At 43.9% G+C, this 52,439-nt stretch carries 50 protein-coding genes and 3 pseudogenes; 24 read left to right on the top strand and 29 right to left on the bottom strand.

All coding sequences use genetic code 11. The features are described from left to right. Positions 1–284: 284 nt before the first annotated feature. Positions 285–1,004, top strand: a complete 720-nt coding sequence (gene arsH, locus CS022_RS20505; protein ID WP_129123813.1) for an arsenical resistance protein ArsH — start codon at positions 285–287, stop codon at positions 1,002–1,004. Between the two features lie 47 nt (positions 1,005–1,051). On the opposite strand, the gene CS022_RS20510 is transcribed toward arsH, so the two are convergent. Beyond that, positions 1,052–1,684 (bottom strand): flavin reductase family protein, encoded by a 633-nt coding sequence (locus CS022_RS20510; protein WP_129123814.1) that lies wholly within the window; start codon positions 1,682–1,684, stop codon positions 1,052–1,054. Between the two features lie 377 nt (positions 1,685–2,061). Between CS022_RS20510 and CS022_RS20515 the strand changes: the two genes are divergently transcribed. Both CS022_RS20515 and CS022_RS20520 read left to right on the top strand, forming a co-directional pair. Then, a complete protein-coding gene (locus tag CS022_RS20515; protein WP_129123815.1) occupies positions 2,062–2,787 on the top strand; it encodes an AzlC family ABC transporter permease in 726 nt (241 codons plus the stop codon). Beyond that, positions 2,784–3,086 carry an AzlD domain-containing protein gene (locus CS022_RS20520; RefSeq protein ID WP_129123816.1) on the top strand — a complete coding sequence of 101 codons (303 nt, stop codon included), beginning with the start codon at positions 2,784–2,786 and terminating at the stop codon, positions 3,084–3,086. Before CS022_RS20515 ends, CS022_RS20520 begins: the two co-directional genes overlap by 4 nt. 42 nt (positions 3,087–3,128) lie before the next feature. On the opposite strand, the gene CS022_RS20525 is transcribed toward CS022_RS20520, so the two are convergent. Next, complete coding sequence (locus CS022_RS20525; protein WP_129123817.1) at positions 3,129–4,649, bottom strand: FG-GAP repeat domain-containing protein; 1,521 nt, start codon at positions 4,647–4,649, stop codon at positions 3,129–3,131. A 372-nt stretch (positions 4,650–5,021) separates the two neighbouring features. On the opposite strand from CS022_RS20525, the gene CS022_RS20530 reads away from it, so the two are divergent. Beyond that, complete coding sequence (locus tag CS022_RS20530; RefSeq protein WP_129123818.1) at positions 5,022–6,848, top strand: S9 family peptidase; 1,827 nt, start codon at positions 5,022–5,024, stop codon at positions 6,846–6,848. Positions 6,849–6,898: 50 nt separating this feature from the next. Here CS022_RS20530 and CS022_RS20535 read toward each other — a convergent pair whose 3' ends face one another. From CS022_RS20535 to CS022_RS28270, 3 genes are all read right to left on the bottom strand, one after another. Continuing rightward, positions 6,899–8,995, bottom strand: a complete 2,097-nt coding sequence (locus CS022_RS20535) for a YjbH domain-containing protein (RefSeq protein WP_129123819.1) — start codon at positions 8,993–8,995, stop codon at positions 6,899–6,901. Between the two features lie 78 nt (positions 8,996–9,073). Continuing rightward, positions 9,074–10,915, bottom strand: coding sequence for a hypothetical protein (locus CS022_RS20540; RefSeq protein ID WP_145964531.1), 1,842 nt, complete (start codon positions 10,913–10,915; stop codon positions 9,074–9,076). Positions 10,916–11,158: 243 nt separating this feature from the next. Beyond that, entirely contained in the window at positions 11,159–11,698 is a 540-nt protein-coding gene (locus CS022_RS28270; protein WP_408057278.1) for a YybH family protein, read from the bottom strand. Positions 11,699–12,058: 360 nt separating this feature from the next. On the opposite strand from CS022_RS28270, the gene CS022_RS20550 reads away from it, so the two are divergent. From CS022_RS20550 to CS022_RS20560, 3 genes are all read left to right on the top strand, one after another. After that, entirely contained in the window at positions 12,059–13,822 is a 1,764-nt protein-coding gene (locus CS022_RS20550; RefSeq protein ID WP_129123821.1) for a GGDEF domain-containing protein, read from the top strand. A gap of 648 nt (positions 13,823–14,470) precedes the next feature. Beyond that, positions 14,471–15,124: a porin family protein gene (locus CS022_RS20555; RefSeq protein WP_129123822.1), complete on the top strand. Its 654-nt coding sequence runs from the start codon at positions 14,471–14,473 to the stop codon at positions 15,122–15,124. Between the two features lie 274 nt (positions 15,125–15,398). Further along, positions 15,399–16,031, top strand: a complete 633-nt coding sequence (locus CS022_RS20560; protein ID WP_129123823.1) for an outer membrane beta-barrel protein — start codon at positions 15,399–15,401, stop codon at positions 16,029–16,031. Positions 16,032–16,222: 191 nt separating this feature from the next. On the opposite strand, the gene CS022_RS20565 is transcribed toward CS022_RS20560, so the two are convergent. The 4 genes from CS022_RS20565 to CS022_RS26810 form a co-directional block, all read right to left on the bottom strand. Continuing rightward, positions 16,223–16,696 carry a hypothetical protein gene (locus CS022_RS20565; protein WP_129123824.1) on the bottom strand — a complete coding sequence of 158 codons (474 nt, stop codon included), beginning with the start codon at positions 16,694–16,696 and terminating at the stop codon, positions 16,223–16,225. A 232-nt stretch (positions 16,697–16,928) separates the two neighbouring features. After that, positions 16,929–17,306 carry a MazG nucleotide pyrophosphohydrolase domain-containing protein gene (locus CS022_RS20570; RefSeq protein ID WP_129123825.1) on the bottom strand — a complete coding sequence of 126 codons (378 nt, stop codon included), beginning with the start codon at positions 17,304–17,306 and terminating at the stop codon, positions 16,929–16,931. A 46-nt stretch (positions 17,307–17,352) separates the two neighbouring features. Further along, positions 17,353–17,478: a GNAT family N-acetyltransferase gene (locus CS022_RS26805; RefSeq protein WP_235869831.1), complete on the bottom strand. Its 126-nt coding sequence runs from the start codon at positions 17,476–17,478 to the stop codon at positions 17,353–17,355. 61 nt (positions 17,479–17,539) lie between these two features. Beyond that, complete coding sequence (locus CS022_RS26810) at positions 17,540–17,848, bottom strand: hypothetical protein (protein ID WP_235869832.1); 309 nt, start codon at positions 17,846–17,848, stop codon at positions 17,540–17,542. Between the two features lie 216 nt (positions 17,849–18,064). On the opposite strand from CS022_RS26810, the gene CS022_RS20580 reads away from it, so the two are divergent. Next, positions 18,065–19,198 (top strand): hypothetical protein, encoded by a 1,134-nt coding sequence (locus tag CS022_RS20580; protein WP_129123826.1) that lies wholly within the window; start codon positions 18,065–18,067, stop codon positions 19,196–19,198. Between the two features lie 206 nt (positions 19,199–19,404). Here CS022_RS20580 and CS022_RS20585 read toward each other — a convergent pair whose 3' ends face one another. The 10 genes from CS022_RS20585 to CS022_RS20620 form a co-directional block, all read right to left on the bottom strand. After that, on the bottom strand, positions 19,405–19,623 hold the full coding sequence (locus tag CS022_RS20585; RefSeq protein WP_129123827.1) for a hypothetical protein: 219 nt from the start codon (positions 19,621–19,623) through the stop codon (positions 19,405–19,407). Positions 19,624–19,710: 87 nt separating this feature from the next. Then, entirely contained in the window at positions 19,711–19,872 is a 162-nt protein-coding gene (locus CS022_RS24975) for a hypothetical protein (RefSeq protein WP_161569697.1), read from the bottom strand. Between the two features lie 227 nt (positions 19,873–20,099). After that, entirely contained in the window at positions 20,100–20,378 is a 279-nt protein-coding gene (locus CS022_RS20590) for a hypothetical protein (protein ID WP_129123828.1), read from the bottom strand. 86 nt (positions 20,379–20,464) lie between these two features. Then, entirely contained in the window at positions 20,465–20,674 is a 210-nt protein-coding gene (locus CS022_RS20595; protein ID WP_129123829.1) for a hypothetical protein, read from the bottom strand. A gap of 115 nt (positions 20,675–20,789) precedes the next feature. After that, positions 20,790–21,473, bottom strand: coding sequence for an SDR family oxidoreductase (locus CS022_RS20600; protein ID WP_129123830.1), 684 nt, complete (start codon positions 21,471–21,473; stop codon positions 20,790–20,792). 36 nt (positions 21,474–21,509) lie between these two features. Next, complete coding sequence (locus CS022_RS27485; RefSeq protein WP_201746331.1) at positions 21,510–21,848, bottom strand: phytanoyl-CoA dioxygenase family protein; 339 nt, start codon at positions 21,846–21,848, stop codon at positions 21,510–21,512. A 5-nt stretch (positions 21,849–21,853) separates the two neighbouring features. Continuing rightward, entirely contained in the window at positions 21,854–22,285 is a 432-nt protein-coding gene (locus CS022_RS27490) for a phytanoyl-CoA dioxygenase family protein (RefSeq protein WP_201746332.1), read from the bottom strand. A gap of 63 nt (positions 22,286–22,348) precedes the next feature. Next, on the bottom strand, positions 22,349–22,801 hold the full coding sequence (locus CS022_RS20610) for a hypothetical protein (RefSeq protein WP_129123831.1): 453 nt from the start codon (positions 22,799–22,801) through the stop codon (positions 22,349–22,351). Between the two features lie 21 nt (positions 22,802–22,822). Next, positions 22,823–23,296, bottom strand: a complete 474-nt coding sequence (locus CS022_RS20615) for a GrpB family protein (RefSeq protein ID WP_129123832.1) — start codon at positions 23,294–23,296, stop codon at positions 22,823–22,825. Positions 23,297–23,467: 171 nt separating this feature from the next. Further along, positions 23,468–24,538, bottom strand: coding sequence for a peptidyl-alpha-hydroxyglycine alpha-amidating lyase family protein (locus CS022_RS20620; RefSeq protein WP_161569698.1), 1,071 nt, complete (start codon positions 24,536–24,538; stop codon positions 23,468–23,470). Positions 24,539–24,849: 311 nt separating this feature from the next. On the opposite strand from CS022_RS20620, the pseudogene CS022_RS20625 reads away from it, so the two are divergent. The 10 genes and pseudogenes from CS022_RS20625 (at position 24,850) to CS022_RS20670 (ending at position 34,511) form a co-directional block, all read left to right on the top strand. Continuing rightward, positions 24,850–25,661: pseudogene (locus CS022_RS20625) on the top strand (ABC transporter ATP-binding protein). Further along, positions 25,658–26,619, top strand: a pseudogene (locus tag CS022_RS20630) (ABC transporter substrate-binding protein). Before CS022_RS20625 ends, CS022_RS20630 begins: the two co-directional pseudogenes overlap by 4 nt. A 71-nt stretch (positions 26,620–26,690) precedes the next feature. Further along, positions 26,691–27,644, top strand: coding sequence for a FecCD family ABC transporter permease (locus tag CS022_RS20635; RefSeq protein WP_129123857.1), 954 nt, complete (start codon positions 26,691–26,693; stop codon positions 27,642–27,644). A gap of 31 nt (positions 27,645–27,675) precedes the next feature. Next, positions 27,676–28,113: a hypothetical protein gene (locus CS022_RS20640; protein ID WP_129123834.1), complete on the top strand. Its 438-nt coding sequence runs from the start codon at positions 27,676–27,678 to the stop codon at positions 28,111–28,113. Between the two features lie 43 nt (positions 28,114–28,156). Then, positions 28,157–28,342, top strand: a complete 186-nt coding sequence (locus CS022_RS20645; RefSeq protein ID WP_129123835.1) for a DUF1289 domain-containing protein — start codon at positions 28,157–28,159, stop codon at positions 28,340–28,342. 429 nt (positions 28,343–28,771) lie between these two features. Next, on the top strand, positions 28,772–29,719 hold the full coding sequence (locus CS022_RS20650) for a hypothetical protein (RefSeq protein ID WP_129123836.1): 948 nt from the start codon (positions 28,772–28,774) through the stop codon (positions 29,717–29,719). A gap of 225 nt (positions 29,720–29,944) precedes the next feature. Continuing rightward, positions 29,945–31,435, top strand: coding sequence for a DUF2306 domain-containing protein (locus CS022_RS20655; protein ID WP_129123837.1), 1,491 nt, complete (start codon positions 29,945–29,947; stop codon positions 31,433–31,435). A 399-nt stretch (positions 31,436–31,834) separates the two neighbouring features. After that, positions 31,835–32,971, top strand: a complete 1,137-nt coding sequence (locus tag CS022_RS20660) for a hypothetical protein (protein WP_129123838.1) — start codon at positions 31,835–31,837, stop codon at positions 32,969–32,971. Positions 32,972–33,021: 50 nt separating this feature from the next. Continuing rightward, on the top strand, positions 33,022–34,146 hold the full coding sequence (locus CS022_RS20665) for a DUF2306 domain-containing protein (protein ID WP_145964532.1): 1,125 nt from the start codon (positions 33,022–33,024) through the stop codon (positions 34,144–34,146). After that, positions 34,143–34,511 (top strand): hypothetical protein, encoded by a 369-nt coding sequence (locus tag CS022_RS20670; RefSeq protein ID WP_129123840.1) that lies wholly within the window; start codon positions 34,143–34,145, stop codon positions 34,509–34,511. The genes CS022_RS20665 and CS022_RS20670 overlap by 4 nt, the downstream gene beginning before the upstream one ends. Positions 34,512–34,594: 83 nt before the next feature. Here CS022_RS20670 and CS022_RS20675 read toward each other — a convergent pair whose 3' ends face one another. Beyond that, positions 34,595–35,422, bottom strand: a complete 828-nt coding sequence (locus tag CS022_RS20675; protein ID WP_129123858.1) for a DMT family transporter — start codon at positions 35,420–35,422, stop codon at positions 34,595–34,597. Between the two features lie 384 nt (positions 35,423–35,806). On the opposite strand from CS022_RS20675, the gene metG reads away from it, so the two are divergent. From metG to CS022_RS20690, 3 genes and pseudogenes are all read left to right on the top strand, one after another. Then, complete coding sequence (gene metG, locus CS022_RS20680) at positions 35,807–37,306, top strand: methionine--tRNA ligase (RefSeq protein ID WP_129123841.1); 1,500 nt, start codon at positions 35,807–35,809, stop codon at positions 37,304–37,306. Positions 37,307–37,617: 311 nt separating this feature from the next. Beyond that, positions 37,618–39,506: pseudogene (locus CS022_RS20685) on the top strand (methyl-accepting chemotaxis protein). A gap of 220 nt (positions 39,507–39,726) precedes the next feature. Then, positions 39,727–41,142: a cytochrome P450 gene (locus tag CS022_RS20690; RefSeq protein WP_129123842.1), complete on the top strand. Its 1,416-nt coding sequence runs from the start codon at positions 39,727–39,729 to the stop codon at positions 41,140–41,142. A 172-nt stretch (positions 41,143–41,314) separates the two neighbouring features. Here CS022_RS20690 and CS022_RS20695 read toward each other — a convergent pair whose 3' ends face one another. Further along, complete coding sequence (locus CS022_RS20695; protein ID WP_129123843.1) at positions 41,315–41,560, bottom strand: hypothetical protein; 246 nt, start codon at positions 41,558–41,560, stop codon at positions 41,315–41,317. Between the two features lie 297 nt (positions 41,561–41,857). On the opposite strand from CS022_RS20695, the gene CS022_RS20700 reads away from it, so the two are divergent. Continuing rightward, positions 41,858–42,301, top strand: coding sequence for a hypothetical protein (locus CS022_RS20700; RefSeq protein ID WP_129123844.1), 444 nt, complete (start codon positions 41,858–41,860; stop codon positions 42,299–42,301). A gap of 65 nt (positions 42,302–42,366) precedes the next feature. Here the strand turns inward: CS022_RS20700 and CS022_RS20705 are convergent, their stop codons facing one another. The 3 genes from CS022_RS20705 to lldD form a co-directional block, all read right to left on the bottom strand. Then, positions 42,367–42,921, bottom strand: a complete 555-nt coding sequence (locus CS022_RS20705) for a zf-TFIIB domain-containing protein (RefSeq protein ID WP_129123845.1) — start codon at positions 42,919–42,921, stop codon at positions 42,367–42,369. A 170-nt stretch (positions 42,922–43,091) separates the two neighbouring features. Further along, positions 43,092–44,159, bottom strand: coding sequence for an SMP-30/gluconolactonase/LRE family protein (locus CS022_RS20710; RefSeq protein WP_129123846.1), 1,068 nt, complete (start codon positions 44,157–44,159; stop codon positions 43,092–43,094). Positions 44,160–44,306: 147 nt separating this feature from the next. After that, positions 44,307–45,455: an FMN-dependent L-lactate dehydrogenase LldD gene (gene lldD, locus CS022_RS20715; protein ID WP_129123847.1), complete on the bottom strand. Its 1,149-nt coding sequence runs from the start codon at positions 45,453–45,455 to the stop codon at positions 44,307–44,309. A gap of 298 nt (positions 45,456–45,753) precedes the next feature. On the opposite strand from lldD, the gene CS022_RS20720 reads away from it, so the two are divergent. Continuing rightward, a complete protein-coding gene (locus CS022_RS20720) occupies positions 45,754–46,452 on the top strand; it encodes a hypothetical protein (protein ID WP_129123848.1) in 699 nt (232 codons plus the stop codon). A 202-nt stretch (positions 46,453–46,654) separates the two neighbouring features. Here CS022_RS20720 and ykgO read toward each other — a convergent pair whose 3' ends face one another. Further along, positions 46,655–46,798, bottom strand: coding sequence for a type B 50S ribosomal protein L36 (gene ykgO, locus CS022_RS20725; RefSeq protein WP_129123849.1), 144 nt, complete (start codon positions 46,796–46,798; stop codon positions 46,655–46,657). Continuing rightward, positions 46,798–47,052 carry a type B 50S ribosomal protein L31 gene (locus CS022_RS20730; RefSeq protein ID WP_129123850.1) on the bottom strand — a complete coding sequence of 85 codons (255 nt, stop codon included), beginning with the start codon at positions 47,050–47,052 and terminating at the stop codon, positions 46,798–46,800. The genes ykgO and CS022_RS20730 overlap by 1 nt, the downstream gene beginning before the upstream one ends. A gap of 297 nt (positions 47,053–47,349) precedes the next feature. Here CS022_RS20730 and CS022_RS20735 point away from each other — a divergent pair, with 297 nt between their 5' ends. Continuing rightward, the gene (locus CS022_RS20735) at positions 47,350–47,805 is read left to right on the top strand and encodes a DUF2127 domain-containing protein (protein WP_129123851.1); all 456 of its coding nucleotides are present in this window, start codon (positions 47,350–47,352) and stop codon (positions 47,803–47,805) included. Positions 47,806–48,013: 208 nt separating this feature from the next. On the opposite strand, the gene CS022_RS20745 is transcribed toward CS022_RS20735, so the two are convergent. The 3 genes from CS022_RS20745 to CS022_RS20755 all read right to left on the bottom strand — a co-directional run bounded on the left by CS022_RS20745 (position 48,014) and on the right by CS022_RS20755 (position 51,910). Next, a complete protein-coding gene (locus tag CS022_RS20745; protein WP_129123853.1) occupies positions 48,014–48,685 on the bottom strand; it encodes a hypothetical protein in 672 nt (223 codons plus the stop codon). Positions 48,686–48,986: 301 nt separating this feature from the next. After that, the gene (locus CS022_RS20750; protein WP_129123854.1) at positions 48,987–51,299 is read right to left on the bottom strand and encodes a hypothetical protein; all 2,313 of its coding nucleotides are present in this window, start codon (positions 51,297–51,299) and stop codon (positions 48,987–48,989) included. Then, on the bottom strand, positions 51,242–51,910 hold the full coding sequence (locus CS022_RS20755) for a hypothetical protein (RefSeq protein WP_129123855.1): 669 nt from the start codon (positions 51,908–51,910) through the stop codon (positions 51,242–51,244). Before CS022_RS20755 ends, CS022_RS20750 begins: the two co-directional genes overlap by 58 nt. Positions 51,911–52,439 lie beyond the last annotated feature (529 nt).

The raw sequence follows: 52,439 nt of genomic DNA on the forward strand, positions 1-52,439 counted from the left end.
CATTGTTTTAATAGTATTAAAAATATATTTGGTGATTATTTATGTAGCTAATATTTTTAATAAAAGTTAACTCATTGTTTTAATAGTATTAAAAATATATTTGGTGATTATTTATGTAGCTAATATTATTTTGATATTAAAAATAGAGATAAGTACGTATTTCACATTACTCATTTGTCTAAATTTGACGACATATAGAGGATGTGATTAATATATGGAAAACCATATATAATGCTCTGTGCGTTTGCTGCAGTGCAAAAATTGATATTGAGAGAATTGAAACGATGACCCAGTTTGATGATGAAATGCCAGCGCTGGAAACCAGTGAATTTATGGAGCCTTCCACTGAGCTTCTGAGTAAACCTAAATCTGCGCACCCTGCCAAAATTCTTCTGATGTACGGCTCCCTGAGAGAGCGCTCGTACAGCCGTTTAGTGGTTGAAGAGTGTCAGCGTTTATTGACAGCGATGGGAGCAGAGACGCGAGTGTTCGACCCATCGGGTCTGCCGCAACCTGATAGCTGTGATGAAACACACCCAAAAGTGGCTGAGCTACGTGAGTTGGTATTGTGGTCTGAAGGTCAGGTGTGGTGTTCGCCAGAGCGTCATGGTTCGATGACTGGCATCATGAAAAGTCAGATTGACTGGATTCCATTAAGTATGGGGGCAGTGCGCCCAACACAGGGTAAAACCTTGGCTGTGATGCAGGTGTGTGGCGGGTCTCAGTCATTTAATGCCGTAAACCAGCTGCGGGTTTTGGGCCGCTGGATGCGTATGCTGACTATCCCAAACCAGTCATCAGTCGCGAAAGCGTTTCTGGAGTTCGATGAGGCAGGAAGAATGAAGCCGTCGTCCTACTACAACCGGATCGTTGATGTGATGGAAGAGCTGTTGAAATTCACCTTGCTAACCCGCGACCACAGTGACTATTTGGTAGACAGATACTCCGAGCGCGTTGAGAGTGCAGCAGAGTTATCCAAGCGAGTGAATCAAAAGACCATTTGAAGGCGCTTCGGTCTCTAGCGCCTTCGCATAGCTATGTCGAGACCTGACTAACCGATAACATCGGGGTCTTTATCGGGCTTGGCATAGCTGAGCCTGCCAAGGCGTTTGGTGGTGTGGTAGCCATCAAGGCCAGAAACCGCCACCGTCTCCAATAGCTCGATATCGATAAAGCCATCATCTTGTACCGCGAGCGGCTCAACAATTACATCGGTGATTTCTCCGATGATCATCACCGTTTGGTTGACTTCGAGTGTTTGGGTTTCGACCAGTTTTAACGCGAACTTCAAACGACTTTGAGATACAAAAGGTGCGTGTACGTCTTCGATATATTGTTCGTCTAATTTTACTGCTTCGAACTCAGACTGATCTTTTGGGTAGCGCGCTGAAGTTTGATGGGCTTTCTGCCAGATGTCAGCAGAGACATGGTTAATGGTGTAGCTGCCCGTCATCTGTATATTTTCGAGTGTATCGCGGGTAACGGTATGTGGCCGCACAATCATGCCGATCAAAGGTGGGTTTGCCCCTAAATGGAAAACAGAACTGACAATGGCAAGGTTAGTGTTGCCGTTGGCGTCAGCCGTTCCGATAAGGTTGGCGCTTTTGAAGCCTGATAGGCTATTTATAAATTTTGCCCGAAATCTATCATCACTTTCATCAATGGCGGATCGGCTCCAATGCATTTTGTTTCCTTTTTTCGTGTTATTAGCAGACAGGATTACTGAGTGTAAGCATTTTTCGATCACTCGTACTATCGACAGTTTCTGCTTTTACTGATTTGATCAAAAGAAATTTGCGTGTGGATTAATTCCTCATAATGACTGGTTATTGAGCGGGTGAGCATTAATGTGATGATCAAATGTTGTGTTAATTAGTTATTCGTGAATGTGTTGGCAGAGGGTACGTCTAATCTGAGGCAAAAAGTGTGTTTTCTGTCGATCAACCCAAGTAACGATGAATGATTCAACTGCGCGTTTAGTAGTATGAAGTGTTCTTTTTAAAAGCATTACAATCCAACATAGATTGTATTCATTCAACGTGATAAAAGTTGGACAAAAATATGAGTTCACAGATTGAAATTGAGTCGTCTAGGAATGACAAGGCACACTCTTGGCACCATTTTCGGCGCGGTGCGCTGGATGCCTCTCCACTGTGCCTTGCTGTTATGCCATGGGGGTTACTCGCAGGCTCTTTTGCGATTGAAGCTGGTTTGGATCCTTTTCAGGCGCAAGCAATGTCAGCGATTGTGTTTGCTGGTGCCGCCCAGCTTGCAGCGACAGGTATGATGAAAGCTGATGCCTCGCTGTGGATCCTCATGATGACGACCGCGATCATTACCTCACGGCACCTTTTGTACAGTCTTTCAATGCGTGACCGTATTAGCCCATTACCCGCCAAGTGGCGGTTTGGTTTGGGTTTTTTACTCACTGATGAGTTATTTGCTGTGACGGCGGGAAAGCCCCCAGAGGACTTTAACCGCTGGTATGCGTTGGGCGTCGGACTTTGGTTTTATATCTGCTGGAACGTCGCAAGTTTTGTTGGCATTGTGGCAGGCGAGCTTATCCCGAACTTAGAGAATGTCGGCCTAGAGTTCGCCATTGCGGCGACGTTTATCGCTATTGTGGTGCCTATGGTAAAAAATATTCCGACACTTGCAACGGTGATAACGGCTTTGGTTTTGTCAGTCGCGTTTGAAAGCCTGCATGTAGACGGTGGGATGATGATCGCTAGCGTGTTGGCAATGGTTGTGGGTTTCTTCTGTCACGAGTGGAGGGATGCATTATGATTTGGTTTTCTATCTTCGCAATGACAGCCATTATTTTTCTCAGTCGCTATCTTTTTTTATCGCCGGGTTTGCCATTAAAAATATCGGACAAGCTACGAGATTTTTTATCGTTCTCCGCACCTGCGGTACTAACCGCGCTCTGCGCACCGATCGTCTTCTTAAGAAATGGGCAATTGGATATATCTGCTGATAATCCCTACTTGGTCGCTGCATTGGCCGCCGTATTGTTGGCCTATTTCACCCGAAAAATGTTGTTGACTGTTATTGTCAGTTTTCTGGTCTTTTTCTTTTTCAAATAAAAAACCGGAGCAAGGCTCCGGCTTATTTTCCTTTATCATCGCCTAGCCATTTTTTGGCTTTATCAACAAAACCTTTGATTGAAGCTCAGGCTCATCAAGTCGCGAATATTTCAGAAGCAACTCATCGATGCCATCATTATCAATGTCGGCAGTAGTCACATCATCGCCCTGGCCAGGAATGTCGACTGACAGGCTTTTGCTAATTCGCTCAAAGCGCTTTGAGGAAGTGTTTGCAAAGAAAACTTTTAATTTGGTGTCACCGCTTGAGAGCACCAGATCTTTCAGGCCGTCTCCGTTGAAGTCTGCAAGTTGGGCAAGCGCATTTCCTGCTGTTCCTGAGTTGATACTGAAGCTGAGCTCGGTTTCTTTGTTGAGAATCGGCTTGGAGGAAAAGCTATTGTCTTTATTCATACCGAACAGATAAATGTCCTGATCGACACTACCTGATACCAGTGCGCTGATGATCTGGGATACGCCAATATCAATACCGCTAAGCATCATTTCTTTGCGGTTATCATTGTCGATATCTACCATTTTTAGGCCACCCAGTGTCCCATCAGCAGTTAATACTGCATCGGGCTTATCTTTGAACGAGAGTGTGTTGGCCTTCTTGTGACCGAGATGAATTTCGTAGTCGTTGTTGCGATCGAGTGCACCCGTACTGGTTGTCTTAACCACAATCAGATCAGGAATATCATCATTATTAAGGTCTTCAAAGTGTTCAATACGACGTAACGACAGGTTGCTTTGGTCCAACGTTCGCCCGTCTGCGTCTTTTTTGTTCCACCACTCATCGATTAAAAAGTCTGCCTTAAGCGGAACGATATTGGGCTGTTGACTGAAAAGTGCATCTTTTGTCTGTGCGTAATAGCTGATTTGCCCGTTCTGTAGCTCAATCAGATCGTCGAGGCCATCGAAGTTGAGGTCTTCCATCAGGATTTCAGGTGGCCGATAAGTCACCACCTCGCCATTGATTGTCGCTTTCGCGGCAATGGGGTAGTCGCGTTTCAACAAGCCTTTATCGCTGAATTTGAGCACACTGACTTGATTGAAACTTTGAATCAGTACTTCTGCCACCCCGTCACTGTTGTCATCAAACAAAAAATCATCTTTTGCCAAATAGTCGCTGTTTTTATTTGGCATCGTGGTAGAAACGTTCGCCACATTTTCAAATGGGTTGACCGCTGATGGGTTGAACAAAAAGAGTGTGTCAGAAGACAGGAAATAGATTTGCTGATTTATCCCTTCCTGATATTGACTGACATCAAACCGTTGGAGGCTATCCGGCACCAGTATCTCTCTGGCTTTGACGTACTCGCGAGCGGAATTGTTTGTGTATATCTGGAGCACGCGTTGGTTGTTTTGAGCCCCCAATACTATCAGCTCTTTCCCAACTGCAGGCAGCAGTTCAACAGCCATGACTGGGTGGGTAACCACCATACCCGTCTCTAAAGCGACGATATCTGATTTGAGTTTACGGGAGTCAGCATAACTTACTGTCGATGAAAGAAGCAGCGCAGAAACGCATGCTGAGAGAAGTGCTTTACGTACGAACGTTTTCATTAATATTCCATCTATCAAATTACACGCTGTATTCAACTGCTCAATTCAGCATTAGTTATCTCATTTACAAGTGTTTAATATTGATTAGCAACTTGAATCTTCTGTCTTTGAGAGTCAGCACGCCATAATTGCCTCCGGCCCAGCACGTTGCACAAGACCTCGATTTTACAACCCAGAGTGAGGCCTAAATACACAGGATGTACTATGTAGCTGATTCGTTGTCGTTCCAAAATTGTAATGCGACTCATTTCATAATTAAGACAGAGTAGAGTTCAACAGCTTGATGCTTATTCCACAAGCGAGAATTCGGCGCTCAGCGGCAAATTGAGGTTTTGTTACTATTCAGCGTGACAAAGACGGATAAGGATAACGATGATGAATGATTTTAAAACATATAGCGCTGAAGCCTTTTTCGATAATACCTCTTATCGTGGTACAGAGTTTTCGAAAGACGGAAGCAAGATTTTACTGAGTTGCGATGAAACGGGAGTGTATCAACTTTATCGCTTAGACATTGCGTCAGGCACTAAAGTGAAGCTGACTGATAGCAAAGACACTGTGCATCCTGTCCGTTATTTCCCTGAAGATGATCGCTGTTTGTATATGAGCGACAGCGGTGGTGATGAGCGTTTTCACGTCTACGTACTCTCGGCAGATGGCGCAGTCACAGACCTAACCCCTGGCGAAAAAGTACGCGCAATATTCAGCCGCTTCTCAGCGGATGGCCGTTCTTTCTATGTTCAAAGCAACGAGCGTGATGAGCGAGCAATGGATCTGTATCGTTATGATGTAGAAAGCTATGAGCGCGAGCTGGTATTCCAAAATGACACTGGCTTTTCAACAGGTAACGTCAGCCCTGATGGTCGTTATGTCGCACTAACTCAGAATAATTCGAATACCGATTCTGACGTTTACCTTGTCGACCTAGAGTCCACGGATAAAGTACCTGCAAAAGTAACTTCGTTTGATTTTGCTGCACAAAATCATCCGTTATCCTTCTCTACAGACTCCAAAACGCTCTACGTCGGCACCAACGCGACCGGCGAATTTACCAGTGCTCTGGCCATTGATCTCGAAACTTTAGAAGCGACTCCGTATCTTGAAGAAAAATGGGATATTGTTTTCCTGAACTTCTCTTCATCGGGTAAGTACCGTGCACATTGCATTAATGAAGATGCCAGCATGCGCCTTGTGGTTACTGATATGGAGAGTGGTGAGTCTATTTCACCTCCTTCAATTCCTGAAGGGCAAATTTGGTCGTATTCGTTTTCAGCAGACGAAACCAAGCTTTCTTTTTACCTCGATACCGACACATCACCTACTGACCTGTATGTATGGGATATCGTCAGTGGGGATGTGAAGCGACTGACACACTCGTTAAGTTCACAGATGACGCAAGAGCATTTGGTCGGTGCGACGGTGGAGCGTTTTGAGAGCTTCGACGGTCTCACAGTGCCGGGTATCTTGTATAAACCGAAACAAGCGAGCGCTGATAAGCCTGTGCCAGCAGTGATTGAAATTCATGGTGGTCCGGGTGGCCAGAGTGTGACGGGTTATAATCCTGTTCGCCAGTTTCTTGTTAACAACGGTTATGCGGTATTTGCAGTCAATAACCGAGGTAGCTCTGGTTACGGTAAGACATTCTTCCACCTTTCCGATCGTAAACATGGTGAGGTGGATCTTGATGATATCGTTTGGGGTAAAAAATACCTTCAATCGCTGGACTGGGTTCAATCTGAGAACGTAGCTGTCATGGGTGGAAGCTATGGTGGCTATTTAACCGCGGCAGCACTGACCTTCAGACCAGAAGAGTTCAAACTGGGGATTAATATCTTTGGTGTGACTAATTGGGTACGTACGTTGGATCCGGCGTCTATTCCACCATGGTGGGAAAGCTTCAAAAAAGCACTCTACGATATGATGGGTGACCCAGCGACAGACACAGAGCGTCACCGTCGCATATCGCCGCTGTTTCACGCCCACAATATCACCAAGCCATTAATGGTTGTTCAAGGTGTTAACGACCCTCGCGTACTCAAGATTGAGAGCGACGAGTTGGTAGAAGCAGCCCGTAAGAACAATATTCCAGTTGAATATGTAGTTTTCGACGATGAAGGACACGGTTTCACGAAAAAAGCGAACCGCATAACTGCGGCAAATGCTTTCCTCAGCTTCCTTCAGGAACACATGCCAGCATAATTGCTAAAGAAAAAGCCACCTCAGATGAGGTGGCTTTTTTTATGAACGGACTATTTCGCGACAAACTCCATAAAGGCTTCCCGCATCCGTCCCTCGTGAGACTTGAGGTAGAGAGGGGATAGCCGGTCTCTGTTGAAGTAACGCCTGTCTATATCGTGCTGCAATGTCGGCTCCCAAATTGCGTTTTGCGTAATTCGGTTGTCAGTACCAGATATCTTAGTATGGTAACCCCATTGCCATTGATCAATACCCGTGATTTGTACGATTTTAGGCTTCATTTCTTTACGCGGTGTCAACGGGAAGCTCAAATTCATACCAGCATAGTCTTCGCCTGATCGATGTGCTTCAAGCGTTACACGCAGATCGCCAAACCAGTGATGGGATTTTATCGAGTAGCCAGCATCACCTACCCAGTACTCACCATTTTGTACTTCTATCGCCCAGTCCAGCTCTGGTGCGTAAAAGCGATAGCTTCTCAAAAGCGGCGTTGCTTCCTTACCTGTTTTCTCTTGGCTGAAACTGCCTGTAGTCAGCGTAAACTTATGCCGGCCAGAGGGAGATTGCCACTGTGTCTCATTGAGAACGCCATGGTAGTCTTTGTATGTTTTACCTACGCTGAATTGGGAAAATATGCCATAGGGCAAGTCGAAAGCCTGATGAAATAGGGCTCTATCGATGCCTCTTTCGTGGGGGGTGATAGGGTGCCACCAATAATCACGGACATCTTGGCTCGTGGCTACGGGGGTCATATGTCTGATATCAAGACTGCCGCCCGGCCAGATATCAACGACTAAATTTGTTGCAAGTGCCAGAGAATAATCGAAAACGCCAAACTCTGTACCAGCAGTCGAAAGCAGGCTTGGCGATAGGTTTATTTTTGGTGTTATTGCAGAAAAACTGAGCTCTTTTTCATTTTTTGCCCAATTTACGGCTCTGTATTTCCGAAGGGTATTAAATGTGTCATAGTTAAGTTCACTGCTTGCCCGCTCTCCCGCCAGGAACTCTCGGACTGTTTTTCCATCCCCAGTAACTTCCAGCATGGGTAGTTTATTGTTGAGCAAAAAGACTTGAAACTTACCGCTTTCATATTTACTGATCAGGCCAAGTGCGACACCAATAGCATCTAATTCATTGTGATTGAATGTACTGTTTTCGAAAGCGACAGAGTACACGGTATCACCATGGTGTTCGCGAACAAACTGGAAGCCGTATTGAGAAAGGGTTGTTTTAATGATGTTTGTTTTTAACTCACCCACATCGGTGTTGATAATTCGCTCCATGCCTTTCGGTGCAGCAATGTTTTCTGATGAAATCGTTGGGTAACTTTCAAGTTCTGTGCGTGGTGTTTGTATTTGGTGGTGACGTGAGTATTTTTGCTGAGAGTCAGACAAGCGAAAAGGAACACGAAGCTCAATTCCTACATAACGATTATCGCGGTTAGTTGTTGCGCTGTTTGAATAAGCTTGAAGCTTTGCAGATGCCTCAGCCTGAAAAGGTAACAGGCCTTTTGGGGTGAAGAGCTTTAAGCCAGCGTTATAGCCGGTGCCGTCATAATCGCCCGCGAGTTGCAACCAATCGGTCGCTTGCCACTCAATGCCACCAAATGGACCACTAAGGAAATTAATACCCATCTGATTTCGTTTATTGCTCTTGCCATATCCTGCACTGATTTTGATGTTTGAATATGTCAGGCTCGCCACACCGTAGGTGTTGTCGTGATAGTTTGCAATGCCGCCAGCATCCTGCATACCGACTGCTACGCTTAGCGGTGAAGAGGGAAACCAATTTTCAGTTGATGCTTTAATTGAGAATGAAAGGTCGCTACTCGCATCACCGTATCCGGTATCTCCATCAAACCGCTTATAGGTATTCTGCACAGTAAATTCGACACCGGGGAGTATGCCTAAACCGAATAAAATAGTGTTGTGTGCACCGATACCGTAACGTGTTTTGAAGTTAATATTATCTTCATGGTGCCAGGCCGTGCTTACTTCACCGAAGTCGAGTGTACTCGCATTAGGTACGCGTAAAACCCCGGTATATCCCGTTTGGGCGAAGCTCGTGTTGAGGCTATTTTCTGCTTCAGCGGAGAATGACGTGGGCAGGAGTAAACCTGCAAAAAAAGCGAAACGAATAGAAGTTGCCATGTAAAACTCAAAGCTACAAAAAACAAAAAAGCAGGCGAAAATTTCGCCTGCTAATACTTACCGAATGGTATTCATGCGTTAACCGCCAGTGCCGCCAGTTACACCTGTAGTACCAGTTGTACCGGTTACGGTGCCACAGATACCAGCGTTGAAGTTGATTGTTGTTTCTTCGTTGGCATCGGAAACATTGACAGTTGTCCTCTTATAATCTGTTCCCTTACTTGTGGTCAACCAAGTGTCAACTTTGAACTCTTTGTTCGCTGGGACTTTAAATTCCACTGTTCCTTGGTCAGTTATTTGCTGTTTGCCATAATACTTGTAAGGGGAAGATGTAGTGACCTGAACCAGAGCATTTTGCTTCTTTGGCCCCAGATTATTATCTTGACACGTGCTCGTTACATCAACACTCAATGTTTTTAGAGCCTCTGGTGCCAACGATTTCAATGTCACTTTCGCATTGTTTAAGTCGTCACAAAAGTTGCCTGACAGCTTTGTATTGCCTTCGGTACCGTTTTCAAGTACGTAGCTTTCAATCACTGATGTATTGTCCGGACCGAGGACGTCTAGGGTACCTTGGAAGCTTGGAACATTCCAAAAAGTATGGGACGTTATTTCATCAAAGTTGACAGTCTCGGACCAACTACCGCCGTCACGTCTGAGAACCGTTGTGATTGGGTATTGATCACCACCACCTGAAACTTCAAACTCAATATCAACCTTACGACAGTTTTCGCTAGCAAAATAGTCGAGGTTGTAATACGACAAGTGGGTGATTTCTGCTTCCACGATGAATACATTACCTTCTTGTCTTACAATTCTGCCCTGTCCGTCATACTTCCACCGACCATTGACTTCATCGTATGACCAAAGTGGAATTTGTCCATTTAGTTCTAGAGCTTTACCTTCAGCGTCAGTTGTATCTGCGGGGACTTTAAACTCTAGTTTGACAGGGTCTGCGGCCGCATCTTTAGCTTCAAGATTTGCAACAACCTGCCCTTTTTCATTTGACAGTTCAATTGCAGTAAAACCAGCAGAAATGAAGTTTATGCGTCCGTTTTCAGGAAGGTCAATATCGTTGTTTGTGTCATCAGAAAGATCAACGCTGATAGGCGCTAAACCACCCGGGAAAGCATCAAGAGGAGACGTTTCTTGATCTGTGTCAGACTCACCAGCATCATTTGAGAAATAAACGACATTGGCTGTAACTTCGCCAGTTACTTCATTTCCATACTTATCTTTCAAAACAGTATCTTTTGGTATTTCAAGTGCAACTGTTCCGCCGGCTAAGTTCGCTTTTGATGAATCAGTTTGAATTTCAATAGCTTCAGTAGTTCCACCTTCAACTGAGCCGAATTTTGCTTGTTGGCCTGCAATTGCAATTTCTTTGTTTTCAGTACCTACAACAGGCGTCAGTTGGATTGTTTCAGACTGGCCCAGCTTTGACGTACCTGTTTGGCCAGCGTCGCTATTTCCTCTAATGTAAAGCGACCTACTGGTCGAGAAATAGTCGTCATCTTTAACAAGAACCTCTAACTCAAACGATTGTTGTTGAGCTTCCTTGAGGTGAATAACAAATTGACCACTTTTTGTTTCATAAGCCTGCCCTAAGATTTTTGTGTCTTCTGCTGCTGCAGCTTGCACATTATCTGGGATGTCTTTGCTTGTCACCCGTGTAGCGCCTGAAACTGTTACCAATTCACGTTCGTCTAGATCTGTGCTTAGGTCATCTTTGAGATAAAACGTAATGGATTTACCTTCTGGCAGCGCTTGATTGAGTTCGACAAGTGATACGGTTAAAGGGTTTTCAATCGTTTTCGCTGCTTCTGGCGGAGCTGGTACTTGTTCATCAGCTTTTCTTGGCTCTACACAGCCAGTAAGCGCAAATGCCGCACATGCGGATGCGAGCACGGTTTTTTTCATGTTCGGGATATTCATGCCTAGCCTTAATTCATATTAGAAATAAACTGGAATTTTGAGCTAGGGTATAGAAAATCTGTACAAAATCAGTGATTTTTATATTTCATGAACCATAAATGAGATCACTGGCTCATTTATGGTTCAATTTTTGAGTTTAACGTTGCCAATTGATTGTTTTGTGACTAGCAATTCGGCCTGTGGGATGGGCTAAACTTGGCGAAAAATACATCAAATTCTTAGCCCCTACTACTTAGCCCCAACAATCTCAAAATCATCAACGCGCAGTTTGGCCGAACCGTCTTTTTGAAGAACCCATAATTCCTTGGTAATGATGCCGTAAGCATTGTTCATTTCCCAAGATGCTGACACTATTGCTGCATCACCGCTGACGACTTCCAGTTTGGTCCCCATATATTTTACGTCATCAAAACCCTGCCCTATGATGTTGGTCCAAAATGCTTGGATTGACACTTTTCCGATAAAAATACCGAATGGCATGGCGGTCATCACAGCGCCTTCCTCATATTGATTTGCAGCACCTGCGGCATCGCCGCGGTTAAAGGCACTTTTCCATCCCTCACTGGCTTTTAACACCGCTTCTGTGACGCGTTTTTTGTCAGCGTCGCTGATTTGTAGACCTTGTGGTGCTTTGTAGTAGTCAACAACATTCATTGGTAGCTTGGGTTGTGGCTTCTTGTGCTCGTGAGCGACAGCAGATGGAGCTGAAACAAGAAAAGCCGTTGCCATTACTGCACTGATGATCGATGTCTTTGTGGTTTTCTTCATAATATCCTCTTGTATTCTTATTGAGCATCAAAGTATCCATAGTGACTGTTAGTCGATGCTCTCCATAATGTTCGTGATTACTAGAATAAGGTTTTTTCCAATCAGATAAATATGTGTTCGTTGAAATGACTGTTTAGATAAAACGATTAATCGATTCTGATATACCGTTCGTAAATTAAAGACGGATTCAAATTCAGTTGAAATATGCTTCTTGTTGATATGCTAAATAAATAATCCATACATTATGCCCTAAAAACTTACTCAGTGTCGTACGGTTAAATAAAGGCATCTACTCTGTGCTGTTAAAAAACTACCGCCTATAATTTAGAGGGATTACGTCTTGCGGATTTAGCAGAATTTATGTTTGATAATATGAAAATTAAAAACAAACTTCCTTTTGTCATTATTACATTCGCGCTTATTTCAGCAATTATTACAGGTGGAATCAGTTTTAAATATTCTGCTGACCAGTTAACGTCATCAGCCGAGGGCAAGTTAACTGCGCTATTGGAATCGAGAAAAGAGTCATTAACACACTATTTTGAAATTATCAGCAAAGATATCGTGTTTCAGAGTCGTTCACCAACCGTCAGAGAGGCAATGGCTTCTTTCGGTGAAGGCTGGAAACTTATCGACAGCGACCCCAAAAGGGCACTACAAGCGCTGTATATTTCTGATAATCCGTTCGATGTTGGGCAGAAAGAATCACTGACCCACAGTGATGACGGCTCCATATACAGCAAGTATCACAGCGACTTCCATGGTTATTTTCGCAACTTGGCTGCTACACATGGTTACTATGACATTTTTCTCGTTAATCAAAAGGGAGATATCGTTTATTCCGTAAAGAAGGAAAACGACTATGCCACCAATTTGTTGAGAGGTGAATGGAAAGACAGTCACATTGCCGAGGCTTTCATTCAGATAAATAAAAACCCTTCTGTCGGCTCCTTGTATCTGACTGACTATTTTAATTACGGCCCGAGTAATAATGAACCAGAGGCATTTCTAGCCACACCTATTCATATAAAAGGCGAGGAATATATAGGTGTTTTGATCTTCCAAATGCCTATTGCGGCGCTTAATTCTGTTATGCATGTCACCGCGGGGATGGGGGAAACTGGTGAAACATTCCTTGTTGGTTCAGATCGCCTCATGCGCAGTGACTCTCGATTTTTAGGCTCTAAGAGTATTTTGAAAACACGTGTTGATACAGACTCAGTTGATAAAGCGCTGAAAGGAATATCAGGGATACACACTGAGATGGATTACAGAGATGAGGAAGTGTTATCTGCTTTTGCGCCTTTTAAATATATGAGTTTGAATTGGGCCATCATCGCAGAAGTTGAAAGAGCAGAAATTTTACTCGGCTTGTACGAGCTCACCGCTATTCTACTTACCGCCATGTTGATAGGCAGCGTCGGTATTTTGCTTGTTGGTTATTATATTGCTTCAGATATTGCCACGCCGATTTCCAATATGACGACTATTATGAACCGGCTTGCCGACAACGACCTTGATATCAATATCTCGGTATCACAAAGAAAAGATGAAGTAGGTTGCATGGCGAAGGCGCTGGAGGTCTTTAAGAGCAATGCGATCGAGCGCGATAAGTTACAGAAGAAGCTCACGCATATGGCTCACCATGACATGCTGACAGGGCTCCCGACACGCAAGCTGATCATGGATAGGTTGCAGGACATTACTGCTGAGTCAGGTAAGGAGAGCAGGACGTTTGCTGTCATGTTTGCGGATCTCGATAATTTTAAAACCGTCAATGACACCCTTGGCCACCATATTGGTGATGAGGTAATCAAAACTGCCGCCAGAATATTTAAAGAGTCGCTAAAGGAAGAAGACTTTGTCGCTCGAATCGGCGGTGATGAGTTTATTATTTTGGTGACTGATGTTGCAGATGCGGATGCAGCGTTGATTGTCGCTAACAAGTTAGTTGTCGCGATAAAAACAGGGCTTAGCGTTGTTTGTGCGACTATCCCTGTTACCCTGAGCCTTGGTGTTGCTATTTACCCTGAAGATGCTGGAGATGTCACGTCGCTTATTCGCCATGCTGATGAGGCAATGTATCGAGCGAAAGAAGCCAGTAAAAACCGTTGCAGTCGTTAGGAAAGTTTCAATTAGTAATGATGGAACCAATCTGGCTGCAAAGGTACTCAGTAATATCTCACGTTAGCAAGTAACCTTTTAAAGAGCTTGCAATACGAAATGCCGATGCATTGGTAACCTTATTCCAGAGGAGAGCCTGCGCAAAACCGTAACTGTAGTGATGCCGACAGACGCTCACACAGGAAGCGGAGGAGAACGGCACTGAGAGCCTTGCGCGCTTAACAACAATAATACTTCTTTCTATTCACTATTCTCTCGACACTCTTATCCGTTCATACCTCATATCCAGGCGAGCTTTTTTCGACTCCACGTGCCAGTGTCTCTCACAACAGCCTTCTTGTGAGCCCGTTTCTCTTTAATTCGAAAAAAAACTTCGCAGCTAGATGTCTGATATTTCCTTTTAAAAGCCAATAACTTACCGAACACCTACCTATAAAAATAAAAAACAACGTTTCAAATGAAACAAAAAAACACTGTACATATAATTTTGAACGATGTTTAATTGAGCCCGTCTTCAGAGGAGAGCTTCTGAAAATCAGAAGTCAGAATTTATAAGTAAGGTACGGAAGAGACAGAGTATTCCTGCGTATCTTGTGGTGTTAGACAAGAGTCTGACGAAAAAATAGATAAACAATACTAGGTGTAATCATGAAAAAGTTTGTACTTTCAGCTGCTGTAATCGCTACTTCAATCATGGCTCAATCGGCGTTTGCTGCGACTAACGCGAGCAACGATTACAATTTCGTTTCTGGTGGTGTTCAATTCAGCAAGTTCAATAATGAAATGCCTACGAAAGCGAAGAAAGGCGGAGAGTTTGAATCGTCTAAAAAAGTCATGGGTGGTTATGTTCGTGGTAGCTATAACTTTGCAGACAACTTCTTTACAGAAGCCCGCGTTGACCTGTCTAAGAAAGGTGATGCAAAAGTGACTGATGGTCTGGTTGGTATCGGTTACTACCAGCCAATCAACAATGATCTGTCTCTATATGGTCTGGCTGGCTACTCTGCAAAGCAATTCAAGCTTCCTAACAAAACTGGTGGCAAAGACAAGCTAAAAGAGAAAGGCCTGACTGGTGAAATTGGTGCGAAATACCATGCGACTGACAGCTGGACCATTGAGCCAGCGATTCGTTACTCAAAATATGACCACAGTGCTTATGAAGTAAAACTGGGTAACACCATTAACGTATACAAAAACGTTAGCCTTGAAGCAAACGTGAGCCAAGACCAGTTCAAACCTAAGGGCGCGGATGAGAAAACCAAGCAAACTAAGTTCATGCTGGGTGCGCGTTACAACTTCTAAAGTTGAATGCTAATAAAGTAAAAAAAGCCGCCTTGTGCGGCTTTTTTCGTTCTGACAGGAGAAACTGAGCTAAAACCTGCCATACGTTTTTTGGAATAATCACTTATCCCTTTGAGATATTTTTATCTGAGCCTATTTTCTGAAGAATGCTTCTTAAAATCAGAAATAAGAATTTCGTTCGTAATCTATATGGATAGGCAAGCCATGCTTGTTTACCTGTTTGAGTCAACTATATTGGGTCAGCCACATCCAGTTGAATTAAATAGGGTGAATAATGAAAAAGTCCGCATTTGTAACTGTTCTAATTTTCTCCTCTGTCTCTATACAATCTGCGCTCGCTGCCAGCGAAGACTATAGTTTCATTTCGGGTGGCCTCCAGCTAACTCAATTTAATCAAGAAATCCCAACAAAACTGAATGACGATGCCACCTCAAAACGTCTTATGGGTGGTTACCTTCGCGGTAGTTTGAGTTTCATAGATAACGTCTTCGCTGAAGTTCGTCTTGATATGGAAAAGAAAGATGACGCGAAAATCACGTACGGCCTTATTGGACTTGGCTACTATCAGCCGATCAACAGCGATTTATCTGCTTATGGTTTACTCGGCTACGCGACGGAGCGCTTCGAACTGCCTTTTGAAGGCGTCAAAGCAAAGGAAAAGGAGAAGGGCATAACTGCTGAGGTAGGTGCTAAATACCATGTCTCTGACATTTGGCTTTTTGAGCCGGCGTTGCGCTACGGAAAGTACGATAAAAGTGCCTTTGAATTAAGATTAGGTAACAACATTGGTGTTTATGACAGCATTAGCGTCGAGGCTAATATTGGTTTCGAACAGTTCCAACGTAAAGGTGATGATAAAAGGCTGAAACAAACTAAATTTACGCTGGGTGCACGTTATAGTTTTTAACAGTGAATGTCTAAAAAGAGTGAATTTAGAAGCCGCCTTGTGCGGCTTTTTCACACTTTGAAATCAAAGTGACGCATAAAAAGCCCTGCTGTATTGCAGGGCAAACTGGGTAAACGCTTGCGTGCCAGTATAGTAAGGGCAGGTAAAAATTTATCTGTTCTACCGAGGTGGAAAACAGACAAAAAGCACGGCTAGTAAGCCGAGCAAAGCTGAGTATTTGCAGCAACCACGGTTGAAGAGTAAACGAATCCAGCAACATCAATGATCATGGTGTTGTAGCTAATAAGGTTACTTTCATCATATTCGGGTGTCGGCCATGTGTGGCGTGTTTCGTTCAATTCAGCAGGCAAATTGACGTTCATACAGTAATAAATTTGGCCAGTGACTATTTGATAATTATTTCCCAGTAAGCGAGATGTTCGCCAGTTAATATTGGGTAAGTAGCGCTTCTTAGATATGTAGTTTACAACATTTACCGTAGCTGACTGAGGTATGTAACCAGAAAAATGTGCAACATCAACAACGCCGAGATCACCATTTGGTGCTTTATAAAAAAATGATTCTGAATAGTTGTCGGGTACATCAACAAAAGTATATCCGTCAGCTGATGCACCGAAAGAAAGAAGTACTGTAGTACTCAGTGTTAGTAGTGATTTTAATTTCATGAAAACCCTAAAAGCTATCCTTGATTTAGTGTTTTCAATACTCAGATAATTCAGTTTTTAACACAAATGATGATTATTTATATAGGGCTATAAATTAAAGGTATACTGCTAATAGTTCGAACAAAAAAGATTATGACTAAATATAACTATGACATTTTGGTGTGAAACCATAGGTTTGTATATTACATCGAAAAGTGGCAAGAATAAAACGTGCTACTCTGCCACGATTATTTTACTTTTCCTTTTTGTATTCTTCTTCTAAAGCTCTCTTTTGTGATTTTTTAACTTCATCCCAAGGCTCGTTATTTTCAATCGCTGAAATACGTTGATTATATTTATTGAAGGCGCGTGATATCACAGAGTCAAGATTAACATCATGCGTTTTTTCAAGAGCAGCGACAGTGTTTAGGAACCCCCAGAGCACATCACCTAGCTCGTCTTCAATATAGCAATGACGAGATTTAGAAAGTTCTTCTGAAACCTCATCAATCTCATTTTTCACTGCATCAAGATATGTTTGCGGGCCTTCAAACCATGTATTGTTATCGTCATAGTTACACTTGCGCTGAACAACAGTAAGTAACTGTTTGAATGTCTGAAAATCGTCCATTTAGCTGTGTTTCCAAATAGCGTTGCTAAGATGCTCCAGTCTTTAGTCAGAGTAGTTTCGCCATCATGTACTCATCGACAGCTTGGCCGTCTACGACCATCGAGTGGCGTTTAATACCTTCGACTTCGAAGCCGCAGGCTTCATAGACTTTTTCGCTCTCTCGTATTGACACATCACTGTGAGCTCAATACGCGATAAATTTTTCTGCTGCGCCCATTCAATAAGATGGGTCATTAGCTTTTTGCCAAAACCTTGTCCTGCGGCCGTTTGAGCCAAACCAATGACGCAGTGTATTTTATGCCTGTTTCGGTTGCTTTAAAGCCAAGGCCAGCTGCGTATCCTAGTATATTCTGCCCTTCCACAAGTACGAACATACAGTCGTTGTCTGAATCAACCAATGAGGTAAGGCGTTTTTTCTGCTGTTCGAGGGTTATTTCACGTTCGTTCGGCTCGAACATCATATATTTTGTTTCGTCAGCCAGTATTTTTTCCAGCGCATTCAACGCTTCGGCGTCAGAAACTTTCACTGTTCTTATTTTCATCTCGCAAGTTCCATTACTTCATGAGCTCAGATTCTCAATATTACGCCGCATTCCAAATTGGCTATCGTCTAACGTTTGAATTTGTTTGGTTTGTCGAAAAATTCATATATTGGCTACGACGCCATTTTGCTGACAACACAGGATAGATGCGACTTATCAGTTTGCACTTAATCCCTTTTAGTATAAATTGAACGCTGTTTTAATTTTGTAGGGCGTATGTCGAAAAAGTCTTCAACTCTCACCGCTCTTCTCATTACCTTGCAGAGTTTTTGCTTCTTGGCTCATGCCGATGACCATGCAGCGAAGAGCGTGATAGAAAGGGCGTCTGAGTCAGCAAAGGTCAAGTTTGAGCCAACGAAATCAATCCCTGATGATGAAATTGATGCTTTTGTTGCCAAATTTGAAACCATGAATAAGCATGTTCAATTATCAATAACAGGTCCGGATGGTCGAAAAGAATATTTGCTTTTTCTCACGGAGGTGGATGAAGAGGCAGGGGAGACACTCCTCCTTTTCAACTATCGGAATAAAAGTGACCCAGAAGATAAAGGTATCTTGATTTACAGCGGAACGGATGCTGAGGATGAAGACAATATTTTTGGTCAAAAGGGTAGTTTCACTATCAAGAGTGGTGTTTTTCCGGACAAAGCAGAAGAACAGCAGGCTTTTTTTGACACTCCAGACTTTGCTTTTTCGCTTCAGGACGACATGACTAAAGCGGTAATTGACGAGGAGGGTACGTTCACGATCAGTGCCAAAATTACCAATGGTGACAGAGATGCAGTTGATATCGCGCTCACTTTCAATATGGCGTTGAACGGATTTGGCGATTCGTCGATTGTCCTGAATAAAGATAAAAGAGAAGCGGTGCTCACAGGCACGCTGGGTATTGGTACTTATAACCAGCTCAAAGATGTTGCGGATAAAATAGATAAGCTATACCTGCAAAATGTCCCTGGCTCTATGTTTGATGACGTGAATATGCATACGGGTCGCCTAATCCGAGAGCATAAAATTACCACGGTTGTGCTGAGTGACAGTGAGGTATCATCCGGCGGTGTCGATCTCTTTGCCGCAGGTTATCAAAGGAAGCTTCAGAAAGGGGGCAAACTGGGCTTTCACTCATGGTGCGGCGTGAGTGATGATGGTCAGAGGGAAGAGGCTGGCAAGCTCGATAATAAAGATTCGGAACACTGGCAACAGCTTACGTATTTCTCTGAAATGCTCGGTAAGGAAAAAGGCCTCGAGTTTTATTTCTATACCCTCTACAGCGCCCCTTGTGACAATATTCATGTGATGTCATTAGACGATGTGAAAAGGTATGGTCTAGCAACAGAAATCTTCAAGTGACGATTCAACAGCCATATTTTTCTCTGCGCAAAGAGCATGAAAAGTGCCTAAGGCGAACGTAGAAAATGCTCCCTCAATCTACGCGGACTTTTAAGTCTGTTGGTTAAAGAGGCTGCTCTGAATATCTTTTGTGTGTGAGCTGCTTACAGATCGTTACAAAGCGTCCCGTTTTTAGACGTAATATAATGATTTAACGTGGAATATCCTCAATCAGAAACCGGGCACGTTTGGCTCACTTTCGGCAGCTCGACACCATCGAGCCCCACTCGTGCACCGCAGGTAAATACCCAATTCGAACAGTCAAAGTTGCTGTCAGAAATCGTTAACTTATTATCATGAAGTGAAAACTCCAACTTACAGTTAAAACTGAACTCTGGGCCCGAATCGCTCTCGGTGTAGACCAGCTTATCCCCGACACGGGTCATTTTGATGGGGACGCCTTCTCCTTCGACCTGACAAATATGGTAGTTGGCGCCCCAAATCAATCCATTGACAAAATAACTCCTGTCTTGTTACGAAATATGTATGTAGGAAGACTCATCGCTGGTTTCATCAGACACCACACTGGAGATGGTATCTGTCCTCAGATAGCATCCCTCAAACGGGTCTGCATTTGCCGTTGTTGTAAAGAAGAAGAGGATGAGTGGAAGAAAAATGGATAGACGAATGATCATGTTATTCTCGCGATAGACACGCCAGCTATCAAGTTAACTGGCAGATAACAGCATGGCTTTGGCGTGTTTGGTTTCGATTAAGATTTGTATTTTACGAAGCTAAGACAGAGGAAATATCGGTTGGTTCACCGGTTTTAGCGAGAAGGAAATCCACAGATAGTCTTAAGCGGCTTCGGGCTATTGAAACAGAGCATGAACACAGAAGGCGAAGTAGTTAGCGTTTTAGGTCAATAGACATTCTGCGTGGATTCCACGTGGTCGAAGTCCTCTGGTGTGATCCCGAAAGCTCTGCAAACCAGTACTTTGAACTTCTCCCGCCTCTCATGATTGCGGCTTTGAAAGATAATTGGCCTATAACCCTGACCGCCAGCAGAACGCTTTTTAGAGCCGCTTCCATCCTGCTGACTGTGACTAGACTTGCCTGCGCCGCCTTTGTTAGAATCCGGATCGCAGTATGCGCTGCGGTGTCTTCCATGCGGTATTCCGGCGTAGCTACTCGTTTGCATTGCTTCTTCCTCGCCCACTTTTTAAATAGGTGGTCGGCGGAATAAATCAGTTCCTCAAAATCGTAAGTCGCATGCTTGATATGTGATCAATTAAGTACCGAAACCGTGGTAGCGCTCTCTAGATGCACCTTACAGGGGACTTCTTCATCAAGTTTTGCTCGGTCAAGCTTGGGTACTGTTGTTGCAAACGAGTATCCCCAAACGGCAACAAATAAGGTGATGATGGGTAGCATCACCAATATTCCGGATTGCAGATAGGCAATGGCACCTTTTCTCACCCGCGTAGGTTTGAACATTTTGGTCGATCAAGAGTACGGCGCTAAAGAGGGCGAAAAGCATCAACCGAACTACTTTTTCTTTTCGGCTGTACTCCGTTACGAATTCCATCTCGTTGGCGCCGATTCTCAGCTGTTACCACTCAAGCGCTTCACCTTGCCAAGAGAAAAATGTGCCAGTGTGTTCCAACGTCAATGTTGTGATCAGGGAGATAATGCCCTTAGCACTCTCTTGAACTGTAATGTCCGCTTCTTTTCCGCCCATATCGGTTTGAACCCAACCCGGATGAACAGGGCAGACAGTAAAGCCTTTGGGCTTTAATTCGGAAGCAAGTACCTGCATAAACTTGTTAGCAGCAGCTTTCGACGTGCGATAGGCATACATACCCATGCTTGAGCTATTCAGAGCTCCCATTTGGCTGGAAATCGTAATTATTCGGGGATTTGTCGCTTGATCCATTAGAGGAAGTAACGCCCTGCTTACCAGTAATGGTGCGATAGTATTGACTCTGAAGGTGTCAAGCCATGCCTCAGTCTCTACCATTTCAAACGATTGTTGTTCTGCACCAATGACGCCAGCGTTATTGATCAGAATGTCGATGTGCTGACCTTCGAGCGCGGATGCTAGCTTTTTGATTGACGAAGAGTCAGTCACTTCAAGTTCATGCAAAGTTATTGCGTTGCTAGCTCGTAGGGCTTCTAACGATTTCGACGGCTCCCCCCGAAAAGTTGCAATCACTTGATAGCCATGATCGATAAATTTCTTTGCTAACTCTAAACCAATGCCGCGAGAGGCTCCGGTAATAAGGACGGTTTCCATGTCTTCTCTCTTTGTGTGTTTGACTACCTGACGTATTTAATTGGTAAGGGTTACCAGTGTTTCTTTTATCTTTATTGCCTGTGTAAACGCTTGCGGATTTTCTAGCTTTACGAGCATTTTTTCGTTTGGTAAGCATTGTTCATTAACAAATTTAACCAGCACTGGGGACGGGTCACAAAACAGGACATCGAGAGTTAGGCGATTCATCCCATAGATGCCTCTATGTATCATGTTGGCATCAAAAATAAGCATGTCACCCGCATTGAGTGTCACTGACAAGCCAGTCGCCAGTTCATCGTGGTTTTTGCAGCCATTCTGCTCTAATCGGACATCAAGTTCTCTATCATTATCCCAACGTTTATGCGTGCCGGGCACCAGCTCTAGACCGGTTCATCAAGCAACGGAATACGAAAATGGATGACTTTATCCCCTTCCAGTGCTTGCTTCTGCTCCTTTAGCGAAAGGTGGTATTGAGGGTCACGGTGCCAATAGTTCTTTTGGTCAGAATTGATGGGATTAAAAAATAACTGTGTATTCATGAACGTTGCGTCAGAGCCCATGATATCGGTGACAGCAGCCATTAACTTGTTGGAGCCGATGAATTGAAAGAGCGCCTCTCTGTCTTTTTCATTCAAATGTTCCACGCTGGTCAGAAACGCCGAATTTATCGCCTTGTCTTGGTAAAATGCGTTGTTTTTCTCAATCCATGACGCATGAAAGCGCATAACAACATCGCGGATACTTTTCAGTTCTCCACTCGAAAATAGGCTTCTATGAACGACGAATCCGCTTTGTTCAAATTCCTGATTCATTGAGCTAAGTCTTTTTTGAGAATAACTGTATCGTTTTCTGCTGGCGCATCGAGTGAGCGAGCCTCATGCACTGCCCGCGAGCTGGTGCCATTGGTTGATTAGCCCAAGCAGGTGAAATACACCAAAGATGCAACAGATCACTGAACTGACTAGCCAAAAAGTCAGCGAGTTTTGGCTGATTGCTGGATGGCTTGAGACAAAAGGGGCAATGAGACCTGCGATGCCTCGAACAAGGTAAACAAACGTGATGAGAACCAATGCCACTTTAAGAAGAGGCAGTTTTATGATTAAGCCAGCCCCCGATAGCGCATAAAAGCCCCAAACAGTTAAGACAGCCGCAATGCCAAGCGTAATGACTGCGGGTTGTGAGCTGCCTGATTCAGCTAGTTTCGCCATATTCTCGCCGGCACCAAAAAAGCGGTACCAGTTCGCGCCACCCAATATGATGAGCACATGAAGAAAGGCGGCGATAAAACTCAGTGATGCGGCAATCAGGAGCTGGTGGCTTCCGTTCATCCTATTTCCTCTTTAATGGGGTTAGTTGAGGGATAACACGTTTTCAATAAAGCCTGATTTTTTCTCTCGATAGGCATCATGAGAGTAACCTTCACAGGTGCGTTTCAATTGATTGTATTGTTTGACTAATGACGCATCAGCGCGTAACGAGTCTCTGAACGCTAAAAAGCACTCAAATTCAGAGCCGTTAGCCACGACTTGAAGGGCAACATCATTACCGATTGTCGATTCAAGCATGCATAATTTTGGCGTGCGTAGAGTGTCTATTTTTTCTTCAAAGCCTAATGCTTTGAGGGAGATGACAGCTTGCTCCAGATCCTCAGGCTCGACGCCAACGAAAATATCGAGGTCACCTTTAGAAATTGCTTCAGGAATTGAAGAAGCACCAATATGCTCAACTCTGGCATCAGGAATCAGGCTCTTTATTTCTGAGCTATATCGCTCAAAGTGCTGCCAGCATTTCTTCTGGTAGTCTTTTGATTCAAGAAATTTCATGTTTTCTCTTATTTCGATAACGGTGCTGTTCATAAACCGCCGAAGCACGTTTTCAGCGGTGTATGAAGAGCATATCAAGCATGAACAGAGTGGAATATAAGGCTAAAGTGCGTTGGCTCGAAAAGTATTGCTGAAGTGAGAAACTCCGTTACTAATCAAAGCTATTACGCATTAATCGATGCGTTGATCAAAGAACTGCAGTCGGTTGTTTTTGACTTCCGCAACGAAGATACGCCCCAGATCATTGACTGCAATATCGTGAGGCAGATCAAGCTTGCCCAACGATTGTCCGAAATCACTGTAACGATCGACGATATCTCCCTCGAGTGTGAGCTTTAAGATTTGGCTTCTTTGTTCACCGGATTCAAATTCATAAGAGTCGCCGCCATCTGCGACGTATAAATAGTTGTCTTTACTGATATCCAAACCATAAGGTCGGCCTAGCTCGGGAAAGTTCAGAGTACGTTTCCATTCACCCTGATTGCTGAAAATTTGAATACGGGCATTCCTTCTGTCTGCGACATAAATATTGTCATCTGCATCTTTGGCTAAGTCATGAGGTAAATAAAACTCACTGTCTGCTTTACCGAGCTTTGATACCTCCCACTGAAATGTCCCGTCTTGAGCAAACTTCACAATACGGCTGTTTCTGTAGCCGTCAGAGACAACAAATGAACCGTCAGAAAACACTTCTACATCAGTGGGCCTTGCAAAGGTGTATTCGTTTTGTCCGCAGGGTAGATTTTTTAGTAGGTTTCTTACTTTCAAACAGGCTTCCATATAAAACGGATAGTTTTGCCCAAAGGTCTTTAACAACTTCCCACTTGGATCGAATTGATAAACCTTGTTCAATTTAATATCGGTAATCCATACATGGTCGTTATCGTCGATAGTGATGCCATGAGGAGATTTAAATTGGTTGGCGCCCCAATTACCAATGATTTCATGAGAAACAGGTGAATAAACGGTCACGACATCTTTATCGATCAGAGTGTTGTTGTTGAAACCGTAGCCCGAACGGTGAAGGAAAAATATGTTCCCTTGACTATCAATATCGACACCACTGCCTGCTCCCGTTGGAGCCTGAGTTTGTGTTGGTAACACGCCCTTAGATACAAGCTCACTTTGTTTTGTTAACTCTGGGACATCGTGAGTGGTGATATCAATATTTCTAAACGAGCAGGACAAGGTTGTTGCCAAGATAACAGGCATGATCAAAAGCGTTGTATTTTTTAAGGGCATAGCAGGCAGCCTTAGTGGGTTAACTGAATGATATAACGCCGAAAATGTATAATTTTTAGCATACCAAACTTGATATGTAACACACCGATTTTCAATGTGTATTGGATCCAAAAGAATCATTTCATTGGTGATCAAAATAGAGCTTCTTGACTACTCATTTGTCGACAGCACACTGAGAGAGGCCATTGTGATCTCCAACTTTGATACAGAGAACGCTTTATATCAGCACATTCTTTTTCGTAATTGACAGAACAGGGGAGATGAGTGTTATGTTATAACATAACAGTTTTGGGCGTTATTTTGGATCCAGGATGGAAGAAACAAAAAAACTCGTTTTGTCTGCAAAAGAGATAATTGCAGATGGCCCTTCAGGTTGGCGCGCTGTTTCTGGTGTGTCATTCGATGTTTGTGAAGGAGAATGCGTTGCCATAATTGGCCCGAATGGCAGTGGTAAATCGAGTTTGCTGAAAGCGATTACGGGTGAATACCGAACTGTCTCTGGTGAGCTCACTTTATCCGGCAACAATATTGCAGCATTGCCGAGGCAACAAATGGCCAAAAGTGTTGCTGTTGTGGCTCAACATGAACACGTTGACCATCGCCTAAGTGTCACTGAATATGTGGACTTAGGGCGTGTGCCGCACACTTTCTGTTGCAGCAAGAAAGAGCATGACAGGGCTGTCAAACAAGCAATTGAAGATGTCGGCCTTTCGCAGAAGAGTCAACGATGTTTTGGCGAACTCTCCGGTGGTGAACAACAGCGCGCAAGCATCGCAAGGCATTTGCTCAAGAGCCGCGCCTCCTTTTGCTTGATGAGCCGACTAATCACCTCGATCCTCTGGCCCGTCTTGAGCTTCTCACTCTTATCAAACAACGTGGTATTGCCTCTGTGGCGGTATTACATGATTTACCCTTGGTCACGCCATTTGCTGACAACGTCCTGTTGATGTCAGAACAAAGCATGGTTGCTTACGCGCCGCCAGAGACTCTGATGCAAGACGAATTTATGACACCTGTTTTTGGTTTAAAGGTCATTCCATTCAGCCACCCCCACATGCAAAGCACGATTCATCATTTTGAAGCCGCAAACACCCACAAACAACGAATAGGAGCCGCACAATGAAGTGGTCTGTCATACCCACTCTGCTATTTCTTTTACCTCTTTCCAATGCTAATGCCACCAATACCCGTTATCCAGTTACAGTGGACAATTGCGGGAGTCCACTGATCATTGAAAAACGTCCAACACGAGCAGTAGTGCATGATATCAACATGACAGACATGGCACTCGCACTGGGAATCCAGAAAGACATGGTCGGGGTTACGGGTATTACGGGCTGGTACAAAATGTCACCCTCGTTCAAACAAATGTTAGGGGAAATCCCTGAGCTTGCGCCCAAATACCCGTCACTGGAAAAGCTGATTGCAGCTGATGCTGACTTCTTCTTTGCAGGCTGGAATTATGGGATGAAAGTCGGCGGAGAAGTCACACCGCAGACACTCAAACCTTATGGTGTGAATACGTTGGTCCTTTCAGAAAGTTGTATCCACTCTAAAAAACTCAATGCTGGTGCCAGCATGGAGTTGCTGTACGGCGACATTGAAAAGCTGGGTGTGATTTTTGATAAGCAGCCTGAAGCGCGAGCGCTAGTGAATGAGTGGAAGGCAAGAGTCGCAAAGGTGACTGAACAGAAAAACAAAATCGGCAGTGAGCCGCCGAAAGTCTTCCTATTTGACTCAGGTGAAGACAAGCCATTTACAGCGGTAGATACGCCATGCCAAACGCGATGATTGAGGCGGCGGGCGGCAAGAATATCACAGACGATATGCAAACCAGCTGGGCCAGAACATCATGGGAAAACGTCGCGCGCGAGAACCCTGATGTGATTATTCTCCTTGATTATCAAACGGCGAGCGGCGCGGACTCTTTGAAGCGTTTTCTTGAGCAACACCCGTTGATGAAGCATACCAAGGCCGTTACTTCAGGGCGTTACGTCAAACTTCGGTATGAGCAGTTAACGCCGGGACCGGCCAATATTGGTGCCATCGAGAAACTCGCCAAAGCGTTCTTTCCCCAATAGGCGCGAAGGCGATTTGTAGCTCAATGACATTCAATAAATACCGGGCAGCATGGTTAGTCGGAACAATGACCATGCTGCTCGCTTTCATTTTGAATTTGCAGTTTGGTTCGGTGCCTTTGTCTTTCGCTGAAGTATTGGCTGGCCTTCGTGCTTTTGGTGAGGATGAGATGAATATGACCAGCCGGATATTGCTCGATTTGAGGCTGCCCAGAGCTCTTCTGGCAGTGATCGCAGGTGCAGGACTAGCCATGGTCGGGGCGTTACTCCAAACCTCTACCCGTAATGACTTAGCTGACCCTTTTCTTTTTGGGTTGTCTTCCGGCGCGTCTGCTGGCGCAGTGCTCATTATCACCCAACTTGGTGATGCGCTTGGCGTGTGGTCACTTCCTCTGGCTGCGTTCACTGGTGGTATTGTCTCCGCTGCCGCCGTACTTATTCTGTTCTCAATGCAAAAAAGGCAAGGCGATAACAATCTTGTGTTGTGCGGTTTGGCCATTTCATTTTTGTTCGGTGCAATCACCAGCTTCCTGATTTATTCGGGGGATCAGCGAGCGGCAAGTTCGATCTTATTTTGGACGATGGGTGGGCTCGGGCTGGCAAGATGGGATAACCTGATGTTTGCCGCCATTGGGCTACTCTGTCTCGTCATTTTGATCCTCAAACGTTATCGTGAACTTGACACCTTGTTAGTCAGTGAACAGACAACCCACTCGCTGGGTATTAATGTTCACAGGCTTCAAAGTGAGATATTCCTCTGTTGTGCGTTTTGCACAGCCTCCATCGTGTCTCTCACGGGTGTGGTGGGCTTTATTGGTTTGATGGTGCCCCATTTGGTTCGCCCATTTTCAGGTATGACGCACAAGCGAGCGTTGCCATTGATTGCGTTATGGGGGGCCGTTATCTTGCTTTTCGGTGATTTGGTGAGCCGGACCGTACTCGCGCCACAAGAGCTGCCAGTAGGTATCGTTACTGCGGCACTTGGTGGCATGTTTGTGTTGTATCTTGTATCTCGCAAAAAAGTGTAGCGTTTCAGATTAATTGTTCAGGATTAGCGAAATGAAAGATGTAAAAGGTGTTTTCCGAAACCTTGAAAAAATGCTCCAAAAAGCCAGTTGGTTTGACGACGATTGGGAAATTTACAATCGTGGTGAGTACCTGCAGCTCTATAAATCAAACTGGTTTAACCACAACCAAGGTGGCGTTCACTTTGAAACATTTATCGAGGCGCCACAGATAAAACAGAAGTCGTTTCCTGTCTGTATGCATGCTGAGGAAGACTGTTCATCGCAGTCTGAATTCATTCGCCAATTCTTGGCGCTTGAGGGAGAGCGCATACAGAGCTGGAAAGGTTACAAGACGTTGGACAACAGTTATGGCATTTGCCAGCGAACACTGCCATTGAACTTCAAAAGCCTTGAACAACGCCTATTCGAGGAGTTAAATCGTTTACGACAGCTTGAAGCAAGCGTTGGTGAAGTACTCGGAAATCTTTGAGCATCACTTTTATGAGAGTGTGTATTGTTGTGAGGTCAATGAGATGAAAAAGCAAAAAAGCCCCTGTATCGACCAGTGTAACTTTTCAGGGCCAAAGGGCTGGTGTTTGGGCTGTGGTAGAACGCGCGATGAATGTCAGCAGTGGCGTTCAATGAAACCCTTTGCGATTAATGCGCTCCAGAAAGAACTCAAAAAACGGCTGTCAAAAATAAACGCCGTTGCAAAATAGGCTATCAGTGCAGGCCCTGACTGTTTACACCATTATTTATATCTAATTTATACTCGGCAGGGGTGACAAGAGCATCAAGATTATTATTTAAATTAATGAAATATTTCATATAAAGTGCCTTTTTCTGTATGTGTTATCCGTATTTTTTCTTTTCATTAAATATGAACCCATGCACTGTTAACACTATTTACTACTTCTTTTCTTAAGATTTACATATGAATGCATTTACGTATGTCTCTCTTCTTTAACCTGAAAATAATTTATTAAATTTATTTTTTATATTCATGGTCTTATGATGGTTAAATTAAGTGCGCATGTGTTTTTCCTACTCCTAAGGTTTTGCACTTTCAAATTTATCTCCTACCTTTAGTGTTAATGCTCTATATGAGTATTTTAAAAATGGGAATATCCACTTCAGGAAGAAATATAATGACAGCCATAGAAAAACAAGGCATCGTAAATGCTTCAGAGCAACATAATGATATCAAGACGGATATTGTTGAGGAGTTTTTTGACTTCTTTAAAGCAAGAGGTCAAATAACGGACCCTGAACTTATAAAAGATATATTAAAGAATGACTTATATTTTTATGATTCGGACCTCATCATGTCAGAATTTTCTGATGTTTTCTTTGCGCCACAAAGCCTAGACCCTATGCTGGACAAGATGTCGCAGGGACTTTATGAAAAACACCCCGCTGTTATTGAATTTCTTTCCACCGCTATAGATCAGGGCTTGATTGTTAGAAATGAAAGTATGCATAGCATCGTAGTACGCATGATGCACTACTGCTTTATTCTCGATAAAACAACAGAGAAACAATTCAACGATTACCAGTGGTCAGAAAAGCTATTTGCCTATTTTCATCCTATGAGAGAAAAAAAAGGGATAAAAAAAGGCGTATTGCGTTCCCTAATATCTTCTTATCGTATTTCAGGTAGGTGGTTTGTCGCTGTGAAAATTGCCAGTATGGAACTGGTGTCACTGAGATACTTAAAACGAATGCATAAAAAGAATTTTAAACCCGGGAGTCTACTTGATAGGTTAAACCAGAAATTTTGGATAGCGACACTAAACCTAAATATTTATGAAGCCACCCTTCAAGACTTTTTTACAAAGCAGCTTGGTAACTCAGAAGCGGGTTTTATTCTTACCTGCACAAATACCGATCGTGTTTCGGATGATGGTCAAATTTTATATCACCACACGCAAGGTTGGGCTAGTCTCTATCAGACATGGAATTTGTGTTTTATCACCGGTGATTTACCGCATCTTGATTTGATGTATCCGAAACTGTTAATCCCGATCGTGCAAATGCTTGCGGTGATAACTATATTCATGCCCGCGCTATTTGCCTTACAATCACGTTTAGCCTAATGACACTTCGAATTGCAAATAACCAGCCGAGTGCATTCGATATTACAAACAAAACGGAGTTGTGCAATTTGTGGGGCGAAATCAACCGTAAATATGCCGAGAATTGCTTGCCAGTGAGGAGCTGAAGGGGCGTAAAACCATGGGTTGGTTTAAACGCATGATCTACAAGAAAGTCTACCTGAAATAAGCTTTCGAAAGTTCCACAAGTAGGTTAAGGATACTGTTGTGTTAAAGAACGTAAAACTGTTTATGCTGACTGGGGTCATGATATTTTTACTGATTTTCAGCTTTATTGCTGCGAAGACGGGGTGGAATTTCATTCAGCTTAAAGATCCCTCAACAGCGCATCAAATTTTGGAAGCTCAAGGTAAAAGTGGTAACGAGGATTTTGATTATGCGCCTGTAGAGGAAGAGTTGGTTAACCCCACTTTTTTCAGCCTGATGAGAGAACTGTCAGACCCTGAATATGCCTACGGTGAGGAAAGCTATCTTGAGGCTTATGCGGGTCACGATGCTCGTTCTGAGTTTCAAAAGAAAAACTTCGGACTCCATATGATTGCGGGTTCGGCATGTTTAATCACCGGCTTTTTTCAATTCTGGCCAGCTTTTCGACGAAAGAATAGGAAAATCCACCGGGTGATGGGCGTGTTGTATGTTATCAGTGCATTTACGCTGGGTATTAGCTCCTGGATATATCTTGGTAATGCGGGTTTTGAAACCACATTTGACTCATTGGCGGGGAATTGGGCGCTATATATACTTTCATCGACTGAAATGCTCGCTATTTGTATCGCTGGTTTCTTCCTTCTCAGGCGCCAATATGCTGCGCATATGGGGTGGATGGCGATCAGTCTTGGCGCGTTTCTTACCGCACCATGGCAGCGTTACGATTGGCTAATGTTGTCTTGGCTGGATACAGGACAGACGTTTGCCATGATAAATGGTGTGGTAAACACTGTCCTATTTACACAAGGCTATTTCACGGCGTATTGGGTGATGGTAATGAACAGACAGTCCTCGCCGTTGAACAAGACGTATAATTTTGAAGGCTTTTCTCTATTCGCTAAAACGTCTGTTTTTAGTGTTACAGCGATAGCAGTGATCGCTACATTTGTGTTTTACATTGGCTCAAACGGTATTTATGGCTCTGAGTTAGTAGGTCAATCGATTAACTTCGACCTTTGGGATAGAGAGCAGCAGATTATATTGGCTGACTTTTCATTTCTATACCCACTGTTTATTACGTTGACCTTGGTAATGACTACCTTGAGTGCATACATGATGCTCAACTACCGTTTACACGATGGACTGGCGTATTTATTAGGTGGTGTGGCTATTGTCATTGGCCTCATTGAACTCAATTGGGGCGTTAAAATTGGCTATCCAACGCAGTACTTGAGCTCAGGTGGCAGCCATTACATTGGGTGGAGCTTTTTACATATTGTCTTTGGTATCTTATTGATCGCAGGTAGATACCTTCGTTGGAATCTGCTTCAAGTTGAGTGGACGATGATTCTGTGGGTGCTTTCGTTATCTATGGCGAGCTTGCCCTTGATAGCATCGGTCTCAAGCCTTTTTGAAGTCTTCCCTAAGATTTATGTTGATGGAGGTCAGTCAGCTATCCTCATTGTTGGCGGTATTATGCAAGGCCTTGTCATCATTGCTATAGCGGTAGCAACACATGGACCAGCGACGAAAGCACGAAATGTTCATTGAACCAATGAGATTGACTAGGCGGGATTACCCGCCTTTTTTCATTTCCAAATAAGAGCAATTATTTCATATAAGGTCATCATTTTTGGGCCGGATGATTATTTATCTGGTCCGTGATTTCAATCAAAGACAATGTAAACCTCACTGGAAATTCACTCTGATTTATATCTTTCATCGTCATTTATATGCAATCTGAATAATATTGAGGGCTTGATATGAAAATAAAAAAAGGAATATTAAATTACTATTTCAATTCATTAACTTAGGTAATTTTCCATCAACGTTTCTCGAAATTTAGACAGCTCTTGATTACTAATTACTCGCTCTGCCTTCTATAGTTAGAATTTATACTCTAAAAATCTGTTTCAAACACGGAAGATACCAATACCAAAAGGCATAGTAATGGCTACAGTAGAGACAAAAGATGTCACGGAAGATCAAGAGCTTAATGTTGGGAAAGCGAAAAATATCGTCGAAACGTTTTTCGATTTTTTTCAGGTTAGGGGACAAACGACAGATCCTGAACTCATCAAAGATATTCTGAAAAATGATCTGTTTTTTTATGAATCAGAACTCATCATGTCAGAGTTTTCTGATACCTTTTTCACGCCACAACGCTTAGACCCTCTTTTAGACAGCGTATCTGAAGGCTTGTTTGATAAGCACCCTGCGGTTGTCGAATTTCTCTCTTCTGCTATTGAACAAGGGTTAATAGTTAAAAACCAGGAATCAGCCGAGATAGCGCGCCGGATACTTCATTGCTGCTTCATCTTGGACAAGACAACCGAAAAACAGCTTCATGATTATCAATGGTCGGAAAAGCTTTTCGATTATTTCCATCCCGTGCGGGATAAGAAGGGCATCAAAAAAGGCGTACTTCGTTCATTGGTCACCTCATACCGTGTGTCAGGACGATGGTTTGTGGCAGCGAAAGTGGCGAGCCTTGAACTGGTCTCGTTGCGTTATTTAAAAAGAATGAGGAAGAAGAACTTTAAGCCGGGAAGCTTGAGCGACAAATTCAATCAGAAGCTATGGGTAGCTATGCTCAACCTCAATATTTACGAAGCCACGCTTCAGGATTGGTTTTCAAAACAACCGGGTAACTCAGAAGCAGGTTTTATTCTCACCTGCACTAATGCTGAACGTGTGACCGATGATGGTCAAATCCTCTATCACAACACCCAACTCTGGGCCAGCCTCTATCACACGTGGAATCTTTGCTTTATTACCGGTGATTTACCGCACCTTGATTTGATGTACCCCAAGTTATTGATCCCTGCAGTAGCGAATGCATCCGGTGATCACTACATCCATGCCCGCGCCATTATCCTGACGATTACATTCAGTTTGATGACGCTTCGCATTGCCAATAATCAACCGAGTGCGTTTGAAATACAAAACAAAGAAAAGCTGTGCAATTTGTGGGGAGAGATTAACCGCAAATATGCCCGCGAGTTGCTTGCCGTTGAGGAGAAAAAAGGCAGAAAGACAATGGGTTGGTTCAAGCGCATGATTTACAAAAAGGTCTATCTGAAATAGACACATGCCAAGGAATAGTTGCTTTGAACGAATAGGTAAGGAATGGAGTTTTGTTGAAGAATATAAAGATATTGATGTTGACCGGAATAATGGCATTCATGCTGGTTTTCGGGTTTATTGCATCCATGACGGGGTTGAATTTCATTCAACTCAAAGATGCGTCTAGCGCACATCTAGTGTTAGCGGAAAAAGGCAATAAAAATGCTGAGGGCTTTGATTATGAACCCGTTGAGGAAGAGTTAGCAAACCCGACATATTTTAATCTGTTGAGAGAGGCTTCTGATCCTGAATATGCCTATGGAGATGGAAGTTATCTTGATGCGTATTCTGCTCACGACGAACGCTCGAACTTTGAAAAGAAGAACTTTGGCATCCATATGATTGCAGGCTCTGCATGCCTGATCCTTGCAGTTTTCCAATTTTGGCCATCATTCAGACGCAAGCACAAAAAAATCCACCGCGTAATGGGTGTGCTCTACGTTACTGCTGCTTTTACGCTCGGTATTAATGTTTGGATATTTCTGGTTAACGCGGGTGTTGAGACCACATGGGATCAACTGGTTGGAAATTGGGGACTCTACATTCTCTCCTCGACAGAAATGTTGGCGATATGTATTGCGGGTTTCTTTCTACTCAAACGCCAATATGGTGCACACATGGGGTGGATGGCGGTAAGTCTTGGTTCATTTCTCACTGCGCCATGGCAGCGTTATGACTGGTTGATGTTGGCTTGGCTAGACACAGGACAAACGTTTCAGGTGATTAACGGTGCGGTGGATACCGTGCTCTACACGCAAGCGTACTTTACTGCGTATTGGGTAATAGTGATGAACAGACAGTCGTCACCGGAAAAACCTCGATTCAGTTTTGAAGGTCTTTCTTCCGGCGCCAGCAGATCGATATTGGGTGTGACCTTGCTTGCTGTGGTTACCACGTTTGTTTTCTATACAGGTTCAAACGGGCTTTTTGACTCGGAGCTTGTTGGTCAATCGATGAACTTCTCGATGTTCGAAAAAGAACAACAGGTTTTATTCGGTGACAACACTTTCTTGTTTCCGTTGTTCATCATACTGGCGTTAGGAATGACTACCCTCAGTGCTTATATGCTTTTAAACTATCAACAGTATGACGCAAAAGCTATTTACTCGGTGGTATCTGTATTGCTGTCGGTTTGATTGAACTGATGTGGGGCGCACAAATCGGCTATCCGACTGAGTTTATCTCTTCGGGAGGAAGTCATTATCTTGGTTGGGGTTTATTACACTGTATTTTCGGTGCACTGGTGATGGTAGCACACCATTTCCGCTGGGATATTCTCCAGGTTGAGTGGACGTTGATGACGTGGGTGCTTTCTCTATCTATGATGACATTGCCCTTGTTTGCATCGTTTTCGAGCATCTTCGGTGTTTTCCCTGAACTCTATGTCGACGGGGGCCATTCTAACGTATTGTTGATTGGCGGTATCATGCAAGGGCTTTTCATCATTGCAATGGCCGTTGCGATTCATGGGCCTGCTACACAAGCCAGAAATATTAGCTAGCGCTTGTATTTGTTGGGCGATGGTGACTCATCGCCCTGTTATTATCTTTTCACCATTCTTTTCTCGCCATCCTCACGTTTTCCTTATCCAGCCTGCTTTCCGGTTTTTCGAATGGTGATTAAGTTACCTCCTACCATCAACGACGCGCCAATGAGAAGTGCGATTTCGAAGTTTTCTTGGTAGAAAAATACCCCAACGATCGCTATTAAAGGAAGCCGAAGAAAGTCCATTGTAACGACCATGGTGACCTCTGCGGTTAGCATGGCTTTGGTCATACAATAATGTGCTGAAAGTGCAGTAACACCAAGAATCACCAGCCACAACCAGTCTGTTCCCACAGGCGTTTGCCAATCACTTAACGAGAAAATAAATGCGATTGGGAGTTGTATCAGACACATCATAAAAACGATCGTCAATGGGTGTTCAGTCTTCGAGAGAGACTTTGTTGTCGAGTGCGCAACGGCATAACAGATAGCGGCCCCCAGTACGATTAACGATGCAGGATCAATGATCTCTATACCGGGTTGCACAATGATTGCCACGCCAAGCAATCCGAGCATGATGGAAATCCCTTTTTCTTTGGTCAACTTTTCGCCCAAAAAGACACTGGCAATAAGTGCAGTCCAGAGTGGGACTGTAAACTCAAGGGCGAAGACTTCAGCCAACGGTAAGAGGGCGATACCTTTAAACCAACCGTATTGGCCGCCAAAATGAAACAGGTTACGAAGTACATGGCGAGCTGATTTATCAGAGCGTAAAAGATATGTTTGTTTCGTGAAGATAATTACCAGTGAGATAATGAGAAAGCCAACCAAACTCCGGTAAAACAAAATCTGAAAGGTATCCATTTGCTCACTGAGCTCTCTGCCCCCAATTGCCATCAGGCAAAATGAGGTGAGGGCGCCGAGCATCCATAGTGAAGAAGATAAATTCATATTTGTGAAAGTGCCATCCGTGTTGCCTTGTCTCGTAGAGACGTCCAGAGAAGTAGCATACACAGTAACGTTACCGACAACGAGCGTATCTAAGGGGCTGATCGCAAAATACGTTGAACCTGAGTTCGAACAGCCTTGTTATACGCCCTTTAGACTGTTAGCGTAAAAATATGAACGAGATGATTTCTGCTTTTTCTTCAATGATGCGCATGCCTGCTCAGCGAATGCTGAGGGGGATGGGCTGCTTGTTCTAACGAATCGCTAAAAGCAACGCCATTCCACATTTATCCTGCTGGAATGGTTCGTTGACCTCAATCTCATTGTCTCCATTCCGGCTGTTTTGTTTTTCGGAGACAGATTATGACTACGTATACCACCACCCCAATATTCTATGCCAATGGTGAACCTCATCTTGGCCATGTTTACAGCGGTATTCTTGCCGATATTTTTCATCGTTATCGCCGTTTGATTGGTCAACCCAATGTGCTCATTACGGGTACTGATGAACATGGAAAAAAGATTGCGCTGGCTGCGGAGGCACATCAGAGAGACATTCACAGCTTTGTTGATGAAAAAGCGAAGGCGTTTTCTGACCTGTGGGAGAGCTTTTCCATTACGCCCGATGTGTTTGTCCGAACGACAGACGTTGAACACAAGGCAAAGATCCGTGAGATTTGGTCTCGCTTGGTCAATAAAGGAGATATCTTCCTCGGCAGTTATTCCGGTGAATATTGTGTGGCTTGCGAACAGTTCTATTCGGAGCGTGAATTAAACAATAAGCGCTGTCCGGTGCATGGTAAAGAGGTAGAGACAGTTGAAGAAGCCACCTACCTTTTTCGCCTTGAAAACTATCGTCAGTCACTGCTGACGTTTTATCGAGATAACCCTGATTTCATCACTCCCAGACATTTTCAGGAAAGCCTTATCGAACAGTTGGAGATTGGCGAATTAGAAGACTTGTCGGTTTCAAGAGTGAACAACAGCTGGGGCGTAAACGTACCGGGCGATGTTCATACTGTATATGTGTGGATTGACGCGCTGTTTAGTTATATCACCGCCATTGAGCGTTCAGGGGGAAGTCAGCAAGATATCGCCGAGACAGTGCATGTGCTTGGAAAAGACATTTTGAAGTTTCATGCCATCATTTGGCCTGCATTTCTTCTGGCGCTTGATTTACCTTTGCCAAAAAAACTCGTCGTGCACAGCTGGTGGACTATCGAGGGCAAAAAGATCTCTAAATCGAACCCTGAAACAACGGTCAACCCAAGAGTATTCTCGGACAAACTGACGAGTGACGGTTTGCGATATGCCTTTACTCGCCAAAAGCCGTTATCGAGAGATGGCAATGTCTCTATCGTCGACTTTATCGAGCTAGTTAACGCTGATCTTGCTAACAGCTTTGCAAATTTAGTGAAACGCAACAATACCCTTATCCAAAAGCACTTTAATGGTGAACTACCGAAGTGGGAATCGATATTGAACGACGACCAGTGCAAAGCACTGTTTGAAACCAGTCTGGAGGTATTAAACGATATTAGGCAGGCATATGAAGCCTTCTCACCCTATGAAGTGACGGTGCGTTGTAAACAATTAGTGGATGATGTGAATAGTTTTTTCCATTGTCGGCAGCCCTGGTTAATCAATAAAGGGCTGGAGCATCAGCATGTTGCTGCAACCTGCTTTGTTGTGGCCAATATTGTCAGGCAAGTTGCTATTGCTGTGTCTCCCATTACCCCAGAGCTGTCTGCGAGTGTATTGTCTGAGTTTGGAGAGAAGTTAGACGATACATGTTGGGAAACGCTGAGCTTGGATGAAAATATCAGACTGACCTCTGTTAACAGCCATTTTAAGAGAGTCTAACTCACTGTTATAAATGCAAAATAAATAACAACTGCGATTAAGTGACACCGCTTGACGCAGTTGTTGCCAGTATTCACTGCTCTTTAGTCTGACTACTTTGCTGCGATAATAAATTTAATATCACCATTGAGACTTTTGTTTCAATATTACACCCCGTCATGAAGCAACAGTGTCATTTTGATATCTCGAATATAAAACAGGTTTATCAGCAACTGAATTCAATATTTACTGTGATTAGCACTAATTTAGTTATCGCAAACTCTTTACTCACTTTGGAGTGAAGATAATTTGGTTACATACGGAAACGTGTTATGGAAATATTTAATTCGCTCAGGAACAAGTTAATTGCGGCGTTGATCATTGCTGTTTTTTCAATGGCGCTCATTGTAACGCTTTTTTCTTCTTCTCAGCTACATTCGCAGACTGTCGAGAACCTGTCCAGTAAGGCGAACTTGGTAAGTCAGCAAACAAGTCAATACATTGAAGGCTGGCTTCAATCAAAAGCAGCTATCATCGAAAGTTTGGCCAAGAACGTGTCGAATGAGAATACGTTGAAGTCACTTAAGCAAGCGCAGATGTCGGGTGAGTTTTATGAAGTACTTTACGGTAGAGATGATGGTTCGACCCTGCTGGCGGTAGAAGACCATTTTCCAGCTGATCCGAGAGTCAGACCTTGGTATCAAGGAGCGGAAAGAAATAAAAAAACCATTATCACGAGCATTTATAACGATGCAAAAACCAAAGAACTGATGGTGACGATTGCTCATCCGGTTATCAACGAAAAGGGTGCGGTAACAGGTGTTATTGGAGGTGATCTGACACTTGATTATCTGTCTAAGATCGTCAGTGAGATAGGGTTGGGTGGGAATGCCTCGGCCATGTTGCTTGACGCCGGTGCCAACTTCATTGCACACCCGAATAACAAGTTCAAAGGACAACCCGCTTCGGTTTTCAATATTGCTCTCAATCCGGAAACGGTAAGTGCTGCTGTGAGCAGCGGTGAGGTGATACATCTTTTTCGAAACGGCACCGAGAAGCTCTATTTCTTCAAAACGGTTCAGGCCTTGGGTTCTGAATGGATCATTGGCATCGAGATGGATCAGCACACTGAGTTTGCAGCCTTTGACGACCTGCGTATCGATCTATTTTTTATTGTGATTGCCGTTCTGGCGGTGATAACCAGTCTTGCTTCATGGTTAATCAAGTTGTTGGTGCAGGATCTTCAGCGGGTTTCCCAGGCGATGAAAGAAATTGCCAGTGGTGATGCAGACTTAACGCAACGGATAGAGCCGCATAGCCACGATGAAGTGGGTAACCTGGCGCGAAACTTCAATACATTTGCTGAAAATATCCATGCGACGCTGAGTGCCGTCAAACAGGTGAGCGACTCTCTGGCCGAGCAATCAAAATCGTCGGCTGATTTCACCCGATCTAGCAGCGAACGCATTGCCATTCAACAAAATGAAATCAATATGGTAGCCACTGCCATTGATGAGCTGTCAGCCGCGACACAGGAAATAGCGAGCAATGCTGAAACTACCGCCCATCTTTCAGACGAGGCGGTAAGTTGCTCCGAATCAGGTGCCGGTCAGGTCAACCAGAGTCAGGTATCGATAAACAACTTGTCGCAGGAAGTTGAAATGGCCACCAATGTCATTACTGAACTCCATATACATTCACAAAGCATCAGCTCTATTCTCGCTACCATTCAGGATATTGCGGAACAGACAAACTTATTAGCGTTGAATGCAGCGATTGAGGCGGCCCGTGCAGGTGAGCAGGGCAGAGGCTTTGCCGTTGTAGCTGACGAGGTAAGGGTACTGAGTCAACGCACACATGACTCAACCCGAGAAATCCAATCAATGATTGAAACGTTGCAAAACACCGCAGGGTCAGCGGTAAACATTATGAACGAAAGTAAACACCTTGCTGATACCAGTGTCGACGATGCAAACTCGGCAACCAGCAGCCTGACACAAATTACGGGTGCGGTATCGTCAATCAGTGACATGGCGACACAAATAGCGTCGGCTGCGGAAGAGCAATCTCTGGTGACAACCGAAATTACCCGGAATACGAAGGGAATAAGAGATGCGTCTGACCAATTGGCATCAGAGGCCGAAGTGGCTGCAGCGCAGGCTGGTGAACTGTCTTCTCTATCTGGCAGTTAAATGGTGAAATAGCCAGATTCGGTCTGTAAATCTCACTTTGGCTTACTCATTATTCGGGGTGAAATCACCCGATGGTCATTCGAGACCAAAGGAAAAACTTGTTTATAAACAGAGCTCCCATTATACAAAGCGTGACCTGCTACTTACATCAGTCATTGGCTTATCTTTCGTATTCTGATAATTGCATGGTGTTTTTTATTTACGTTCAATGTACAGTAATGCTACGAAGAGCAATGAGTTTAAAACAACATGCAAACACTACAACAACTCCCAATGCCCCCCCAATCCGGCTTGCTTGGCCATGTGAGTGAACTAAAAAAACCAGACATACACCGGCAGATGCTGGCTTGGATAGAAGAATACGGTAATACATTTCGTATCAAACTCGGTATGAAAGATGTATTGGTTCTTGCTGATCCAGCGCAGATTAAAACAGTACTGAAAGAGCGACCAGAGCAGTTTCGACGCATCAAAAGCATTGAAAGCGTTTTTGAAGAAGCGGGCCTAAATGGTATTTTCTCGGCGGATGGAGAACGCTGGAAGCATCAAAGAAAGCTTACAGAGCCCATGTTTCAGCCTTCTCATTTAAAAAGCTTTTACCCGAAGTTAGCTGAAATTACTTGCCGTTTAGAAAGCCGATTTGCCATGTTAGCCCAAGTAGGTGAAGTCGTTGAACTCGTCGATGAATTCAAACGTTATACCATTGATGTAACGTCACTTTTAGCGTTTGGCGAAGACTTCAATGCAATAGACAAAGGAGAGACGCCGCTTTCTGCAAGTCTTCGTGATGTCTTCCCAACGATCAACCAAAGAATCAAATCGCCTGTTCCGCTCTGGCGCTTTTTCAAAACCAGCAAAGATAAACAGTTTGAGCAAAGCCTGAATGAAGTAAAACGCTTTGTTTCATCATGTATTGAAAAACAGCGTAACGCTCTGTCTGACAAGCCTGAGCTGGCAGACGCACCTGAAAATATGCTTCAGGTCATGCTATCTGAACAGCGACAAGACCCTACTCTCACAGACAAAGAGATTGTCGCTAATGCTGTCACCTTGCTGCTTGCAGGAGAAGATACCACCGCAAACACGCTGGCTTGGATGGCTTATCTTGTGAGTTATGATTCGGTAACATCTGGCCAGTTAAATACCGAGCTTAATGAACATGCGTATGAGACATTGCCTTGGCCGATACCAAGGCTACCTATCACCACCGCCATTATGTACGAAGCGATGCGACTTAAACCCGTCGCACCTCAGATTTATATGGAGTCATTAGAAGATAACGTGGTTAGTGGCATTACACTGAAAAAAGGAACGCCAATTTTCTGTATGTTGCATGCTAGCGGTTTCAACCCTGAGTTGTTCAGCCAACCCAAGACGTTTGATCCGAATCGGTGGTTAGAACGCGGTGGAGCATCATTCTCACAACTTCAGCCTTTCGGCGGTGGAACGAGATTATGTCCGGGGCGCTCGCTGGCAATGATGGAAATCAAACTGGCCTTTAATGCACTTTTCAAGAAATTCACGATTGAGCCACAGCAGGCAGCCGAAGAGGTCATTGAGCAATTTGCTTTTACCATGTCGCCCGTTGGTTTTAATGTGAAAGTGAAATTGCGTGAACAATCAAAACCTAAGCCAGTCAAATCGGAAGAAGCTCTATCGAGATAGTGAAACGATAGTGGTAAACACAGGCGATGATGCAGTGCTCAAATGCTGATACTTTTGTCGCCTGTTAGTTATGACATCAAGGTTAAGTGACGCGAGGGCAAAATCGTGAGGCCTCATAGGGCCAGCAAGATGAGCTGACCCGCTGAAGATGTTAAAGCGTTAGCATAGGTAGCTACTTAGTGGCGCAGAACGCATCATAAGCTGCCTGTGTATTTTCAAACCCTTCTTCCTTTGCAAGCTCCCAAGAACGGACGCATTCATTTTTACTCTCGCACCATGTGTAACCTGCCGAGCCGATACAACCATATTCATCACGATCAGACCCTGGCATCGATGCGTTTGGTTTTTCTTGATTGGTGTAGGTGATACAGCCTGAGAGTAAAACAGACAACAAAGCAATAAAGGTGAGTTTTTTCATACTACTACTCCACGTATTTACAGACTTTAAGAAGGTTTGCAGTGTGAGAGTCTACACACCAGTGACTCCGCAGCAACAAAAGACTCACTGAATTTATGCTTACGCTGTTTTGGTTTAATAAGTGAAGCAATGCTCATCTTTGCGCCTAATTTCTTATCATTTGCCTGCTTGCAACAGGGCAAATTCACAGTTGTGAGTCAAAACCTTTTAGAGCTAAGACGTAAGCTTAAAACGACGAAAGGAAGATAAAACAACAAAAAATAAAGCAGGCATGGAGTAATGCCTCAAGGAGGAGTGATGGGAACAGCAGAAACGGTGTCGTTGTTAGCGGCGGGATTATTTTTTCTCACTGGATTGCTGACAGGCATTTGGAAGTATTTACAAATTATGGCGTCGGAGAAAGGTGAAGCTCACCCTTACGTCGATATTTGTCACCGCACGTCATTAATGTATTCATTTGCGGCGATCTTGCTGGCAAAGTTCGCTGAAGTCAGTCAACTTGACGACACTATTGAAACAATGGCCGCGCTTGTCGTGCTGGTTTATTTCGTTTATGCCATTTTGACTTATATGCTTCATGGCTTACTGCAAGACACAGATAATCAACTTAGAAAGCCATTTCTGCTCGGGCGTTATCGCCTGCCGAAAGCGGTGATCTCATTCAGTATGTGGTCGTTAGTCGTTGCCGAGGTGGGTGGCTTTCTCGTGTTGTTCTATGGGGTTGTGATCGCGGTTGTCTGAAAATTATCAGCTTTCAGGCGCCATAGCGAGCACGCTTAGGTAGGCTATCCTAAACGTGCGACCTTTTATTTTTCTGCTGAATATGGGTCTTCTGCCATTAAATAGGCTCTTAAATCGGCTTTTTGAGGATGGTTTTGCAGCCACTGCCGGACAGATTGAGCTTGTTCATAGGCCTCTCGGCCAAATCTATCGCTATATATGTCACTAAAATGATCTTTGGCGCTTTGGCTGCGAATTGTTTTCTGCCATTCAGAAGTAACAAGGGCGTTAAGAGAGCCTGCTAAACCCTCAGATTTGAGCAGTTCCCATTCCCCCTCATCAAGCCAAATACCACCAACCATATTGCTATAATCGACACGATGTGCGTTATGCGCCGATATTTTGAATTTACGCATAATGCTGCCAGAAACCGGGCAAAGTAGTGCTTTTTTGGTATCTGATATTTCAGTGTCAAACTGAATATCATCAGCGAACTGATAGTCCTGGTTTCGCTCTTTCCACGCAACAAAATCTTCAATCAATATCCAGTTGCCAGCACAAGACGAGCAAGTATGTGCTCGAAATTGGCCTTCCAAAAAGCTAGGTTCTAGCTTGCCATTTCCGCAGTTTGTACATTTCATTATTCTATTGCTCACTTTTGTAATATTTCGCTTTCAAGTACAAGCTAACCATAATTTCTTCGAGTAAGAATAAGCAAAACTGATAACTTACAGCGGGCTTCACGATATAAGCAGGGCGCAATCAAATGCGCCCATTAATGTGTTTGAGTTGAGGTTTGTGATTATATTTTTCAGTAAGAAAGAGAGGCGATGTTTGGCCCTTCCAGCGTACCGATGTAGAGCTTGTCTTTTTCGGGCTGCACTGAGGTAATACCGCCAAGTGTTTGAGCGGTTTCATCGTGAAAACTTTGGATGATTTCGCCATTCTGGTTCAACTGTGCAATCAGTCCATAGTGGGTCGGGCGGGGCACCGTCCATTGCGGCAACTTAGCAGCCAGCTCTTTGATGAATGGCATGGTATGGATCAGATCGAGCACTTCGCTTCTTGGTAAGTAAAACGTTAACCAGAATGTACCATCGTCAGCGGTTGCGATGCCGTCAGGGAAACCCGGAAACTTTTCAGAAAAAATCTCTGTTTGTCCATATCGCTCTGGCGTCAGCCACACGCGCATAGTCCTGTAGCCATAGCTTTCATTGACTAAGACAAACTGTTGGTCTTTTGATACCGCAACACCATTAGCAAAGTAGAGGTTATCAGCAAGAAGACTGAGTGTTTTTTCTTTTGGATAGAAAGAAAAGAGTCGACCGCTAGGGTTGCCAGATAATCCCTCAAAATTCCCCTGATCAAGCTCGAAATAGAGTGTCGCGTCACTGAAGTAAATTGTGCCGTCATCGGCAATATCGAGATCGTCAGCCAAGCCAAGCGGTTTGCCATCAAACTGGTCGACCAGTGTTTGTAACGTCAAAGCGGGATCTAGTAGGAGTAACCCTTTCTCTGCATCAGCAATGATCAGGTTTTCTTCGCTATCAAATGCCAGCCCAAGCGGGCGTCCACCTGTATTTGCCAGCGTTTCCCATCCACTGTCTGGGCACTGGCGCAGAATATCGCCATTGTCGGTACCAGTATGCACACAACCACGTTGGTCAATCGCTACGTCTTCGCCACCACGTAGCCCTTGAGGGAGAGGGATCAGAGTTGCTGAACGTAATTTATCGTTCACCGCAAGCACACCTTCAAATGGCAGGGCTTGAGAAGGGGTGTAAGCGTAAGCGGTAATGGGTGACGGGTATAGAAGCACCCAACCAGCAAATAACGCAGCAGCTAAGAGCGTTGCGAGAGCAACATTTCGATGTTTCATCACATTCCTTATGATATCTGGGTTTATTCACCGCGACAGTTGTCATAAGGCGTGAGTTTATTCCAATACACTATGTATTTTTTTCTTATTGCTGCAAAGGCGGCCATATTCATTGCGTTACTTATTTTTTACACAATGGGTTGTTTACTATAGGCTAACTTTCCCATTAACCAAAAAACTTGAATCCAGCCCATCGACCGATTTTGCGCCAGTGAGTGTCATCGCGACTTGTATTTCTTTCTTATAGAGGTCGAGTAAGGATTCAACACCTGCCTGCCCATTGGCTGCCAGCGCATAGATAAACGAACGGCCTAACAATGCGCAGTCTGCGCCGAGTGAGAGCATGCGGACGACATCAAGCCCAGACCTGATGCCCGAGTCGACCAATATTTTCGTGTCACCTTTTATCGCATCAGCAACGTAAGGCAGCGCTTTTGTCGTCGATAAAACCCCATCAAGCTGTCGACCGCCGTGGTTGGAGACCACAATACCGTCAGCGCCAAATCGTACTGCATCTTTCGCGTCCTCAGGGTCGAGGATTCCTTTTATCACTATGCTGCCTTGCCACATATCGCGGATCCATTCGAGATCTTTCCATGAAATAGAAGGGTCAAAATTATTGCCGAGCCAACCGATGTAGTCATCTAGCTTTGTCGGACTTCCCCTGTATGCAGATATATTGCCAAGGTCATGCGGTTTTCCCATCAGCCCAACATCAAAAGCCCAGCGGGGATGACGAACCGCTTGAAATACTCGGCGTGCAGCTGCAAACGGACCACTCATGCCTGAGTGAATATCGCGGTATCTTGCGCCGGGAACGGGCATATCAACGGTAAACACTAGTGTTTTGACACCAGTAGCCTGCGCGCGTTCCAGTACATTCTTCATAAAGCCTCTGTCTTTGAGGACATAAAGCTGAAACCATATCGGGCGATTTAATGCCGGTGCGACTTCTTCAATTGGGCACACAGAAACTGTCGACAGAGTAAAGGGTATGCCTCTGGCATCTGCGGCTTTTGCTGCCTGAACCTCACCACGACGGGCAAACATACCTGTCAGACCTACTGGTGCCAATATAAGCGGTAAATCAAGCTTTTCACCAAACAGCGTCGTTGAGAGATTCAGTGCTGACATATCTTTTAATACACGCTGTCTCAGGGCGGTTTGGCTGAGATCAGTACAATTCCTGGCCAGTGTGTCTTCCCGATATGACCCACCATCAATGTATTCAAATAAAAACGGTGGTAACCGTTTTTTAGCGGCCAGACGAAAATCTGTTGGCGAAGATATCAACATAATCTCTTTGTCTAAATGCACATACTATGTGAGTGAGTCTAAAGCGGACTGCCCGTTCCGTCTATTTCCGTCTATTTCGGTATGTTGATGGTAACGATGAGATCCCACAACGGTGAGCGTCGATGACTAACGGGGTGATGTTTCTATTATCTTGCCTTTTAAGGACTCTCTGTTGAAAGGTTTTAAACGGCCAGTATCAGCAATGAAGCACTGGCGTGAGAAAAATCCAATACGATAAGTTAGACCATGGAATCGATAAGACAAACAGTGTTAAACGTTGCAAAACAAGGAAGAGACTATGTCTGTGCCACCACTGACGATTAAACCTGTAAATAATGCGGGCGCACATGCTGCACAAGCAGCTGACAGAGACTCTCGTAAGGGGCAGAGTGGCGCGCATGAAGATAGTGAAGAGCAGGAAATCAGAGAGATACTTCAAGAATATGAAGAGCATATCACGATTGTTGATGAGCTCTGTGAGTCTGAAAGTGAAATCGCGGTAGAGGATGACGGCGCGATTACGGGTGTGTACTTATTGAATGAAGTCTCTCTTAGCCATCAATTGTCGGCGTACTTCGAAGAAAACAATAAGACACTGCTTGATTTCAGCGAAGAGCTTGAGACGCCTATCCTCAACAAGATTGATGATCATTTCTCGGAACTCGGCTGGTATATCCAGCTTTACAGCAACGGTGATGCTGAGTTCGTAAACGAGGATGGCCGAGAGCTTGATGAGAACGACAAAACACATCCCTTATTTGATGAGTTACCTGAATGGGGCAAAGAGTGGCTGGCGAAAAACGGTATTATTGATGGTTATGAGCCGTCAGAGCGGGCTCATGAGAACAGAAAAGATGATGCGGTACAGACAATGAGCGACGATGGCTCATCAGTTGACCCTACTCATCCACATATGCCGCAATCTACTGCTCGTCTGAATCCTGAGCGATTTTATGCCATCAACCAACATCAGTTAAAGCCGCACCGAAAGCCGTAGTGGCTCGTCTGTGATTGGTACTTCCCGATTATAATTGGCGAAATAATAAGCGCGAGAGAAGGGAGATAGGCACTTACATATGGTGCGGCGACGCTGAGACCAAAAGAATAACAGGTAGACGATGTTCACGGCTACCTGCAATCATTCAACCTAGCTCTATCGCCATAGTCGTGGCTGGCAGAGGCGAAAAGTCACTCAGAGCTTACTTTTTCTTTTTGACTTTGCCCTGAACCGCTTTGAAACGCGGGTTCGATTTGCAGATAACATAGATACGGCCACGGCGTTTAACGACTTGACAGTCTTTACTGCGGTTTTTCGCGCTTTTGAGTGAACTAAGAACCTGCATTATTTACCTACCTTCATACCACTGAACTGTTTGTTGAAGCGCGCGATACGACCGTCTTGCTTCGCTACTTTTTGCTTACCCGTATAAAAAGGGTGAGAGTGAGACGAAACATCAAGCGTCACATACGGATAAGTCTTTCCATCCAGCTCAACAGTGCGCGATGTCTGGATAGTTGAGCCGACCATAATGTATTTGTCTGCGCCAGTGTCGTGAAACGCCACTATGCGGTATTCAGGGTGGATACCCGCTTTCATTTTGAAACTCCTTCTTGCATTGTTGGGTACGTTATAACATAACACTTAAGGCGGGTAAAGCTAATGATAACTAATATCATTTAACTGGGTGAGGTGGTTGATAATTCAACAATTTCCCATTGATCCATCTCAACAAACATAAGCCCTCAGATATTTCGCAACTTCATAGGAACGTTTGACTATGGGAAATGTCAGTAATCATGATTCTTTTTGTCACTTGGTTATCGGTTAAGCCTAATTGATGTGACGCTACCAGTCGTGCTTGAGTGTGACTGCTGGGTATTTTCAGAGGTGATTATGTCGACACAAAAAAGCGGCTTAAAATTGATTGCATCACTTGAAGCATTAAAAGGTGTTGTTTCATTGCTCGTGGGCTTCGGTATTCATGAACTTGCAGGTCAGAACATTCAGGCTTTTCTGGAAAATCTTTTACGGCATTGCCACCTTAACCCGGCCAATGAGCTTCCCGGTTTATTACTGGAAAAAGCCGCGATTCTCACCCCTTCGAATTTAAACTTGGTGGTAATTGGCGCCTTGATATATGCCGCCATCAGACTGATTGAAGCCTACGGCTTGTGGTTTGGTTTATTGTGGACAGAGTGGTTTGCATTGGTGAGCGGCGCCATCTACGTGCCGTTTGAGGTCTACGAAGTGTTTGATCAGCAGAATGTGTTGAGTGTTATCGTATTGGGCATAAACTTGGCAGTGGTTTACTACATGTACTTGTTGGTAAGAAAGCCAAAGCAGGAATGACTGCAGCTATGCGTAACAGCGAACAAACCGCGTCCTAACGGTTTGTCCGCTGCTGTTTTTTAATAATTGTCGAGTTCTGCGATTTCGATTTTGTAATTTGTCCCTTTTGCCGACTCGTTATGTAAAACAAGTGCGGGATATTTAAAGTTATTGACTGCATTGATCAGTGTTTCGTCGAACGGCGTTTTCTGGAAATCACTTTGGCCTTTTACTCGGTAGGCGATTGAGCCGCCAGAAAGTTCAGAGCTTCTGGGCATGAGAACGAAAACCTGTCTCCTCTTTTAAAATCGTATTCGTTTATTACTCTCGATAAAGATGAGTCAGTACATTGGCGGTTCAGGGTAATATCGCCGTCTCTAAGGTAATTGATCACGGGCACTTTGCCCTTTAAGTCTTCCTTAGAATATGAAAATACATCTACCTGTTCGAAACTCGCTGGGAGTTGCGTTCCTTGGGTAATGGTTTTTGTCATAAAATAGGCGTATAAATGCTTTGGACCCAGCTCGGCTATGAAGCCATTCTTATGATCAATGGGATTGTTTTGAGCGTCTAGCATCTCGAAATCAATCATTCCCTCTAATTTCGATGGCTTTTGAGGATTAGCGTCAGCTGGCAAGGCTGTCTGGACGGAATCACCCTTTCCAAGGTTATTGCCCCAAATCTCGCGAATAAAATCTGCCCATTTTTCATTTTCGGAGATTAGGTATTTCTTGCTTGAATCAGTGTAATTAAAAATCGAGTAATAGAACTTACCTGTTTTAGTCAGAGAAGATCCTGAACCACCAGTACCTGTTGCGGTCGCAGAATCACCAGAGCCGCCGCCACAGCCGACCATAGATAAAGATGTTAACAACCATAGCGTTACAATCTTGACGTTCATTGTTTTTCTCTCACCTGAATTAATTGGACGCCGTATTATTGTTCAGTTAAAACAAAAAACAACGTCCAAAATAATATTTGACGATGGTTTTACCGTTTCTTTTTTGAGAATTATTTTGGTTTCAGGGAGTTATTCGATGAAGATTTTTAGGCATGGATATTTTATCTAATGCTGCATCGCTTGGAATGGAATGGAGCGAAAGCTTTGAAGAAACGGACTGCCAAAACTAAATCGACCCAAAGAGGCGAATTTTCTACCTCTGGGCCGACGAAGAAGTTTTTACCTTTACTTGGTTTACGTTTTAGGCTGACCTAAATACTGTTGTAGGGTCAGTGAATTCAGTTCTATCTTCATTCTGATAGTGCCAGAATTCCTTTGTTGGGCCAGAGATTTTAGTGCCGTCATCGTTGTGGAAAGTCACTTTGTACTGATCATAACGACTGCCCCAATAAAGCCCATTTTCATGGGTGCGCTCGACTTTGGCATAACCGTTTTTAAATTCTGCAATTTTAGTATTTGTAGACCAATCATTATTCTCCCACTCTCCGTTCTGCCAAAAACCTGCGCCGACTCCTGAGCCTAATTTGGAATAAACAGACTGAGCGGCATACGGACTTTCATATAGGTCAGGTGTAAATGGAACTAATCTTTCGTTATGGATACCATCAGCTGTTTTCCATTGTCCGTCCTCTTGACGAAATCTCTCAGATTTATCAATGAATCCAGAGCGATTAAACCTGTTGATAATATAGGCAGGTTCTTCGCTCTCGGTTGTGCCAATTTTAAGTAGTTGCACTCTGGGATCACCTGGAGTCCAGCTGTTTAAGGGGTCTTGAGTGATCTCACTGATAGTCCCGGCACTGTTCACTGGTTTAGATTGAGCCACTATATGACTTACAAGGCTTGGGTGGATGACTGGGGCACCTAATCTGCGGTCTGTAAGAATCTCTGAAGGTATGACAGTATTTTCCCCTAAAACGACGGACGAGCGGGGCGTTGTTAATTGTTCTTCTGATGCCCAATTTCCAGCATTGTGGTCCCACAGAGCCCAGGTAGTGAAGCCTGCTAGCCCCTGTAAATCTTTGACAGCTGCGCTCGAGGGCGGCTTCTTCAACGTCTTAGGTTCACCGTCAAAGGATACCCTTGGAACCCCTGGTTTACCTAAAGTTGCCTCTCCCTGTGTACCTGCAATCATGAAGGCCTCGAGTGTCGAAACTTCTTTATCGGCTGGATTTGATTGATCAACTGCAAAGGCTGCAAGCCCGCTAGAAGCGAGGTCTAGTAGTGCCGAGTTTGTTAGGGTGTTTGCTACTTCTTGGGCTTTCTGACTTTGGGAACGATATGACAGTAGACCAGCTGCTATTCCGGCAACCATTTTTGAACCGAGTTGCGCGCCAAAAACAGATTTTGCTGCTTTTAGACCATCTCCACCTGCATTCCATGTCCACTTTTTTGCTACGTTTGGTAAAACGAAATTAAGATTTCCATAAGCACCTGAAGCTTGCGGTCGTCTAAAGTCTTTTTGGAAGTTCACACCTCCTTTTGCTTCTCCGATAAGACCCGTTAAGCCATTTACTTTGGTAAAAAAGTTAATGTTGTCGGTGTCAATGCCAAGCGAGCCATCTGCTCTCTCTTTGGTTGGAAGTTCAAATTTTTGGCTATCTGGGTTGTAAATTGCGTTTATGGTGTAGCCTGTTTCTATGCCAGCCTCTACCGGAACAGCAGAAAATGCTTTCGGCTCGCCAGTCCCCCGATTGGCGTTCTGATCAGTATTCGTTGTTAAACCAAGCGATGCTCCCCACCCACCCGTCATATTAATAACGCCATGAAGTTTCACATCAATCGGTAATACGGAGACCTTTTTTCCATCAACAACACCCGACCGAGGAGCATGAACGACGTAAGTTTCTCTCGCCTCAGAAGCCGTAGCAATACTTGCAGGGGCTCGCGGACTTAAGGTCCCAGTTGAGTGGTCTTTGAGCCATTTTCTCTCTTTTTTTCCAGATGGGGAAACACCCAAAAGATCAGATAGTGGTTTGGTGGATCTTTCGGTTGTCCTGTTAACAGCAAGTTGATGATAAAATGCAGGTGTGACTCCACGAGGTGAGTAGTTATCACCCCACGTAGGTCCGTGTTCTCTCTCATTGTCATTATTAAAGATTTTAAAGTTGGGGCCGGACGTACTCGCGAGTGTATCGAGAGAAGCAAGTTCATTAACGTAATTTATTGTGTTGTCAAATAAAGCAGGTGTTTGACCTGACTCGAGGCTTCTTGCTGCATCTAAATATTCTCCTGATTTATATGATGAGAAAAGGCCTTGAACCACTGCACCTACCGCTTCGTGGTGTTTAGCTAGTACTTTGGCAGTTTTCGTTGTTAATTTTACTGTTGCTTTCCCTGCGGTTTTTGCAATTTCTTTTGCCCCTTTATTCGATACTGCTTTTGATACACCTTTCAAGGTAGCTCTTGTTGCAGTTGCAACAGAACTTATTTGGGGTCCCACCCCCTTAATTGGTCCTGCGGCACCAACAGAGCCAATAGGATTCAAAAGTGGCATTAAGACATTGGGAATAACCCAATCTGGGCTGAAGCTCGGATTAAGAATATCTGACACATCCTCCCCAGGTGACCAGTTCGGATTGTCCTTTCGAAAAGCATTCGCCTCTTCCTCAGAGTCAAAGTATCTGACATTGTGTGGTTCGAGGCCGTGTTTTCTAGCATACTCAGATGCCTTCCATTGATTAACACTAATTGGGTGAATGTTGTCATTTTTATCGGCATCAAAAGAATGTGGAGTAGCTTGAGGTTTGTATTGTTCGCTAGGTTAATTGCAGCGAGGGTACTTGTTTCTATTGCTCTCGCTGATGCTTCTGTATCTTTCTTGGTGTCTGAGAGGCTTTTGCTGTCTGTATCTTCTTTCGCATGAGAAAGCTCATGGACCAAAACACTGGTCCTCTCGTCTGGCGATAGATTACCAAAACGCTGTTTATCAAGTGTCACTGTATTTGTTTTGTCATTGTAAAGTGCTATCGCACCTTGATATTTTTCTTTGTACTCAGAGCTATCGATATCTGCTAACTGAAACTTTGTATTTGCCACTACCTCTGGAGAAATAATTTTACTGGTATCGATATTTACGTCTTTGGAAAATTTTTTAGGCTCTCTTTCTATTTGAGAATTTGTATCTTTGATTAACGAGGTGACATTGTTTATATCTTTACTCAAATCGCTTTTGTTATATGTTTTGGCTTTATCGTTGACAGGCCTACTATTTTTAATTTAACCTGAAGCTTGATCTTTAATAAAATTTCTATCTTTCAATAGCTTAACTGTGGCTTCATTCGAGGTTTGTGGCGAGGATCTGTTACCCTCTAGCTTATCCCGTATACTTTGCTCTTCGGAAGCTCTTTTCTGATCCGTTTTTTCTTTTCCGTATGCTTTAATTCGTACAATTTTTTCTCTTTTTTTTCTCTTTTTTTTCTTGAGCTTGTTTAATTATTCTCTTTTTCATTATCTTCATTTTTTTGTAATGATTTTGATTCGACTCTTTTATCTGCTGATGCTGTGATAGCCATTATTATCTCCTAAAAAACTGATTTATATAATTAAATTAGCCAACTGACGATATTTTTATATATGTATTTAACTTATTTTTATTTAATATTATAAATATTGTTTCTATGCAACCGTTACTGGTATTAAACATATATCAATTTAAGTTTGGATGGAGGTTATCTATAAAATTTCAGTATTT

This window comes from Veronia nyctiphanis, assembly GCF_004116385.1.
Lineage (GTDB): Bacteria > Pseudomonadota > Gammaproteobacteria > Enterobacterales > Vibrionaceae > Veronia > Veronia nyctiphanis.

Excerpts from the sequence above, each read along its gene's own strand:
- CS022_RS20585 (WP_129123827.1), bottom strand. The coding sequence starts at position 19,623 with ATGACCCGTGTCGGGGATAAGCTGGTCTACACCGAGAGCGATTCGGGC.
- CS022_RS20535 (WP_129123819.1), bottom strand. The coding sequence starts at position 8,995 with ATGGCAACTTCTATTCGTTTCGCTTTTTTTGCAGGTTTACTCCTGCCC.
- CS022_RS28270 (WP_408057278.1), bottom strand. The coding sequence starts at position 11,698 with ATGAAGAAAACCACAAAGACATCGATCATCAGTGCAGTAATGGCAACG.
- CS022_RS20640 (WP_129123834.1), top strand. The coding sequence starts at position 27,676 with ATGAAAGATGTAAAAGGTGTTTTCCGAAACCTTGAAAAAATGCTCCAA.
- CS022_RS20555 (WP_129123822.1), top strand. The coding sequence starts at position 14,471 with ATGAAAAAGTTTGTACTTTCAGCTGCTGTAATCGCTACTTCAATCATG.
- CS022_RS20600 (WP_129123830.1), bottom strand. The coding sequence starts at position 21,473 with ATGGAAACCGTCCTTATTACCGGAGCCTCTCGCGGCATTGGTTTAGAG.
- CS022_RS20695 (WP_129123843.1), bottom strand. The coding sequence starts at position 41,560 with ATGAAAAAACTCACCTTTATTGCTTTGTTGTCTGTTTTACTCTCAGGC.
- CS022_RS20730 (WP_129123850.1), bottom strand. The coding sequence starts at position 47,052 with ATGAAAGCGGGTATCCACCCTGAATACCGCATAGTGGCGTTTCACGAC.
- CS022_RS26810 (WP_235869832.1), bottom strand. The coding sequence starts at position 17,848 with ATGAAAATAAGAACAGTGAAAGTTTCTGACGCCGAAGCGTTGAATGCG.
- CS022_RS20570 (WP_129123825.1), bottom strand. The coding sequence starts at position 17,306 with ATGGACGATTTTCAGACATTCAAACAGTTACTTACTGTTGTTCAGCGC.
- CS022_RS20635 (WP_129123857.1), top strand. The coding sequence starts at position 26,691 with ATGCTGCTCGCTTTCATTTTGAATTTGCAGTTTGGTTCGGTGCCTTTG.
- ykgO (WP_129123849.1), bottom strand. The coding sequence starts at position 46,798 with ATGCAGGTTCTTAGTTCACTCAAAAGCGCGAAAAACCGCAGTAAAGAC.
- CS022_RS20660 (WP_129123838.1), top strand. The coding sequence starts at position 31,835 with ATGGCTACAGTAGAGACAAAAGATGTCACGGAAGATCAAGAGCTTAAT.
- CS022_RS20550 (WP_129123821.1), top strand. The coding sequence starts at position 12,059 with ATGTTTGATAATATGAAAATTAAAAACAAACTTCCTTTTGTCATTATT.
- CS022_RS20650 (WP_129123836.1), top strand. The coding sequence starts at position 28,772 with ATGACAGCCATAGAAAAACAAGGCATCGTAAATGCTTCAGAGCAACAT.
- CS022_RS20565 (WP_129123824.1), bottom strand. The coding sequence starts at position 16,696 with ATGAAATTAAAATCACTACTAACACTGAGTACTACAGTACTTCTTTCT.
- CS022_RS24975 (WP_161569697.1), bottom strand. The coding sequence starts at position 19,872 with ATGATCATTCGTCTATCCATTTTTCTTCCACTCATCCTCTTCTTCTTT.
- CS022_RS20580 (WP_129123826.1), top strand. The coding sequence starts at position 18,065 with ATGTCGAAAAAGTCTTCAACTCTCACCGCTCTTCTCATTACCTTGCAG.
- CS022_RS20510 (WP_129123814.1), bottom strand. The coding sequence starts at position 1,684 with ATGCATTGGAGCCGATCCGCCATTGATGAAAGTGATGATAGATTTCGG.
- CS022_RS20620 (WP_161569698.1), bottom strand. The coding sequence starts at position 24,538 with ATGCCCTTAAAAAATACAACGCTTTTGATCATGCCTGTTATCTTGGCA.
- CS022_RS20590 (WP_129123828.1), bottom strand. The coding sequence starts at position 20,378 with ATGCAAACGAGTAGCTACGCCGGAATACCGCATGGAAGACACCGCAGC.
- CS022_RS20705 (WP_129123845.1), bottom strand. The coding sequence starts at position 42,921 with ATGAAATGTACAAACTGCGGAAATGGCAAGCTAGAACCTAGCTTTTTG.
- lldD (WP_129123847.1), bottom strand. The coding sequence starts at position 45,455 with ATGTTGATATCTTCGCCAACAGATTTTCGTCTGGCCGCTAAAAAACGG.
- CS022_RS27490 (WP_201746332.1), bottom strand. The coding sequence starts at position 22,285 with ATGAATCAGGAATTTGAACAAAGCGGATTCGTCGTTCATAGAAGCCTA.
- CS022_RS20720 (WP_129123848.1), top strand. The coding sequence starts at position 45,754 with ATGTCTGTGCCACCACTGACGATTAAACCTGTAAATAATGCGGGCGCA.
- CS022_RS20615 (WP_129123832.1), bottom strand. The coding sequence starts at position 23,296 with ATGAAATTTCTTGAATCAAAAGACTACCAGAAGAAATGCTGGCAGCAC.
- CS022_RS20690 (WP_129123842.1), top strand. The coding sequence starts at position 39,727 with ATGCAAACACTACAACAACTCCCAATGCCCCCCCAATCCGGCTTGCTT.
- CS022_RS20645 (WP_129123835.1), top strand. The coding sequence starts at position 28,157 with ATGAAAAAGCAAAAAAGCCCCTGTATCGACCAGTGTAACTTTTCAGGG.
- CS022_RS20560 (WP_129123823.1), top strand. The coding sequence starts at position 15,399 with ATGAAAAAGTCCGCATTTGTAACTGTTCTAATTTTCTCCTCTGTCTCT.
- CS022_RS20710 (WP_129123846.1), bottom strand. The coding sequence starts at position 44,159 with ATGAAACATCGAAATGTTGCTCTCGCAACGCTCTTAGCTGCTGCGTTA.
- CS022_RS20735 (WP_129123851.1), top strand. The coding sequence starts at position 47,350 with ATGTCGACACAAAAAAGCGGCTTAAAATTGATTGCATCACTTGAAGCA.
- CS022_RS20700 (WP_129123844.1), top strand. The coding sequence starts at position 41,858 with ATGGGAACAGCAGAAACGGTGTCGTTGTTAGCGGCGGGATTATTTTTT.
- CS022_RS20530 (WP_129123818.1), top strand. The coding sequence starts at position 5,022 with ATGATGAATGATTTTAAAACATATAGCGCTGAAGCCTTTTTCGATAAT.
- CS022_RS20675 (WP_129123858.1), bottom strand. The coding sequence starts at position 35,422 with ATGCTCGGCGCCCTCACCTCATTTTGCCTGATGGCAATTGGGGGCAGA.
- CS022_RS20515 (WP_129123815.1), top strand. The coding sequence starts at position 2,062 with ATGAGTTCACAGATTGAAATTGAGTCGTCTAGGAATGACAAGGCACAC.
- CS022_RS20745 (WP_129123853.1), bottom strand. The coding sequence starts at position 48,685 with ATGAACGTCAAGATTGTAACGCTATGGTTGTTAACATCTTTATCTATG.
- arsH (WP_129123813.1), top strand. The coding sequence starts at position 285 with ATGACCCAGTTTGATGATGAAATGCCAGCGCTGGAAACCAGTGAATTT.
- CS022_RS20525 (WP_129123817.1), bottom strand. The coding sequence starts at position 4,649 with ATGAAAACGTTCGTACGTAAAGCACTTCTCTCAGCATGCGTTTCTGCG.
- CS022_RS20595 (WP_129123829.1), bottom strand. The coding sequence starts at position 20,674 with ATGTTCAAACCTACGCGGGTGAGAAAAGGTGCCATTGCCTATCTGCAA.
- CS022_RS20540 (WP_145964531.1), bottom strand. The coding sequence starts at position 10,915 with ATGAAAAAAACCGTGCTCGCATCCGCATGTGCGGCATTTGCGCTTACT.
- CS022_RS20610 (WP_129123831.1), bottom strand. The coding sequence starts at position 22,801 with ATGAACGGAAGCCACCAGCTCCTGATTGCCGCATCACTGAGTTTTATC.
- CS022_RS20520 (WP_129123816.1), top strand. The coding sequence starts at position 2,784 with ATGATTTGGTTTTCTATCTTCGCAATGACAGCCATTATTTTTCTCAGT.
- metG (WP_129123841.1), top strand. The coding sequence starts at position 35,807 with ATGACTACGTATACCACCACCCCAATATTCTATGCCAATGGTGAACCT.